At 64.3% G+C, this 54265-nt stretch carries 58 protein-coding genes, 3 tRNA genes and 1 pseudogene (2 of these 62 only partly in view); 28 read left to right on the top strand and 34 right to left on the bottom strand.

Annotation, left to right across the window (positions count from 1 at the left end):
* The 8 genes from ASG57_RS33400 to ASG57_RS33435 all read right to left on the bottom strand — a co-directional run.
* On the bottom strand, positions 1-10 hold the 5' end (the start) of the coding sequence (locus tag ASG57_RS33400; RefSeq protein WP_024340684.1) for a branched-chain amino acid ABC transporter permease. It extends 1289 nt beyond the left edge of the window; only the first 10 of its 1299 coding nucleotides appear in the window; its start codon is at positions 8-10; its stop codon lies beyond the left edge, outside the window.
* Positions 7-954 (bottom strand): branched-chain amino acid ABC transporter permease, encoded by a 948-nt coding sequence (locus ASG57_RS33405; protein ID WP_057199087.1) that lies wholly within the window; start codon positions 952-954, stop codon positions 7-9. Before ASG57_RS33405 ends, ASG57_RS33400 begins: the two co-directional genes overlap by 4 nt.
* Positions 955-1069: 115 nt before the next feature.
* Positions 1070-2302, bottom strand: coding sequence for a branched-chain amino acid ABC transporter substrate-binding protein (locus tag ASG57_RS33410; protein WP_024340686.1), 1233 nt, complete (start codon positions 2300-2302; stop codon positions 1070-1072).
* 272 nt (positions 2303-2574) lie between these two features.
* The gene (locus ASG57_RS33415; RefSeq protein WP_162250093.1) at positions 2575-3840 is read right to left on the bottom strand and encodes a TetR/AcrR family transcriptional regulator; all 1266 of its coding nucleotides are present in this window, start codon (positions 3838-3840) and stop codon (positions 2575-2577) included.
* 419 nt (positions 3841-4259) lie between these two features.
* A complete protein-coding gene (locus ASG57_RS33420) occupies positions 4260-4568 on the bottom strand; it encodes a hypothetical protein (protein ID WP_155248566.1) in 309 nt (102 codons plus the stop codon).
* A 226-nt stretch (positions 4569-4794) separates the two neighbouring features.
* Positions 4795-4868: transfer RNA gene (locus ASG57_RS33425), tRNA-Gly, on the bottom strand.
* Positions 4869-5208: 340 nt separating this feature from the next.
* Complete coding sequence (locus tag ASG57_RS33430; RefSeq protein ID WP_024340689.1) at positions 5209-5412, bottom strand: hypothetical protein; 204 nt, start codon at positions 5410-5412, stop codon at positions 5209-5211.
* Between the two features lie 29 nt (positions 5413-5441).
* Entirely contained in the window at positions 5442-5627 is a 186-nt protein-coding gene (locus tag ASG57_RS33435) for a hypothetical protein (RefSeq protein ID WP_024340690.1), read from the bottom strand.
* Between the two features lie 201 nt (positions 5628-5828).
* Between ASG57_RS33435 and ASG57_RS33440 the strand changes: the two genes are divergently transcribed.
* The gene (locus tag ASG57_RS33440; RefSeq protein ID WP_057199088.1) at positions 5829-6209 is read left to right on the top strand and encodes a YciI family protein; all 381 of its coding nucleotides are present in this window, start codon (positions 5829-5831) and stop codon (positions 6207-6209) included.
* Between the two features lie 9 nt (positions 6210-6218).
* Here the strand turns inward: ASG57_RS33440 and ASG57_RS33445 are convergent, their stop codons facing one another.
* A complete protein-coding gene (locus tag ASG57_RS33445) occupies positions 6219-6809 on the bottom strand; it encodes a TMEM175 family protein (RefSeq protein WP_057198997.1) in 591 nt (196 codons plus the stop codon).
* A gap of 128 nt (positions 6810-6937) precedes the next feature.
* Here ASG57_RS33445 and ASG57_RS33450 point away from each other — a divergent pair, with 128 nt between their 5' ends.
* The 4 genes from ASG57_RS33450 (at position 6938) to ppk2 (ending at position 12369) form a co-directional block, all read left to right on the top strand.
* On the top strand, positions 6938-8995 hold the full coding sequence (locus tag ASG57_RS33450) for an ATP-dependent helicase (RefSeq protein WP_057198998.1): 2058 nt from the start codon (positions 6938-6940) through the stop codon (positions 8993-8995).
* Between the two features lie 56 nt (positions 8996-9051).
* Positions 9052-10032, top strand: coding sequence for an NADPH:quinone oxidoreductase family protein (locus tag ASG57_RS33455; protein ID WP_057198999.1), 981 nt, complete (start codon positions 9052-9054; stop codon positions 10030-10032).
* Between the two features lie 96 nt (positions 10033-10128).
* Positions 10129-11163: an LLM class flavin-dependent oxidoreductase gene (locus tag ASG57_RS33460; RefSeq protein ID WP_057199000.1), complete on the top strand. Its 1035-nt coding sequence runs from the start codon at positions 10129-10131 to the stop codon at positions 11161-11163.
* Positions 11164-11235: 72 nt separating this feature from the next.
* Positions 11236-12369 carry a polyphosphate kinase 2 gene (gene ppk2, locus ASG57_RS33465; RefSeq protein WP_024340696.1) on the top strand — a complete coding sequence of 378 codons (1134 nt, stop codon included), beginning with the start codon at positions 11236-11238 and terminating at the stop codon, positions 12367-12369.
* Positions 12370-12567: 198 nt separating this feature from the next.
* On the opposite strand, the gene ASG57_RS33470 is transcribed toward ppk2, so the two are convergent.
* Positions 12568-12653 (bottom strand) — tRNA-Tyr (locus tag ASG57_RS33470).
* A gap of 207 nt (positions 12654-12860) precedes the next feature.
* Here ASG57_RS33470 and rlmB point away from each other — a divergent pair.
* Complete coding sequence (gene rlmB / locus ASG57_RS33475; protein ID WP_057199001.1) at positions 12861-13691, top strand: 23S rRNA (guanosine(2251)-2'-O)-methyltransferase RlmB; 831 nt, start codon at positions 12861-12863, stop codon at positions 13689-13691.
* Positions 13692-13954: 263 nt separating this feature from the next.
* On the opposite strand, the gene ASG57_RS33480 is transcribed toward rlmB, so the two are convergent.
* Positions 13955-14461 carry a hypothetical protein gene (locus ASG57_RS33480; protein ID WP_057199002.1) on the bottom strand — a complete coding sequence of 169 codons (507 nt, stop codon included), beginning with the start codon at positions 14459-14461 and terminating at the stop codon, positions 13955-13957.
* A gap of 41 nt (positions 14462-14502) precedes the next feature.
* The gene (locus ASG57_RS33485; protein ID WP_024340699.1) at positions 14503-14988 is read right to left on the bottom strand and encodes a hypothetical protein; all 486 of its coding nucleotides are present in this window, start codon (positions 14986-14988) and stop codon (positions 14503-14505) included.
* Between the two features lie 282 nt (positions 14989-15270).
* Here ASG57_RS33485 and ASG57_RS33490 point away from each other — a divergent pair, with 282 nt between their 5' ends.
* Together ASG57_RS33490 and ASG57_RS33495 are read left to right on the top strand one after the other, a co-directional pair.
* Positions 15271-15744: a hypothetical protein gene (locus ASG57_RS33490; protein ID WP_024340700.1), complete on the top strand. Its 474-nt coding sequence runs from the start codon at positions 15271-15273 to the stop codon at positions 15742-15744.
* 170 nt (positions 15745-15914) lie between these two features.
* Positions 15915-15989: transfer RNA gene (locus ASG57_RS33495), tRNA-Thr, on the top strand.
* 39 nt (positions 15990-16028) lie between these two features.
* Here ASG57_RS33495 and ASG57_RS33500 read toward each other — a convergent pair.
* A complete protein-coding gene (locus ASG57_RS33500) occupies positions 16029-16739 on the bottom strand; it encodes a class I SAM-dependent methyltransferase (RefSeq protein WP_057199003.1) in 711 nt (236 codons plus the stop codon).
* A 153-nt stretch (positions 16740-16892) separates the two neighbouring features.
* Here ASG57_RS33500 and ASG57_RS33505 point away from each other — a divergent pair, with 153 nt between their 5' ends.
* Positions 16893-17084 (top strand): hypothetical protein, encoded by a 192-nt coding sequence (locus tag ASG57_RS33505; RefSeq protein WP_024340702.1) that lies wholly within the window; start codon positions 16893-16895, stop codon positions 17082-17084.
* 3 nt (positions 17085-17087) lie between these two features.
* Here the strand turns inward: ASG57_RS33505 and ASG57_RS38275 are convergent, their stop codons facing one another.
* Positions 17088-17354, bottom strand: coding sequence for a hypothetical protein (locus ASG57_RS38275; RefSeq protein ID WP_155248568.1), 267 nt, complete (start codon positions 17352-17354; stop codon positions 17088-17090).
* Here ASG57_RS38275 and ASG57_RS33510 point away from each other — a divergent pair.
* Complete coding sequence (locus tag ASG57_RS33510) at positions 17353-17727, top strand: hypothetical protein (RefSeq protein ID WP_057199004.1); 375 nt, start codon at positions 17353-17355, stop codon at positions 17725-17727. The two genes, ASG57_RS38275 and ASG57_RS33510, sit on opposite strands and share 2 nt — an antisense overlap.
* Before the next feature lie 292 nt (positions 17728-18019).
* Positions 18020-18274, top strand: a complete 255-nt coding sequence (locus tag ASG57_RS33515) for a hypothetical protein (RefSeq protein WP_057199005.1) — start codon at positions 18020-18022, stop codon at positions 18272-18274.
* A 25-nt stretch (positions 18275-18299) separates the two neighbouring features.
* On the opposite strand, the gene ASG57_RS39895 is transcribed toward ASG57_RS33515, so the two are convergent.
* From ASG57_RS39895 to ASG57_RS33535, 4 genes are all read right to left on the bottom strand, one after another.
* Positions 18300-18542, bottom strand: coding sequence for a DUF6719 family protein (locus ASG57_RS39895; RefSeq protein WP_057199006.1), 243 nt, complete (start codon positions 18540-18542; stop codon positions 18300-18302).
* Positions 18543-18778: 236 nt separating this feature from the next.
* Positions 18779-19486, bottom strand: a complete 708-nt coding sequence (locus tag ASG57_RS33525; RefSeq protein ID WP_024340706.1) for an outer membrane protein — start codon at positions 19484-19486, stop codon at positions 18779-18781.
* Positions 19487-19748: 262 nt separating this feature from the next.
* Positions 19749-20144, bottom strand: a complete 396-nt coding sequence (locus ASG57_RS33530; RefSeq protein WP_057199089.1) for a hypothetical protein — start codon at positions 20142-20144, stop codon at positions 19749-19751.
* Between the two features lie 227 nt (positions 20145-20371).
* Positions 20372-20731 carry a His-rich protein BRANT gene (locus ASG57_RS33535; protein ID WP_057199007.1) on the bottom strand — a complete coding sequence of 120 codons (360 nt, stop codon included), beginning with the start codon at positions 20729-20731 and terminating at the stop codon, positions 20372-20374.
* Between the two features lie 248 nt (positions 20732-20979).
* Between ASG57_RS33535 and ASG57_RS33540 the strand changes: the two genes are divergently transcribed.
* Entirely contained in the window at positions 20980-21522 is a 543-nt protein-coding gene (locus tag ASG57_RS33540; RefSeq protein WP_024340709.1) for a tetratricopeptide repeat protein, read from the top strand.
* Between the two features lie 107 nt (positions 21523-21629).
* Positions 21630-23018: a serine hydrolase domain-containing protein gene (locus ASG57_RS33545; RefSeq protein WP_057199008.1), complete on the top strand. Its 1389-nt coding sequence runs from the start codon at positions 21630-21632 to the stop codon at positions 23016-23018.
* Here ASG57_RS33545 and ASG57_RS33550 read toward each other — a convergent pair.
* Positions 23005-24573 (bottom strand): S10 family peptidase, encoded by a 1569-nt coding sequence (locus ASG57_RS33550; RefSeq protein ID WP_057199009.1) that lies wholly within the window; start codon positions 24571-24573, stop codon positions 23005-23007. The genes ASG57_RS33545 and ASG57_RS33550 overlap by 14 nt on opposite strands.
* A gap of 249 nt (positions 24574-24822) precedes the next feature.
* Between ASG57_RS33550 and ASG57_RS33555 the strand changes: the two genes are divergently transcribed.
* The 3 genes from ASG57_RS33555 (at position 24823) to ASG57_RS33565 (ending at position 26854) form a co-directional block, all read left to right on the top strand.
* A complete protein-coding gene (locus ASG57_RS33555; protein WP_024340712.1) occupies positions 24823-25602 on the top strand; it encodes an NAD kinase in 780 nt (259 codons plus the stop codon).
* A 99-nt stretch (positions 25603-25701) separates the two neighbouring features.
* Complete coding sequence (locus ASG57_RS33560) at positions 25702-26247, top strand: response regulator (RefSeq protein ID WP_008549760.1); 546 nt, start codon at positions 25702-25704, stop codon at positions 26245-26247.
* A gap of 28 nt (positions 26248-26275) precedes the next feature.
* The gene (locus tag ASG57_RS33565; RefSeq protein ID WP_057199010.1) at positions 26276-26854 is read left to right on the top strand and encodes an Hpt domain-containing protein; all 579 of its coding nucleotides are present in this window, start codon (positions 26276-26278) and stop codon (positions 26852-26854) included.
* Positions 26855-26963: 109 nt separating this feature from the next.
* On the opposite strand, the gene ASG57_RS33570 is transcribed toward ASG57_RS33565, so the two are convergent.
* From ASG57_RS33570 to folE, 4 genes are all read right to left on the bottom strand, one after another.
* Positions 26964-28139 carry a DUF2336 domain-containing protein gene (locus tag ASG57_RS33570; protein ID WP_024340714.1) on the bottom strand — a complete coding sequence of 392 codons (1176 nt, stop codon included), beginning with the start codon at positions 28137-28139 and terminating at the stop codon, positions 26964-26966.
* Positions 28140-28340: 201 nt separating this feature from the next.
* Complete coding sequence (locus ASG57_RS33575; protein ID WP_230646559.1) at positions 28341-29360, bottom strand: transglycosylase SLT domain-containing protein; 1020 nt, start codon at positions 29358-29360, stop codon at positions 28341-28343.
* A 191-nt stretch (positions 29361-29551) separates the two neighbouring features.
* Positions 29552-29974: a phosphoribosyl-AMP cyclohydrolase gene (hisI, locus tag ASG57_RS33580; protein ID WP_024340716.1), complete on the bottom strand. Its 423-nt coding sequence runs from the start codon at positions 29972-29974 to the stop codon at positions 29552-29554.
* A gap of 27 nt (positions 29975-30001) precedes the next feature.
* Positions 30002-30691: a GTP cyclohydrolase I FolE gene (gene folE / locus ASG57_RS33585; protein WP_024340717.1), complete on the bottom strand. Its 690-nt coding sequence runs from the start codon at positions 30689-30691 to the stop codon at positions 30002-30004.
* A 238-nt stretch (positions 30692-30929) separates the two neighbouring features.
* On the opposite strand from folE, the gene ASG57_RS33590 reads away from it, so the two are divergent.
* Complete coding sequence (locus tag ASG57_RS33590) at positions 30930-31385, top strand: iron-sulfur cluster assembly scaffold protein (protein WP_024340718.1); 456 nt, start codon at positions 30930-30932, stop codon at positions 31383-31385.
* 126 nt (positions 31386-31511) lie between these two features.
* Here the strand turns inward: ASG57_RS33590 and ASG57_RS33595 are convergent, their stop codons facing one another.
* Positions 31512-32396 carry a COG3904 family protein gene (locus tag ASG57_RS33595; protein ID WP_024340719.1) on the bottom strand — a complete coding sequence of 295 codons (885 nt, stop codon included), beginning with the start codon at positions 32394-32396 and terminating at the stop codon, positions 31512-31514.
* A gap of 229 nt (positions 32397-32625) precedes the next feature.
* Between ASG57_RS33595 and yidD the strand changes: the two genes are divergently transcribed.
* Together yidD and ASG57_RS33605 are read left to right on the top strand one after the other, a co-directional pair.
* Positions 32626-32958 carry a membrane protein insertion efficiency factor YidD gene (yidD, locus tag ASG57_RS33600; protein ID WP_024340720.1) on the top strand — a complete coding sequence of 111 codons (333 nt, stop codon included), beginning with the start codon at positions 32626-32628 and terminating at the stop codon, positions 32956-32958.
* 86 nt (positions 32959-33044) lie between these two features.
* Positions 33045-33251, top strand: coding sequence for a hypothetical protein (locus tag ASG57_RS33605; protein WP_024340721.1), 207 nt, complete (start codon positions 33045-33047; stop codon positions 33249-33251).
* Here the strand turns inward: ASG57_RS33605 and ASG57_RS33610 are convergent, their stop codons facing one another.
* Positions 33252-34466, bottom strand: coding sequence for a hypothetical protein (locus tag ASG57_RS33610; protein WP_024340722.1), 1215 nt, complete (start codon positions 34464-34466; stop codon positions 33252-33254).
* A gap of 2 nt (positions 34467-34468) precedes the next feature.
* The gene (locus ASG57_RS33615) at positions 34469-35836 is read right to left on the bottom strand and encodes an APC family permease (protein ID WP_057199012.1); all 1368 of its coding nucleotides are present in this window, start codon (positions 35834-35836) and stop codon (positions 34469-34471) included.
* 326 nt (positions 35837-36162) lie between these two features.
* Here ASG57_RS33615 and ASG57_RS33620 point away from each other — a divergent pair, with 326 nt between their 5' ends.
* Positions 36163-37500 (top strand): alpha/beta hydrolase, encoded by a 1338-nt coding sequence (locus ASG57_RS33620; RefSeq protein WP_057199013.1) that lies wholly within the window; start codon positions 36163-36165, stop codon positions 37498-37500.
* 62 nt (positions 37501-37562) lie between these two features.
* On the opposite strand, the gene ASG57_RS33625 is transcribed toward ASG57_RS33620, so the two are convergent.
* Both ASG57_RS33625 and ASG57_RS33630 read right to left on the bottom strand, forming a co-directional pair.
* Positions 37563-37931 (bottom strand): hypothetical protein, encoded by a 369-nt coding sequence (locus ASG57_RS33625; RefSeq protein ID WP_024340725.1) that lies wholly within the window; start codon positions 37929-37931, stop codon positions 37563-37565.
* A gap of 90 nt (positions 37932-38021) precedes the next feature.
* Positions 38022-39194, bottom strand: a complete 1173-nt coding sequence (locus ASG57_RS33630; RefSeq protein WP_024340726.1) for an MFS transporter — start codon at positions 39192-39194, stop codon at positions 38022-38024.
* Between the two features lie 186 nt (positions 39195-39380).
* Here ASG57_RS33630 and thrS point away from each other — a divergent pair, with 186 nt between their 5' ends.
* The 3 genes from thrS (at position 39381) to ASG57_RS33645 (ending at position 43412) form a co-directional block, all read left to right on the top strand.
* A complete protein-coding gene (gene thrS / locus ASG57_RS33635) occupies positions 39381-41423 on the top strand; it encodes a threonine--tRNA ligase (protein WP_057199014.1) in 2043 nt (680 codons plus the stop codon).
* Between the two features lie 93 nt (positions 41424-41516).
* On the top strand, positions 41517-42080 hold the full coding sequence (locus ASG57_RS33640; protein ID WP_057199015.1) for a nitroreductase family protein: 564 nt from the start codon (positions 41517-41519) through the stop codon (positions 42078-42080).
* Positions 42081-42143: 63 nt separating this feature from the next.
* Complete coding sequence (locus ASG57_RS33645; protein ID WP_057199016.1) at positions 42144-43412, top strand: serine hydrolase domain-containing protein; 1269 nt, start codon at positions 42144-42146, stop codon at positions 43410-43412.
* Here ASG57_RS33645 and ASG57_RS33650 read toward each other — a convergent pair.
* Positions 43398-45860, bottom strand: a complete 2463-nt coding sequence (locus ASG57_RS33650; RefSeq protein WP_057199017.1) for a putative bifunctional diguanylate cyclase/phosphodiesterase — start codon at positions 45858-45860, stop codon at positions 43398-43400. The genes ASG57_RS33645 and ASG57_RS33650 overlap by 15 nt on opposite strands.
* Positions 45861-46046: 186 nt before the next feature.
* On the opposite strand from ASG57_RS33650, the pseudogene ASG57_RS33655 reads away from it, so the two are divergent.
* A pseudogene (locus ASG57_RS33655) lies at positions 46047-46416 on the top strand (zinc-binding dehydrogenase); the annotation flags it as partial.
* Between the two features lie 93 nt (positions 46417-46509).
* On the opposite strand, the gene ASG57_RS33660 reads toward ASG57_RS33655, so the two are convergent.
* Positions 46510-46731, bottom strand: a complete 222-nt coding sequence (locus tag ASG57_RS33660; protein ID WP_230646558.1) for a hypothetical protein — start codon at positions 46729-46731, stop codon at positions 46510-46512.
* Positions 46732-47091: 360 nt separating this feature from the next.
* On the bottom strand, positions 47092-48165 hold the full coding sequence (locus ASG57_RS33665) for an RgsD C-terminal domain-containing protein (RefSeq protein ID WP_057199018.1): 1074 nt from the start codon (positions 48163-48165) through the stop codon (positions 47092-47094).
* Between the two features lie 249 nt (positions 48166-48414).
* Between ASG57_RS33665 and ASG57_RS33670 the strand changes: the two genes are divergently transcribed.
* The gene (locus ASG57_RS33670) at positions 48415-49443 is read left to right on the top strand and encodes a patatin-like phospholipase family protein (protein ID WP_024340734.1); all 1029 of its coding nucleotides are present in this window, start codon (positions 48415-48417) and stop codon (positions 49441-49443) included.
* An 18-nt stretch (positions 49444-49461) separates the two neighbouring features.
* Here ASG57_RS33670 and ASG57_RS33675 read toward each other — a convergent pair whose 3' ends face one another.
* Together ASG57_RS33675 and ASG57_RS33680 are read right to left on the bottom strand one after the other, a co-directional pair.
* Positions 49462-49890 carry a CBS domain-containing protein gene (locus tag ASG57_RS33675; RefSeq protein WP_024340735.1) on the bottom strand — a complete coding sequence of 143 codons (429 nt, stop codon included), beginning with the start codon at positions 49888-49890 and terminating at the stop codon, positions 49462-49464.
* A gap of 184 nt (positions 49891-50074) precedes the next feature.
* Positions 50075-50881, bottom strand: a complete 807-nt coding sequence (locus ASG57_RS33680; protein ID WP_200948596.1) for a rhomboid family intramembrane serine protease — start codon at positions 50879-50881, stop codon at positions 50075-50077.
* Between the two features lie 504 nt (positions 50882-51385).
* On the opposite strand from ASG57_RS33680, the gene ASG57_RS33685 reads away from it, so the two are divergent.
* Positions 51386-51940, top strand: a complete 555-nt coding sequence (locus ASG57_RS33685) for a PAS domain-containing protein (RefSeq protein WP_057199019.1) — start codon at positions 51386-51388, stop codon at positions 51938-51940.
* Positions 51941-52071: 131 nt separating this feature from the next.
* Positions 52072-53205 carry a DJ-1/PfpI family protein gene (locus ASG57_RS33690; RefSeq protein WP_057199020.1) on the top strand — a complete coding sequence of 378 codons (1134 nt, stop codon included), beginning with the start codon at positions 52072-52074 and terminating at the stop codon, positions 53203-53205.
* 63 nt (positions 53206-53268) lie between these two features.
* Here the strand turns inward: ASG57_RS33690 and ASG57_RS33695 are convergent, their stop codons facing one another.
* Positions 53269-53655, bottom strand: coding sequence for a COG4315 family predicted lipoprotein (locus ASG57_RS33695; protein WP_029674260.1), 387 nt, complete (start codon positions 53653-53655; stop codon positions 53269-53271).
* A gap of 146 nt (positions 53656-53801) precedes the next feature.
* Here ASG57_RS33695 and ASG57_RS33700 point away from each other — a divergent pair, with 146 nt between their 5' ends.
* Positions 53802-54265: the 5' portion of a GNAT family N-acetyltransferase gene (locus ASG57_RS33700; RefSeq protein WP_057199021.1), read on the top strand. The gene runs 43 nt beyond the window's last position; only the first 464 of its 507 coding nucleotides appear in the window; its start codon is at positions 53802-53804; its stop codon lies off the right edge, out of view.

Raw genomic sequence — 54265 nt, forward strand, 5'->3', positions numbered from 1 at the left:
TGGCGTTCATGACTCGCGCGTCCCCATCAGGCCCATGGGGCGTACGATTAGAATGATCACCAGCAGAAGATACGGCACGATCGGCGCCACCTGGGCGATCGTGACGTTCCAGATGTCGGTAAGCACGGAGGGGCCCGCCGACGGGTCCAGCGGACCGAAAGCACTCGCCAGCGAACCGTTCAACGCCACCGCAAAGGTCTGCACCAGGCCGATGACGAGCGAGGCGATGAATGCGCCCGGCAAGGAGCCGAGGCCGCCGAACACGATGACCACGAACAGGATCGGGCCCAGTGCCGCCGCCATATCGGACTGCGTCACCAGGGCCGGACCGGCGATCACGCCCGCAATTCCCGCAAGCGCGCTGCCGACGCCGAACACTAGCATGAACACGCGTCCGACATTGTGACCGAGATGTCCGACCATGTGGGGATGCGTCAGCGCCGCCTGCACGATCAAGCCGACCCGCGTACGCTTGAGCACGATCAACAGCGCGACGAAGATCACGATCGACACGGCCAGCATGAAGATCTTGTAGGCGGGATAGTTGGTCGAGAAGATCGTGAAGGCCGGAAAGTCGAGCAGCGCCGGCACGCGGTAGTCGACGGGGCTCCTGCCCCACATCATCGCCACGATTTCCTCGATCGCGAATGCGAGACCGAAGGTCAAAAGCAGCTCCGCGACGTGGCCGTGCTTGTGCGTGTTGCGCAGGCCGTAGCGTTCGACGGCCATGCCGATCGCGCCGACCAGCAGCGGTGCCAACAGCAGCGCCGACCAGAAGCCGATCCATTTGGTGAGCTGAAAGCCGAAGAAGGCGCCGAGCATATAGAAGCTGGCGTGGGCAAAGTTGAGCACGCCCATCATACTGAAGATGACGGTCAGGCCGCTCGACAGCAAGAACAACAGCATACCGAACAACAGACCGTTCAGTGTCGATATAACGATCAGTTCAAGCACAGCATTCACACCTCTAGCCGGGACCGAGAAGGCCTCGGCGAATTCGTCGGTCCCGTCCGCGAACCACGACCTTCCCGCGGCCGCCGTCGGCCGCGGGAAGGCAAAGCTTAAGGGCTTACGGCCGGGTCATCTTGCAGGTGGTGGGAACCATCGTCTTGGACGTATCGATCTTGGAAACCAGGTGCCATCCCCAACCGGTGCCTTCCTCGTCGAACGGCTCGTTTGCCGCGAGCTTGCCGAAGGACGAGATGTAGATCGGCTGGAAGAACTGGTGATCATCCTTGCGCATGAGGCCCTCGCCACCGTCCAGCACCTCGAATTTGAGATCCTCGAGGGCAGCCGCGACCTTCACAGGGTCAAGCGAGTTGGCCTTCTCCGCCGCAGCCTTGAACATGCGCATCTCGTTGACCGCGCGGGGATACCACAGCGACATATTGACCTTGGCGCGGAATGCTTTCTCGAACTCCATTGCCGGCTGGTGGCCCGAATTGGCAAAGCCTTCCGTGATCTGGAATACCTGATGGTCCAGGCCGGTCTGCTTGATCGCCGTCGGACCGCCAGCGCCGCCGGCATAATAGGTATACCAATTGACCTTCAGGCCGGCATCGGCAGCTGCCTTGAGCAGCAGTGCAATGTCCTGGCCCCAGTTGCCGGTCACGACACTATCGGCGCCTGACGCCTTGATCTTCGCGATGTAAGGCGAGAAGTCGGTGATCTTCAGCAGCGGATGCAGTTCGTCGCCGACGATCTGGATGTCCGGCCGCTTGGCGCCCAGCATCTTGCGCGCATCGGCGCGCACGGACTGGCCAAAGGAATAGTCCTGGTTGATCAGGTACACTTTCTTGATCGCCGGGACATCCTTCATATAGCTGGTGAGCGCTTCCATCTTGATGTCCGAGCTGGCATCCCAGCGGAAATGCCAGAAGCTGCATTTTTCATTGGTCAGGCTCGGATCGACAGCGGCATAGTTGAAGTAAAGGACCTCCTTGCCGGGATTGCGCGTGTTGTTCTTGGTGATGAAATCAGACAGAGCAGCGGCCACCGACGAGCCGTTGCCTTGCGTGATATAGCGGGCGCCGGCATCAATAGCCTTCTGCGCCTGCACCAGGCTTTCCTGCGGGTTGGTCTTGTTATCAAGGGGCAGGATTTCGATCTTGCGTCCCAGTATGCCGCCCTTGGCGTTGATCTCGTCGGCCAGATACTGGAACGTCTTCAAGCCACCTTCACCGACGCTGGCGCCGCCGCCGGACAGCGGATCGATGTAGCCGATCTTGATGGTCTCCTGCGCGAATGCCGCTCCTCCGAGCACCGTCAGCGCTGCCGCCGCAGCAATTATGAGTTTTTGCATTCTGGCTTTCTCCCTTTTGGATGTTCTTGTTCCTTGGCGATCGAAGCTGCCATGCAACGTCGGTCGCGCCACCTTCGCTATCCCAAATATTGAATACTGTGTAAAGTTTTGACGCAAGCCATAATTGTGTCGTTAACACAAAGATTGTCGCCCCCTCCCCCTCATTGAAATTCAAGTCAACTTTTGTCCGCCTGCTCGTCCCAGCTTTTGTCGAACGATCCAGTTGAAGGACGTGGATCCTTCAACGGGCCGAGCTGGGCCGGATTGGCTGTTCAGGCCGAACGACGACGCGGCTTGAGCCCCGCGAGGAACAGCCGCGAAAAATGATCGGCGATCTGAATTGGTGACCAGCCCCGCACATCTCTGAACCAGATCGGGTACCAGTGGCTCATACCAGTCAAGACACGTTCCGCGAAATGCGTGTCGACCTTCCGGAAGTGCCCCTCGTCGATCCAACGTTGATGGTTCTTCTGGTCCTGGCCGATCGTTGCGAGCACCTGCTCCACATAGTGTTTTCGGTCAACGTCGTTGAGATAGTTGATGTTGTGGTAGGTCGCCTTGGGGCCGCATGGGGTGTCGTGCAGCATCAGCAACAGACGAACTCTCTGAACGATGTGATCAAACGCTCCAAGCCCCAGATCCTGCAAATGTTCCCGAATGCCGATCTCGCCGACGAGCCCTCTTTGCAGGCAAGCCAGCAAGAGACTCTCTTTTTCGCTGAAGTGATAATAGATGCCCGCGCGGGTCATCCCGGCTTCCGCCGCGATGCTCTCAAGAGACGTGCCCAATGCCCCCCTTCGATTGAAGCTGTCCGAAGCAATCGAGAGCATTCTGTCCAGCTTCGCGGCGCGCTTATTCAATCTCGAGCGAGCCTGGAGAAACGGCGCGAGACTCGGCGGTTCGGGCATGTCCGGTAAAGCGATATCGCGCCGATAGACTCCATGCGTGACGATGTCATCAATCGCATCAATCGCCTGTTCGCGCGTGTAGTAATCGCGCTCGGAGAGCCAGAACGGAACCCAGTCCAGGATGGAGATGAGAGCCACGGCGACAACGAGCGGCTCATCGCAAGCTATCGAGCCGTCTCCAACGCCTCGCTTCACAATATCGGCCAGCAGCGTGGCATTCTGCCAGCGCCTGGCGTGCACGTCATTGCTGTAAGATGGGGCCAGTGCATCGATGTCGGAAAACAGGATCATACGCTGACCTTCACGCCGCAGCCGGGCGCGTATGATGCGCCTGACGACCTCGAGCCCGTCGATACCCGCTTCGGCCGCCGTCTCGATCTCGTGCCTGTAGATCGCGAGCCCGCGCAGGTAGCAGTGATAGATCAGGTCCTCCTTGTCGCGAAAGTAGTGATAGAGCGCCCCCGGCACCGATCGAACCGACGCTGCAACCTGCTCCATCGTCACATTCGCATAGCTATGGCGGGCAAATAGCCTCGAAGCTGACGCGAGGATTTCTTCAGCTCGGTCCGACGGGAAGGCGGCAACTTGCAAGCTCGAATATCCTTCCTGATCGTGGATCGCTTCATGCACGAGCGATGTCCAGTAGCCCAAGTCGGGTATATTTTTACTATTAGATGAGGAGTTCGGCCAGTATCGTCCGACGATCGTCCCGGCCGGACCGCCGTGGGTGAAGCCCCACAGGCAGGCCACGGATACCGCGGCCGTTCGGACATCGAGACCAAGAGCTCATTCGAAAAGGGAGGATCATGCGATATCGACGGGCGCGAACTTCAGCGCGCTGAGGCTGCCGAGAACGACAGGATCGATCATCTTCCCGGTGTGAGGGTCAGCCGACAGGCTCGAGGCGGCGCGGTGGACCGCGCGCGGGAGGATCGCGAGCAAGCGAAAGAAAAGTGGCTGACGGCGCCCGAGCGAGCAGCTTGCCAGGAACCGACGCGAAGCTCCGCCCGGGTGAAGTTAGTCCTCGCCCCCGCAATTCCTGCGAGATATCAGGGAGCGTGTCTCAGACCCAGTTTTTCACGAACGTCGTCGTCATCGATCGTCTGGTTCAGACGCTCGCGGTTGCCGGCTTCGAAATCTTCAGCAAACGTCTCGAGCGTGCGAAACGCGTCACCAGCGCTCGGCGCCACATCGATGTGAGCAATCGACTGGCCGTTGACCCTGAGGTCGGCCTCTCCCCAAGGAGTAGTGTCAATCGTCAGCCGGTCGCCGCCGGCGGTCGCGGTGAAGTGCTGGACGGTGGACTTGGAGGTCGGCAGTGTGAGATCCGGCGTCCAGTCGATCGGCTTGTCGGTCATGTCATCTTCTTCCCAAGACACGGCCGAGAGATAGACGATCCTGTGCACGCAGACTTGACCTGGATCAGTTTCGCGTTTTCATCGGAGCGATCGGCCGTCGCAACGGTCCAAGCTCTGGACAGCGAACGTGGGGGCGACAAGGTGTGCCCACGGCATCCGTAGCGGCGATTCAATCCGGGAAACGGGCGGGACTTGCGGCCTCACCGGACATCGAGTCCGCGGGCCTTGGAGCGGGTGAAGGGAATCGAACCCTCGTATTCAGCTTGGAAGGCTGCTGCTCTACCATTGAGCTACACCCGCGTCGGCGATCCCCTAACACGGCTGGGCGGCTGTCTCAACTGCCCAGGAGGCCGCGTTTCGGCGTCCTCCACCCTGTTGCGAACCTGCCGCCGGTTCCTCCACACCCCGCCCCTTAACAGCGGCGCGGTTGCCACCTATATTGAGGACTTCCGAAACCAACGAAAGGAGGTGATCCAGTGTCTTATCTCAAGCGCTGTCACCTCGCTGGGATCGCCCGCTGAGCTTTGAGTGAGGCTTGGCATCGGGGCGCTCTCAGCCCTGGACCAGCGAGCAAGAAATCGGGCGCGACGGGGCCTCCCCGCCGCGCCTTTTCTTTGCTCTCGCCTTGATTGATGCCCAGTCAGCCGGCGCGAAGCCGTTCGCGCAGGGCGACGGCGGCGATCAGCATGCCGATGCACCAGGCTACGACTGCGCGGTGTGGCTCCTCCCCGAGCAGCACCGTGAAGATGCTTGCCAGAAGGCAGGGCGCGATGGCCTTGCCGGTCCGGCTCATCAGCGCGACCAGGAACGGTATCGCCGCGACCGATATTTGCAGGACGTTCATCTTCGAACGAACCGGTTCGTCGGAATAGCTCAGAAGCCGCAGATGTTGCGCGCGCGCGGGCGCTTGCCGCCCCGGCTCTCCGCGATCCGCTCGCCGCCGTTCTCGGCCGAGCTGCCATAGTAGCGGTGATGGCCGGCCTGATCGTGCAAATCGGCCGGAGCCGACTGTCCTGCCCGCCGCGCGTCGCAGATGATCTTGATGGTGTGACCCGACATTGCCGCCTCCAGCAAAGAACTTGTTGTTGTGGTCCATCAGTCGCGACCACTTTTGGCGGCGTTCACATGGCAAGCCCGCAATCGGGTTTCAGGACGGTTTCGTCGCACCCCCGGCAATGCAATATTTTCCGGTTCGGGTTTGTCGGCTTAGCCTCAGGTGCTACGTCCTTGGAGTCTGTCTGGCAAAACAACGAGGTGATGATGCTGTACGCCATCCTGGCCTATCACGTGGAAGACGAGGTCATGTCGTGGACGCCGGAGCAGGACGCGGCAGTCGTCGCCAAAGTCATCGAGGTTCAGGCACCCCTGAGGGAAAGCGGACAGTTCGGCCCGGCGGCCCGTCTGGATGAAACCCGGAAGGCCCGCACCTTGCGTGGCCCCGGGCCGGGAATAGTGCTGGACGGCCCGTTTGCCGAGACCAAGGAGCAGCTTCTGGGATTCCACCTGATGCAGTGCGATACCGAGGATGAGGCAATCGCAGCGGCGCGGAAGCTGCGCGCGGTCAATCCGACGGCGGTCTACGAAATCCGCCCGATCAAGCTTTACGTGCCGGCCGATGGGTTCGGCGCGACGGAGGGGTGAACTGCCGCCCTACGCGTCCGGTCTGATCCGCGCACCGTAGAAGCGCTGGATCAGGAGCCCTGCAAAGGCGATGTTCCACAAGAAGGGCGCGACGTGCGGCGCGAACGCCGCAACGATCGTGCCCGGGATGAACACCAGCAGCGGAAACAGCGAGGCAAGCATCTCGTGCCGCCAGCTGCCCAGGATCGTCCACCACAGCCACGCATTGAGGCCGGCGATCGCGGTCAAGTGCAGGCCATAGAGCACGGCGACCGCGCCGCTCATGCCGAAATTGGTATACAGGCCGTTGGTCACCGGCAGCAGCACGATCGAGAGCAGGAAGAACAGATTGAGGATCACCGCGCCGCGGCTGCCGACGGGCTGGCGAGCCAGCCTCCGGTGATGGCTGATCCAGAACACGCCGGCGATAATGAAGCTGAGCGCGAAGCCGGCGAGCTTGCCGGAATAGACATGGGCGAGATCGCTCCAGTCAGGCGCGCTGGTAAACACCGCCGCCTTGGGCAGATCGTAGGCCAGCAACGTCATGGCGACGCCGAAAATGGTGTTGCTGAGCGATTCCAGCCGCCGCATCTCGAACTGGTCGGGCTTGAGCTCGGTCATGTCGGGTGCGCACTCTTCGGGCTGGAACTTTGGGCCGCCCTTCCCCTAAATCCTAACCTCGGGTTCGTCCAGCTGCATTGCGATTCGTGACGGGATGGCCGACTCTCGGCCTTTCACCGGGGCGATTCGTGGCGACATATCTGGACACGCTCAATGCGGAGCAGCGCCGCGCCGTCGAGCATGGCGTGACCGAGGGCTCGACCGTGGGCGCCCCCCTGCTTGTCATCGCCGGCGCGGGCTCCGGCAAGACCAACACGCTGGCCCACCGCGTGGCGCATCTGATCGTCGCCGGCAGCGATCCCCGACGCATTCTGCTGATGACGTTCTCCCGCCGCGCGGCAGCCGAGATGGCTGGCCGGGTCGAGCGCATCGCCCGCAAGGTGCTGGGCGAGAACAACGCCGCGATCATGCGCGACGCGCTCACCTGGGCCGGCACCTTCCACGGCATCGGCGCGCGGCTCCTGCGCGAATATGCCGAGCGGATCGGCGTCGATCCCGCCTTCACCATCCACGACCGCGAGGACTCTGCCGACCTGATGAACCTGGTGCGGCACGAGCGCGGCTTGTCGAAGACCGAGTCCCGCTTCCCGGCGAAGGGCACTTGCCTCTCGATCTATTCCCGCTGCGTCAACGCCGAGATGGAGATCGAGAAGGTGCTGGGGCAGCACTATCCCTGGTGCGCGGGCTGGGCCGCCGAGCTGAAAGGCTTGTTCGCCGCCTATGTCGAGGCCAAGCAGGCCCAGCACGTGCTCGATTACGACGATCTCCTGCTCTACTGGTCGCAGATGATGAGCGATGCGCTCATCGCCGGGGAGATCGGCGGCCGCTTCGACCACGTGCTTGTCGACGAATACCAGGACACCAACCGCCTGCAATCCTCGATCCTGCTGGCGCTCAAGCCCGACGGCCGCGGCCTCACCGTCGTCGGCGACGATGCCCAGTCGATCTATTCGTTCCGTGCCGCCACGGTTCGCAACATCCTGGACTTCCCGCAGAGCTTTTCGCCGCGCGCCGAGATGATCACGCTGGACCGCAATTACCGCTCGACGCAAGCGGTGCTGTCGGCAGCCAACGGCGTCATTGGCCTCGCCCGCGAGCGTTTCACGAAGAACCTCTGGACCGATCGCACCTCCGGGCAGAAGCCGCAGCTCGTCACCGTGCACGACGAGGCCGACCAGGCGCGCTACATCGTCGAAGCGGTGCTGGCCAACCGCGAGCAAGGCGCGCTGCTCAAGCACCAGGCGGTGCTGTTCCGCACGTCCTCGCATTCGGGACCGCTCGAAATTGAACTCACGCGCCGCAACGTCCCCTTCGTCAAGTTCGGCGGGCTGAAATTCCTCGATGCCGCGCATGTCAAGGACGTGCTGGCGCTGCTGCGCTTTGCCGAAAATCCGCGCGACCGCGTCGCCGGCTTTCGCGTCCTGCATCTGCTGCCGGGCATCGGCCCGGCAACCGCCCAGCGCGTGCTCGAGCAGATGGCCGAGAGCACCGACCCGCTTGCCGCGCTCGGCCGCCTGCCGGTGCCGGCGCGCACCGGTGCGGACTGGATCGACTTCGTCCGCATCATCGAAAATCTGCGCTATTCGGAATGGCCTGTCGATCTCGAACGCGTGCGGCTCTGGTACGAGCCGCACCTCGATCGCATCTACGAGGATGCCGAGACGCGCCGCGCCGACCTGATGCAGCTCGAGCAGATCGCGAGCGGCTATGCCTCGCGCGAGAAATTTCTGACCGAGCTCACGCTCGGTCCGCCCGATGCGACCAGCGACAAATCCGGTCCCCCCTTGCGCGACGAGGACTATCTGATCCTCTCGACCATCCATTCGGCCAAGGGCCAGGAGTGGAAGTCGGTGTTCGTGCTCAACGTCGTCGACGGCTGCATGCCCTCCGATCTCGGCGCCGGCACCAGCGCCGAGCTGGAGGAGGAGCGCCGCCTGCTCTATGTCGCGATGACGCGCGCCAAGGACGATCTCCACCTGGTGGTACCGCAGCGCTTCTTCGTCCATGGCCAGGCTGCCAAAGGCGACCGCCACGTCTACGCCTCGCGCACCCGCTTCATCCCCGAGCAACTGGTCTACCTGTTCGAGCGCACGGCATGGCCGAGGGCCGCGGCCGGCGCGGCGCGTACCGCGGCCCAGGGACCGAAGGTCGACATCGGGGCGAAGATGCGCGGGATGTGGCGGTAGACACAAGAGGCTGATATCGGCACCTGTCAGGATAACTCGAACAACAGAGGTCCGATATGAAAGCCGTCGTCGTCGAGCAATATGCCCCCATCGATCAAATCGAGCTGAAGGAAGTCCCTCGCCCCGTTGTCGAGCCTGGCCAGCTACGGATCCGGGTGGAAGCTGCCGGAATCGGATTCGTCGACGGCTTGAAGATCGAAGGACGCTATCAGACCAAGGACCCCCTCCCCTTCATTCCCGGGACGGAGTTCGCGGGAGTGGTCGCGGACGCGCCCGGCGCGCCGGGCGGCTATCAACCAGGCATGCGCGTGATGGGTATGACGCGATCTGGCGCGCTGGCCGAAGAGATCGTCGTCAAGCCCGAAGCACTCCATCCGCTGCCGGAGGGCGTCGCGGCCGAAGTCGCCGCATCGTTTCGCGCCAACTACCTGACGGCACTTTATGCACTAAGCGCGCGCGCATCGCTCTGCGCCGGCGAGCAGCTTCTCGTGCTTGGCGCGGCGGGCGGCACCGGGATCGCGGCCATCCAGATCGGCAAGCTGCTCGGCGCGCGCGTCATCGCGGCCGCGTCGACACCGGAGAAGCGCGAGTTTGCGCAAGCGCACGGCGCCGACGCCGTCATCGACTACACGCAGGCCGGCTGGCGCGACACGCTCAAAGAACTGACCGCCGGACGCGGGGCCGACGTGATCTTCGATCCCGTCGGAGGCGAGATCTCGGTGCAGGCTTTCCGGTCCATCGCCTGGCGCGGACGCCATCTGGTGGTCGGCTTTGCCGCAGGCACCATCCCCGCGCTGCCCTTCAATCTGCCGCTGCTGAAGGGCGGCGCTCTGCTCGGCGTCGATCTCGCGCAGATCCCCCTGCGCGAGCCCGACGTGCAGAAGCGTCTGATGTCGCAGTTGACGGGTTGGCTCACCGACGGCCAGCTGAAACCCGTCGTCGGCCGCATCTTTGCGCTGGACGACTTCCGCGATGCATTCAAGTCGATGCGGACGCGCGCTGCGCTCGGCAAGATGGTCGTGCGGATCGCGCGATAGATTTCGCAAACGGAAACCGAGCATTTCCGAATGCCGACTTGTGGCGCGGCCGCGGTCCATTAAGTCTGGCCGATCCTCCCACAGAGACCCTGATCCATGACTGCACCGCTTCAATTCGGATTGGACTCCTTTGGCGACGTCACCAAGGACGCCACCGGCACGCTGCTTCCGCACGCTCAGGTGATCCGCAACGTCGTCGAAGAGGCAGTGCTGGCCGACGAGCTCGGCCTCGACTTCATCGGCCTCGGCGAGCACCACCGCGCCGATTTCGCGATCTCCTCGCCCGAGACCGTGCTCGCGGCGATCGCATCGCGCACCAGGCGCATTCATCTCGGTTCGGCCGTGACGGTGCTGAGCTCGGACGATCCGATCCGCGTATTCCAGCGCTTTGCCACGCTGGACGCGGTCTCCAACGGCCGTGCCGAGGTGATCCTCGGCCGCGGCTCGTTCACCGAATCCTTTCCGCTATTCGGCTTCGACCTGCGCAAATATGAGGAGCTGTTCGAGGAGAAGCTGGATCTGTTCGCCGCGCTCCTGTCGCAGCAGCCGGTGACCTGGGAAGGCAAGCTGCGCCCCCCGCTGCGGGATCAGCTGGTCTATCCGCCGGTCGAGACCGGCACGCTCAAGACCTGGATCGGCGTCGGCGGCAGTCCGCAATCGGTGGTGCGCGCCGCGCACTACGATCTGCCTTTGATGCTCGCGATCATCGGCGGCGATCCCGCGCGCTTTGCGCCCTACGTCGAGCTCTATCACCGCGCGTTCAAGGAGTTCGGCCGTCCGGCCCAGCCGATCGGCGTGCATTCGCCCGGCTATGTCGCCGAAACGGATGCGCAGGCGCGCGAGGAGCTATGGCCCGATTACAAGGCGATGCGCGACCGCATCGGCAAGGAACGCGGCTGGCCGCCGATGGGCCGAGACGAGTTCGTCAGCGAGATCGAGCACGGCTCGCTCTATGCCGGCTCACCGGAGACGGTTGCGCGGAAGATCGCGAAGACCGCCAAGGTGCTCGGGATTTCGCGGTTTCAACTGAAGTACTCTGCGGGGCCGCTGCCGCACGAGAAGCTGATGCGGAGCATCGAGCTCTATGGCCGCAAGGTGGTGCCGATGGTCAGGGAGATGCTTGCCGGTTGATCCACGTCAAGTCGCACGGTCGGGGTGCCGCACTAGAAGAAGAATCCCCGTGCATCAGGACAGGCTCAGCGAATGGCACCTCCTTCCAAGACGTCCCCGCAGGCGCGCCGCCGCAAGACTCCCGGCAAAACCAAACGGCAGGTTCGATCGGCAGGCGCGCAGACGCCGGTCCTCGAGCTGACGCCGGTCGAGCGCTCTCTGGCCGCGCAGTCTTCCTCGGCCGCTCTGCAAACCGAGATGGCGGCACTCGACAGCGTCCTGAAGGGGCCGCCCGCACTTTCGCCGGATAGTGAGCCGGTGCAGGCCATTTTGACAGGCGCGGCGCCCGACGATGCCGAGCGCTTGCAGGCGCTGCTGGTCGGCAAGGAAGCCAAGCGCGCCAGGCGCACCACCAGCGACGAACTGGCGGACGATTGGCGGCTGGGCGGCTACCCCTACAAGTCGCGGATGTATCGCCGCGACTACGAGGAGCAGAAATTCGTCCTGCAGACCGAGCTCTTGAAATTGCAGAACTGGATGAAGGAGAGCCGGCAGCGCCTCGTCCTGTTGTTCGAGGGCCGCGACGCGGCGGGCAAGGGTGGCGCGATCAAACGGTTCATGGAGCACCTCAATCCGCGCGGCGCGCGTGTCGTGGCGCTGGAGAAGCCGAGCGATGTCGAGCGCGGCCAATGGTACTTCCAGCGTTACGTGCAGCATCTGCCGACCGCCGGCGAGATCGTGCTGTTCGACCGCAGCTGGTACAACCGCGCCGGCGTCGAACACGTGATGAGCTTCTGCTCGCCGGCCGAGTACGGCGAATTCCTGCGCCAGGTCCCCGAGTTCGAACGCAATCTCGTGCGCAGCGGCCTGCACCTCATCAAGTTCTGGTTTTCGGTCAGTCGCGAGGAGCAGCGCCGGCGCTTCAAGGAGCGCGAAGGCCATCCGCTGAAGCAGTGGAAGCTGTCACCGATCGACCTCGCCTCGCTCGACAAGTGGGACGACTACACCCGCGCCAAGGAATCGATGTTCTTCCACACCGATACCGCGGACTGCCCCTGGATCGTGATCAAGTCCGACGACAAGAAGCGCGCCCGTCTCAACGCCATGCGTTACGTGCTGCATGCGATGCCCTACGCGGGCAAGGACGGCAAGCGCATCGGCATGATCGACGATCTCCTCGTCGGGCGTGCGAACGTGATCCACGAACGGGAAGAGCACGCGGGATAGAAGGGATGACGGACTGGCAACGGCTGAGCCCGTCCGCCCATTCCCTGCGGACGGCGCGACAGCCTTCGTTCAGTTCGCGTGTTGACGATCTTGGTTGGCTTGCCTCAGTCCGTCTTGCCGTTCGGGCTTCGCCGGATACCACGCTTCGCCCTTCTGGCATCACTTAACTGCGCCACGCGTAGCCCGAAGGGCGAAGCGTGGTGGGGGAGGCAGGACTCGAACCTGCGAAGCCATGAGGCGGCTGATTTACAGTCAGCTCCCTTTGCCACTCGGGACACTCCCCCGCTCGACGGCAGCACAATCGGGCCGGACCTTGCCGGCGGACCGAAGACGGCCATGGAACGTGAAGGCCGCGACAACCCGGATCGGGGCGCGACCGGGCGCGTTTATGGGCGATGCGGTGGGGCAAAGTCAACCGAGGCAAGCAGCTAAAATCGCCCTCTCCGACGCCGAAATTGCCATATTCCGGAACCCATGACAGAAGCGAGCCCATGAAGGATCGAAAATTCGGCCCCAAAGGGGCTCGCGGGGGAACTAAGCCCTTCAACCGGCCGGGGAAATCGGCTGGCCGGCCGGCTTGGCGCGACCGCGAATCGCATCTCGACGGCCCCGTCATTCTCTATGGCTGGCACACCGTCACGATGGCGCTCGCCAACCCTCGCCGCCGGATCCGAAAGCTGACGCTGACCGAAAACGCCGCGCGGCGCCTTGCGGAAGAGAACATCGAGACCCGCGTGGCGCCGGAGATCGTGCGGCCCCAGGAGATCGATCGGCTGCTGTCTCCCGACGCCGTGCATCAGGGCCTTCTGGCGGAGGCCGATCCGCTGCCCTCGCCGGACATCGAAACCCTCGAGCAGGAAGGCATGGTGCTGGTGCTCGACCAGATCACCGATCCGCATAATGTCGGGGCCATCCTCCGCTCGGCCGCAGCTTTCGACGTGAAGGCGATCGTCACCACCGCGCGGCACAGCCCCGAAGCGACCGGCGTGCTGGCCAAGGCCGCCTCCGGCGCGCTCGAGCTGGTCCCGATTGTCACGGTGCAGAACCTCGCCCGCGCGCTCGCCGCATTGAACGAGCGCGGCTTCCAGACCGTGGGTCTCGACAGCGAAGGCAGCGAGGACATCAGCGACGTCGCGCTGCGCGAGCCGCTTGCACTGGTGTTGGGAGCCGAAGGCAAGGGCCTCAGGCAGTTGACGCGCGAGACCTGCAGCGTTGTGGCAAGGCTTGATATGCCCGGCGAGATCAAGAGTCTCAACGTCTCCAACGCCGCCGTGCTCGCGCTCTATGTCGGCGCAAGCCGGCTCGGCCTGATGAAGCGCTAGCGCTTTAGGTACTCCGCATATCCGGACGATACCATACTACGCCTGTTTTGCCCGACGGATCAAATCGAGATATCTCTTTTTCCGAAATCTTGAACTCGAACAACGAGCCAATGAGCGACGATCGCTCATGTCGGCCTCATTGCGCTTCAAGTCCTTGATTTCACTGTTCCCGGCTACTGTGCATGGGGTTGTTTTGAAGTTAAAGCAAAACGCCCGTCCGCATCATGCGAACGGGCGTCCCGCAAAACTCAACCGGTCAAAGATCAGTAATAGCGGCGCAGCACGCGGTGACCGCCATGGTAGTGCGGCGCGTGGCGATGGGCGTAGCCATGACGATGAGCATGGCCGTAGTGCGTGCGCGGCAGATAGCCGTAACGCGGGCCGTAGCCGTAGCGATATGGACGGTAGTACGGACGGCGATAGGGATAAGCGGCCGGCGGCGCGACCGCAGCGGAACGATAGCCATAGCCGTAGCCATAATTGGCGGGCGCGACGACGGCGTCCTCGCGGTAGGTCGGATAAGGCGCGAAGGCGCCCGGACCGGTGTAGGTCGGGCCCTGGTTGACGTAGTAATACTGCGTGGCCGGCTCGGCGAGGCGCTCATAGGCGCCATAACCATAACCATACCCGTAACCGCCGCAGCCGGTGTTGCAGCCGGAATAGACCGGCGCAACGGGCGCGCAGGTGGTGAAGCCGCAGGCCGCGGCGGGCGCGGTGGCCGCGAACGTCACGGCAACTGCCGCAACCAGTCCCGAAATCATCTGACGCATTACTCTCTCCTGTTGATTTCCGTTTTTTCGATTTTCGTTTCTCAACCCGGCGGCCTGCCGGGCAGTTCTGTACGCGGCCGCGGCCGAGGCGGCCGTGGTCGCTCGTTGATCTCGGGCGCGTAGATCACCGGCGGAGAATCGACGGGCGGGTCCATCTGCGCAGGCAGCGGCGCAGACGACGCGCCCCAACTCTGATGGTAGCTTTCGGCGGGCTTGGGCAATTTACGGTTGGCGGGCGGCTCGACCTCGAGCCGGCCGTAGCCCGGCCGCAGGCCGAGTGTCGGATAGTAATGGCCGACGTGGTCGGGTTGCCGCTCGGCGATATAGCGCCCGCCATAGATCGTCGGCTGCACTTGCTGATTTTTGCCGAGGCCCCAGGTGCCTTCGACCACGCTGTAGGACGCGTCGATGTTGTTGATGATGATCGGCACGCCGGGGCGGCCGGGAACGACGATCTCGAAGCCCTCGCCGGCGAGCGCCGCCGCAGGCAGACCGATCAGAAAGGCGGCGAGCGTTACAGCACGCATGACGGGATCCCGGGTTGTCCGGCGACAAGCTAACCGATCGCGACGCAGAGAGGGTTAAGGCCTGCTCACCAAATTCCGGTAAGCCTAACGTGCGAGGATCGCCCGCTCCTCAAATGCTGCAAGACGAGCTAGCGAAGCGTTAACGCGCTGGACCTTGCAGGCGGAACAGAGTTCACGCGCTCACGTCCGTTTGACTGTTCGCCCGCGAAAATCCCAAGGTGCATCGGAACGTCCGACGCGGCCAGCGTTTAGCCCCCGTCAACAGATTGGGAGCGAAGAACCATGAAGATCAAGCTTCTCGGGGCTACGGCGGTTGCAGCGACCATGCTGGCGGGTTCTGCCATGGCGCAAGCGGTCGTCACCAATCCTGGCCGCTGCTCGGCGCAATTCCCGAATGCAAACTGCCAGAACCTCGGCCCCGGTAACCCATACACCGATGGCGGGTATCGCGATCGCCGCGCGTCCTATGGGCAGACCAGCGGCGGTTGGAATAATGATTGGAACAGGAGTCGCACCGGCTTCTGGCCGACCGACGTCGCGGCCGGCGTAGCCGGCGCCGCAATCGGCACCGCCGGCGCAATTGCCACGGCTCCGTTCCGCGCGTGGGACAATTCCTACGCCTACGACAATTCGTGGGACCGCGGCTGGCACAATCGCGGATGGGACAACCGTACCTATGCACAGCGCAACGGCTTCGTCTGCACGCCCGGCACCTACTTCAGGGGCGAGGACGGCCGCCGTCACATCTGCCAGTAAGGCGGCTTGAACCGAACACGACCCATCAGGCGGCCCGCGAGGCCGCCTGATTCATGTCTTGCGACAGCGGCTTTCCGGTTCTGGCACTTTCCAATCAAGTCTGGTATTGCGACGCGCATGGGAGGACGGTCCCGGCGCGAGCCGACTTCTGCCTCCGCATCTCAAGCTTCGCCGGCTTAGCTCAGCGGTAGAGCAGCGGTTTTGTAAACCGAAGGTCGGGGGTTCAATCCCCTCAGCCGGCACCAGCTTTGACGCCGTTTCAATCCGAAGCCTTCAGCGCGCAGCTATGTGCGGCTCTCGGGTCTCGCCTCCGGCAACTGATCCAGCCGCCAGAGCCCGAGGCTCTTGTCGCGCCATCCGCCATCGCCCTCCTCGCACCGCTCGTTGATCGAGGCGTGCGGCGCCTGCCATTCGAACGGCGCCTTCTCCATGTTCAGCGCCCGCCAGTCGCCGTCCTCGCAATCCTGATTTTGCTCCCATTCGGGAAAGGTGGTTGCGAGCAGAAAGCGCGCGCCGCTCGCACGAAAATTCCTGACTGCGCGAGCGATGTTGGCGAAACTGAGATGCACCAGACAATCGCGGCAGAGAACCACGTCCGCGCGCGGCAGCGCATCGCGCGTGATGTCGCCGACAATAAACCGGGCGGATGAACCGGCACCTTCAACGCGCCGGCGATTGGCCTCGATCAGCGACTGCACGATGTCAACACCGGTGTAATCGACATCGAGTTCGAGCCGGCCGATCCATCCCGCATCGCCGCAGGGCGCATCCAGCAGCGAGCGCGCGCCGAGCCGTTGCAGCAGCGGAGGAAACGCTTCCCGGATCGCGCTGGTTGCGGGGTCCTCCGAACCGAGGCCAGACACCGAAGTGGCTGCGCCCCAAAGGTTGGTACGCTCGATGCGCTCGAACCGGGCGGCGAGATCGAGGCCCGCGAAATTCTCGCGGTCGGCGACGAAACGTTCGTGCGCGAGCACGGGAGGTCGATGGGAGATCATCGGACGAGCCTCATGCGAAGTCGCCAGCCAGTGTAACAGCCCATACGCAGCGTCCTGAATCGCCAAACGCCGTCGATCGATGAGACCGTCCCGGAACCAAAGACGTGCATCGCTCGTTCTCGACCCATGCGGATCAGGGAAGAAAATCGAAACATGTTTCTGCTGACGGCGGTGGCGCTGTGCTGTAGCGCCGTGGCCGGCACGGTCGCGATGTTCGAACCAACGCCAGCACCTCTTCCTGCAAAGCAGGTCGCCCAGCGCATGGCGATCGAAGCCTCCGCCCAGACGCCGGTCCGGGTCGTCGGCGCGCCATTCGAACCCAATGTCAATCCCAGCGAGCGGTAGCGCTCACCTCGGCGAAGCCTTCGTGCCCTCCTCGGGCCGGCCATAGGCACGCGCCAATTCTTCGACAAACGCGATCACCTCCGCCCGCTTCTCGCGCGGCAGCGACAGGAACGCACGGATGAGCCTCAGGCCCGCCGCCTCGTCCGACCGTTCTTCTCCTGCAACCATGCGCTTAATGTCGGATACCCGGGAAAAATATGCAATCCCTTGCAAACCTGCTTGATTCAACGCAGCCGCTTTGCTCGAATAAGAGCGGCTGAGGTGGATCATGAAATGGATCAGGGAGCGCGACGCACTGATCGCGCAGACACTCTCCTTCGTCCAATCCGTGACCGGCAGGAAGGATGTCGTCCTTCAGCCGGAGGCGCCAGCGGCTGGCACACCCATCTCGATGGACCTCATCGCCATGAAGGCGGTCACCGCCGATATCGACGCGCCACAAGAACCCCCTTCACCCCGGTCCACGCCTCCTGCCCTGCCCTGGGCGAGCGGCGATTTACGCATCGAGATGCAGGCCTGCATCGCCAATTTCCGCAAGCACCAGGAGCGCTTCGAGCGCGAGCGGGAAGAATATTGCGCGGCGACCCTGACCAAATTGCGTGCCGCCCTCCGTGACGCCTCCGGCCGACCGGTCAAGAAATAACCCGCCCGGCTTACAGCCAGGACCACACCAGCCAGAGATTGGCCGCGCAGGCGCCGAGCAGCGCCAGCGTGAGAGGCAGAAGCATGTGTCCGCAGGACGTTTTCAGGTCGCTCGTCATGGCGGAAAACATCCGCTGATTCCGGCCGACGAGTCCCAGGGATTCTTTTTTCCGGGATTCAGGACTCGTTAAAGACTCAGGGCACGCCGTCCCGATCACGGCGCCGTGATCGAGCCCGAAGCCGGAACCCCATACGGCGCAAACTCGTTAACGGGCATTCTCGGAGCGGGAAAAATGCCCTACGCCCTATTCTGCAACGGCGCCCAGATCAGCAAGGCCTATCCGAGCGAATCCGACGTCTGGAAGCTCGCGCAACGGAGTGGTCTCGTCGTGGACGTGGCGGCGGATGACGAGCGGGCCGGCCCGCGCCGGATGCTCGACAACGATTACGAGATCGCGCCCTGCCAGGCAGCACAGGGCGAGGACCCCGCCAAGAACAAGGCTGAGGCAGACCAGCAGTCCAGGATGGAGCTCGAACTGAAGTCTTGACGGGCTGGCCGAGCCGGAGCGGAGCTCAGGGCGTGGCCGCCGCAAGCGAGGCCTGCTCGCCCGGCATGGCCACGCAGGCCTTGCGGCGATGCAGCCCACGGATGGCGCCCGTAACCTTCAGGACCTTGCCCGACGGACACGACACGTCCTTGACGAAGGCCACCTCATAGGGTGCCAACATCAGAGGCTCGGATTTGAGGATTGTCTGTGCAGAGCACGGCAGGCAAAAGAAGCTCGAGAGCATCGCCGCCGACACCAAAATACGCATGTCCGTCGTCCCACCAGCCCGGTAATTCTCATATAACGCGTTCCGGAGCGCGAGTTCCCTACGTCGCAAAAATTATTTTTGCTTTACCCCATGCCCCATGACGTCGGTGAGAAGGCGCGTCAGCTTCGTTTGCAAGCAAATGACGCGCCAGATGGTTCATACAAGGCGAATAAAGGTAGGCAAATGAAAGGCCGGCGGAGGCCGGCCTTTCATCGATCCTATGATTGCCGTCGGCATCAGTAGCGCGACGCCGCCGGGCCACCCCAGCCGAAGCGGTAGTTCACACCGACCTTGACGGTATGCTCGTCCTCCCGACCCCGTACGCCGACGACGTCGGCCGGGCCGGAGGTGAAGGTGGTGCTGCCAAAATTGTAGTACTGGTACTCAGCCTTGGCCGACCAGCTCGGGGCGAACATGTATTCAAGGCCGGCGCCGACGGTATAACCGTCCTTGCTGTTGCCGCTCGTGGTGAAGGCCTGAGGCACACCGGCGATGTTGACGCCGAGATTGTTGTTCCGCCAGGCATAACCGCCCTTGGCATAGAGCAGCGTCGGCCCCCAGGTGTAGCCGATACGGCCGGTCACCGATCCGATCTGGTCGGTGTTGGAGGTGACCTGCGTGCCGAGCGGGAAAGTGACGCCGTTGTTGTTGGTCGGCAGCCAGGAATACTGGGCCTCGATACCCATCACCCAGTTGGGTGCGAACTGGTAGTCGAAGCCGCCCTGCACGCCGCCCATGAAGCGGGCGTCGCTCGACTGGAAGCTGTTGTCGCCGGCAAACGCGCCGCCGACATGGCCGCCGATGTAGAACCCGGTCCAGTTATAGATCACCTGCGGGGGCGTGTAGGCCGGAGCCTTGGCGTAGGGGCGCGGCTGCATGTCTGCGGCTGCGGCCGGCGCGACCAGCGCAAGCAGAGCGGCTGCACCCAATAAAATCGACTTCATGATCATCCCCGTTCTTTCATTTGCGACACTCGGGAAACAACGTGGCGTGAATTGGGTTGCTTCGCGGCGATGCCGGAACGTTGATCGTTCGTTACTGTGACGGCGTGGCAACACTGCGAATTTGTTCCGTCACGTCGCCTGCGCAAGGCCGCCGCAACGATTTGTCGCAAGACGAAACCATCCCGTTCAAAGCTCGGCGACATGTGATCGAGCGGCCCCGGCTGCTTCTGCCTAGCACGAAGCCCTAAAGACGGGCTTTGTGCTACCGCGTCATCTTTTCCAGTTCCGGAAAGGGGGCGTAAACCGCACCGGCGCAGAGATCGCTGGTGCGGTCGACCACGCGGTCCGCCCGGCCGTTGACGAAGACCACGGCGCGTTCCCGCATGGCCTTGTAGCTGCCATCGGTCTCCCGCGGGGTGAAGTGCAGGCAGCTCACATAGAACTGCCGGCCACCGACCTCGCGCTGCACAGGTTCGGCCATGCTGGCATCGCGCACGCCGACCGGATTGTTGAGATAGGTCCGCATCAAGGCCAGCGTGTCGCTCCGGAAATTGTCGGGAAACGGCTGCGGTCCGCCCGCCTGGGTGCCGCCCATCAGCGTTGGGCGGTCACCATCGCTGCCGAAACATGCCGCAACCGCCAGCGGCAACGCCAGGATCACCGCACATCTCGCCAATCTCCTCACAGGCCGCTCTCCGCTCGATCAGATCAGGAGACGTTCTAGCCCCAAGCCTGCTCGAAGGGAATTCGCTTGCCACGAAGCGAACAACGCACCGGCCGCCGCCGACGCCTCGCACTTTCGCACGAGACGTGGCGAACGGTCCGGGCCAGAAATCCGCGCGCGGCGGCGGGCAATGCAAGGATGCCGCCGCGCGGGACCGGTCGTCAGTTGCGCTTGTCGGTCGCTGCCGGCTTGGTCACGTCCGGCTTCTGTGACTGCTTGTCAGAGACCTGCTTGTCCTGATGGCGATGCTGGCCCACGGTCTTGTGCTCGTCGGGCGCAGCGTTGGTGTGAGCGTTCACCGCATTCGGCTTGCCGTCCATCTTGGCATCGGCCTTAACGTCGGCGGCCTTCGTGTCGGCCTTGAAGCCGGCTTCCGGCTTGACGGCAGTCGCCGCCTTGGGCTGGCTCTGGTCTGCCTTGATCGCCGGCGCGGTCGTGGTGGTCTTGCCGGCCTCGGCCGCGAAGGCCGGGGCTGCGAGCACGGAGGCTGCGAGCAAGGCTGCGGAAATGGTCTTCAACATGGAGGTCTCCTCTGGAATGATCTCGAGGCGGCGCCGTCTCGCCTGCCCTTCGACCGTGGTTGGGAGCCTAGGGGCCGCGCACTGAACCCAATCTGAAGCCCCTCGCAGGCTTCCGTTCATCTCGATGACGCGTTTGTCATCCGCAGGCGGGCGAATAGATCGTGCGAAGCGGGAATGTTTTTGCGCGACGGGTGTTCCGGTCTTCAGGCAATCGTGTAGGATCGCCACGTTCAGACGGGAGAATTTAGATGCGCAAACTCTCAATGTTTTTTGTGCCGGCACTCCTCGCCTTGGCGCTGGCGGCTGCGCCGGTACTGTCCAGCGCGTATGCGGCGGGCAGCGACGAGCCTTCGTCGCCGCCGAAATCGGACTCCTCGACCAAGAAGGGCAAGAAGAAGAGCTCTTCCGTCAGCGACCCCAAATTCCTCGCGACCTATCGTACCGCCTATGCCGCGATCTACGACAAGCACGATTACTCGGGCGCCATCGACCAATTGAAGTCGCTCAAGCGCGACGACGTCGCCGACGTCGCCAACCTGATCGGCTATTCCTATCGCAAGCTCGGCGACTATCAATCGTCGAAGGTCTATTACGAGCTGGCGCTGAAGGACGATCCGAACCACGTCCGCACATGGCAGTATTACGGACTCTGGCAGCTGGAGCAGGGCAATCGCGAGCAGGCGCAGTATCACCTCGACAAGATCGCCTCGCTCGCCGGCACCGACAGCTCCGAGTATCGCTCGCTGGCCGCTGCGCTCGACAAGCCGACCGGCGCCACGCTCGTCTACTGAAGCATCCAGTCTTCGGACCCCGCATACGGGCACAACCTGCCGGTTGTGCCCGTTCCGCGTTCTCGGCTAGGCTTCCTGCCTTCAATCTCCCTGCGAATTGGTGCGCGATGGACCCGTGGCTGCGACCCGCGATCGACTACATCGGCTCCTGGATCGAATTCCAGCTGGCGACACTCCAACAGCCAGGCGTCCTCGTCGCGTTCGCCTATCGCGGCGAGATCGTAGCCGAGCACGCGTTCGGTCTCGCCAACCTCGATACCGGCGAGAAGCTCACTCCGCGCCATCGCTTCCGCATCGCCTCGCATTCAAAGAGCTTCACCTCCGCCGGCATCATGAAGCTGCGCGAGCAGCGCAAGATCCGGCTCGACGACACGGTCGGGCAATATGTCGGCGGCCTGCATCCGCGCGTGGCCGAGACGACGATCGCGCAGGTGCTCTCGCACAGCGCGGGGTTGACGCGCGACGGCGCTGATTCCGGGCAGTTCATCGACAGCCGCCCCTATCTCAACGCCAGCGAGCTGCTTGCGGAATTGAAGCAGCCGGCCGCGATCGAGGCCGGCACGCGCTTCAAATATTCCAATCACGGCTTTGGCCTTCTCGGCCTCGTGATCGAGGCCGTGACGAAGGAGCCCTACCCCACCTGGATCAAGCGCGAGATCATTGCACCCGCGGGCTTGCGCGAAACCGAACCGGACACTCCGCTCCCCAGGGCCGCCCTGTTCGCGCGCGGCCACACACGGAGGCTGCCATATGGCGAGCGATGCGTCATCGCCGGGGACAATCCCGCCCAGGCGATGGCATCGGCTGCAGGCTTCGCCGCCACCGCGGCTGACACGGCCCGCTTCTTCGCGCAGCTTGCGCCCAATGCGAAGAAGAGCGTGCTGTCGGTTGCGAGCCGCCGCGAGATGACGCGCCACCATTGGCGCATCCCGCAGAGCTTCGAGGCCTACTACGGCCTCGGCGTCAATGCCGGCAAGACCGACGGCTGGGACTGGTTCGGCCATAGCGGCGGTTTCCAGGGTTACATCTCGCGGACCTGCTCCATTCCTGCCTGCGAGCTCGCCATCAGCATCCTCAGCAACTCCATCGACGGAGCGGCACCGATCTGGATGGACGGCGCGATGCAGATCCTGCGAGTCTTCCAGACCCGCGGCGCGCCCGATCGCCGCCTGCGCGACTGGACCGGCCGGTGGTGGACGATCTGGGGCGCGACCGATCTTGTCCCCGCAGGCAACCGCGTGCTCCTCGCCAATCCGCAGTTCAACAACCCGTTCATGGATGCCGCCGAGATCGAAGTCACCGGTCGCGATAGCGGCAAGCTGGCCTGGGCCGCAGGCTATTCCAGCCACGGCGAGCCGGTGCGCCGCGTTCGCAACAAGCGCGGCAAGGTCAGCGAGATCTGGATCGCAGGCGCCAACGTGAAGCCTGAAGCCGTGGTCGCGCGCGAGATCGCGCGCCGCTATCCGCCGCGCAAGCGCCGGCCTACTCCCGAATGAGCGTCTCGACCTCGCTCCGGAATGCCTGTCGCGCCCCCTCGCGCGAATAGAACATGTGGCCGCCGGGATAGACGACGAATTTCACGCGCTGTGTGACGAAGGCCGGCAATTGATCGAGCACTCGCTTCGTCCCGAAATAGGGCGTGGCGAGATCGAACAAGCCGTGCGCGACCAGCACGTTCAGCTTCCCATCGGTTGCGAGGATCTGGCGCAGCTCCGAGATCGACTGCGGCGGGTCGATGCCGCGGCCGAAATCCCATTGACCTCCCACCGTGCCGTTCAGGACTTCATAGGAGCCGCCGGGCCGCCAGTTGAGCTTGCGCGAGAGCACGTCAACCGCTGCGCTCGTCAGCGGCGCCTGAAGCGCATCGCCGGACGGGTCGCCGAAGCGCGAGTTGCTGGAATCCGGATAGGGATCGAAGCCACGCACCGAGGCATCGTAACGCCCCGTCACCTTGCCGTTCTTGCGGTCGAGCTCGCGGCGGAATTCGCTGACGTCGAAGCGGCCGGCTAGCCTGCGGCTGACGGCCTGATCGATGCCGGTGAGCTGGGCGACCTTGTCCGCGAGACGATTGGTCGCCTCCTTGTCCGCCTCGCCCTTGACGAGGTCGGTCAGGAACTCGCCGCGCGCGTAGGCCTCGACATCGGCGAGGTCGGCGCGCTTGACCGGTCCCTTGGCCTCACGGGCGACCGCGACATAGCTCGGCAGCGTCGCGACATATTGCAGGATGCTGGTGCCGGTGAACTCGCGGAAGTCAAACAATGGCGACACCAGGATCAATCCCCTGACGCCGACACCCTGCTGAAGCTGCAACTGGCGCACGACCTTCGGGCCGCGAATGCCGCCATAGCTTTCACCGGCAACAAATTTCGGCGACGTCAGCCGCTCGTGCTTCTCGAGCCAGCGTCGGATCACGAGCGCGATGGAATTGACGTCGCCGTCGACTGAGTAGAAGGATTTTCGCGCCTCCTCGCCGCTGGCGACGAAACGGCTGTAGCCGGTGCTGACGGGGTCGATGAACACGAGATCGGTGAAGTCGAGCCAGGTCTCTGCGTTCGGCTTCACCTCGGGCGAGGCCGAGGGCGACAGGGCCTCGCCGTCGAGCGGCAGCCGCCATGGACCGGCCGCACCGAACTGGAGCCACGCCGAGGACGCGCCGGGCCCGCCGTTGAACAGGAACGTCACGGGCCGGTTTGCGCGGTCGGCACCGTCGAGCTCATAGGAGGTCACGGCGATATCGGCCAGCGGCTCGCCCTTGCCGTCGAACACGCGGATCGAGCCGGCGGTGGCCGTGAAATTGAGAGTCCGGCCGGGCAGATCGAGTGTCTGCCTCGTGATCGAATCCGGCGGCAGCCGGTGCTGCTCGGCCGCGGAGGGCGAAGCCGGTGAAGCGTTTGGTGCGCCACCGCCGCGACCGCCCTTCTGTCCGCCCGGCGAGGCCGCCTCGGGGCGCGGCTGCGGCGGATCATCCGCGCGCGCAAAGCCCGCGAGCGCGAAAGCCGAGACCGCCAGCACCAGGCTCGCGCGGCGGAGCATCGGCAGTTGCTTGACCATGATCGTTCTCCCTGCCCGGCGGTGACAACCGGTGCAGACTGCAGCCTAACGCGGAATTGCGACGGTTTGGGGGATCATTGGACTGGCGGGACTGGAGCGGCCGACCAGGTTCAAGCCGCTGCTCTCCTCAACTCCGGATGGACATCTCCGTTAGTTTTGCTGGTCGGTCATCCTCGACAATGCAGGCCCACCTCGTATAGACGGGCCCGGCGGAACTTTTCTCCAGCAAGGCGGCCCTGCCGAGAAGCCATGACCAAGCCCTCGCGATATGACCGGATCGCCTTCGTCGCCAGCCCGAGCAACGAGGCACAGGCCGCCTTTGGCCAGCTCACCAGGGACTATGGCAATTGCGACCCTGCGGATGCCGACGTCGTGGTCGCGCTCGGCGGCGACGGGCTCATGCTCCAGACGCTGCACCAGAACATGCGCACGGGCAAGCCGATCTACGGCATGCATCGTGGCACGGTCGGTTTCCTCATGAACGAGTACTCGACGCACGATTTGCGTGCGCGGCTCGCGGCGGCTCACGAATCCGAGATCAATCCGCTTCTGATGCGCGCGACCGATGTCAACGATCGCGTCCACCTGCATCACGCCATCAACGAGGTCGCCCTGTTCCGACAGACCTACCAGGCCGCGCGCCTGAGGATCCTGATCGACGAGCGCGAGCGCATGTCCGAGCTGATCGCGGACGGCATCATGGTGGCGACACCGGCCGGCTCGACCGCCTATAACCTCTCCGCGCAGGGACCGATCCTGCCGATCAACGCCGCGCTTCTTGCGCTGACACCGATCAGCGCCTTCCGCCCGCGCCGCTGGCGCGGCGCGCTGCTGCCCAATACGGCCTATGTCGTGATCGAGGTGCTGGAGGGCGACAAGCGGCCCGTCGCCGCCGTCGCCGACCACGACGAGGTACGCGACGTCCGCCGCGTCGAGGTTCTCTCGGACAAGACCATCTCGATGCGCATGCTCTTCGACCCCGGCCACAGCCTGGAAGAGCGCATCCTGCGCGAGCAGTTCGGCTATTGATCCGCCCGCCCGCATCGCCTCAAAGTGCCCGGCAGCAACCCTTCGTTAACTCCCGGCGCGATATGGTTAACGAAGGTTGACCGCTTTGGCCCGGGCGTCATGTTCCGTATCGACTTCAACAAGCTGCGCTTCCTCGTCTGCGACGACAATCCGCACATGCGCCGCATCCTACGGACGCTGCTGCATTCGTTCGGCGCGCGCGAAGTCTACGAGGCCGAGGACGGGGCCACGGCGCTCGAAATGTACAGCCACTACGTGCCCGACATCGTCATCACCGACTGGGCCATGCCGATCTTCGACGGGCTCGAGCTCGCGCAGATGATCCGCCAACCGGAATCCAAGGGCAATCCTTACGCGCCGATCATCATGCTGACCGGCCATTCCGAGAAGCGTCGCGTCACGGTCGCACGCGATGCCGGCGTGACCGAATTCCTGGCCAAGCCGATCTCGGCCAAGGGCCTCTATCAGCGCATCCTCAACGTGGTCGCCAATCCCCGACCCTTCATCAAGACCAAGACCTATTTCGGGCCGGACCGCCGCCGCAACACCAACTCCGCCTATATGGGCCCCGAGCGCCGTGTCGGCGAGAAGCACGAGGTGCTGCAGCAGCCCTCACTGCTCGACAAGGCCCGTTCCTCAATCTAGCGCAACCTCTCCAGACGAGGCAGGCATCATGGCGAAGAACAGCGCGAAGGACATCGAGGTCAAGGCCTTCGCCACGCATCACGTCATCACCCAGCCCAATCCGCTGCGAAAGGTCCTGCGCCGCGTCGAAGAAAAGGACATGGACGATCCGGTCGCCCGCGCCGAGCAGGCGCTGGCAGGCCTGTCCGGCGAGTTCAGGGATTGGATGGCGATCGAGGTCCAGCGACTGTCCGCCGCCTGGACTGCGGTGCAGAAGGATGGCTTCACGAAGAAGCTGCGCGACGAGCTGTTTCACGCCGCACACGACATCAAGGGCGACGCGGCGACATTCGGCTTTCCTTCGGCCGCGGGAATTGCCGAAAGCCTCTGCCGCGTCATCGAGCACGCACCTGATCTGCAGAAGGTGCCGCCCGAGCTGTTCACGCACCACATCAATGCCATTCTCGCCATCGTGCACGAGAACACCAGGCTCGACACCATCAGCGTCTCAGCCGAGCTCAGCCGTCGCCTGCGCAAGGTCGCCGACGACTATCTCGCCCACGTCAATCGCGACCGGCCCGAGCATCTCGAGGTGATCCTGTCCCCGAGCATCGCGCCGGTGGAGTAAGGACGCTTCCTTTCGTCATTGCGAGCGCAGCGAAGCAATCCAGAATCGCTCCGCGGAAACAGTCTGGATTGCTTCGCTGCGCTCGCAACGACGCAGTTTGCTGATCCTTCTAGGCCGCGATCAGATCGTCATAGGCCGGGTCCATCGCCTCTTCCGCGACCAGCTCGTCGCAGAACAGCCTTGCCTCTTCACGCGCAGACTCCGTGGCGAAGCGGCGGAGCAGGACCATCAGCGGCTCGGTGACGCCGCGCTCCATCTCGCAATGGGTGAGCACGCGCTCGACCATGCGCCGGCGGAGCCGCACCGCACCGTCATCGCTGTCGACAAAACCCTGCTCGTGACAGGCATCGAGCGCAACCTGGAACGCCGCAAACGTCGTCTCGGGCAGCCCGGCGCGGCGCAGCAGCGCCTGCAGGCTGTTGCCGCCGCGGTCGTGCAGCAGCGCCGAGACGCGTGCCAGCGGCAGATCGGCAAGCTCGGCAAGTGCCGCATCGAACAGATCGAGATTGCTCGACAGCAGTGCACGCAGGATCAGTCCTGCGGTCAGCTGGCCGGTGACGCGCAGGTGACGCACCAGGCCCTGCATATCCTCTCCGCGGGAGCGTGCCGCGATGTTCATGGTGGAGCGGTCGCGTGCCTCGATCGTGATGCGGTCCGCGCGATCGGCGCTCAGCCAGTTCCGCGCCACCACGAATTGCGCCAGCATCTCCGAGAGCTTTGCCACCAGCGCTGCGCGCGTTGCCGCCGGCAGATCCTCCAGCACCAGCATCGCCTCGCGGATCGCGGCGAGATGGCCGTGGCGCTCGACGATGCGGTCCCAGGAGAACGGCGCCAGTTCGGCATGTGGGTTTTCGATCAGCTCCAGCGCGGCAGCCGCGCAGCCGACTTCGGCGATGGCGGCGCAGACCGATACCGGCAGCGCAATGCGGCGGGCGACCGCGCATTGCACCTCTTCGTTGCCGGTCGCAACGATGTCGACGAGATCGGCGTCGATCAGCAGCGGAGAATGTTCGAGGACGGGCAGCGCGACACTCGGCTGGTCTGCCGACAGCGCCCGCACGATTGCGGCCGGCGCTTCAAGGCTGCGGGCAAAGGCCTCGGCCATCGCCTGTCGCACCAGCGGCGAGGGATCGTCCAGGAGCATCAGAAGCGCGCCTTCGGCGGCGATACGGTCGTCTGCAGAAAGGTCCGAGATCAGCCAGGCCCGGGCCAGTGCCCGCGTTGCCTCGGCCCGCTCGCCGGCCGGCGCCGTTCTGATCCAATTGATGAACTGCCGAACAATCATCCTGTTTCCGGCTTACACAACAAACGAAATGGTGACCTCTCGCCACCTGCAATACAAAATAAACCACGACGCTTAACAAAGCGTTCACCATAACTGGCTGGTTTCATTGATGATTTGTTAAGGACAGGGGCGCCTGGGCTGCGTGCCGGACGTATCGCAGCGCCGCCTCAGGCGATGCTCCCCGCAGATGCGAGAGTGGCGTTAACTCGAGAACGTGCCGCTGCGATCGCTGAAGAGGTCGAGCGGCTGCGGCGGCCGAACGTCCGGCGTTGCCGAGGCAATTGACGTGAGCGAGGCGTTGTTGCCCCATAATTTCTGCACCGTCGCGGAGACCGGCTGCGTCGCATCGCCGGGCTGATAGATCGAACGAAACACCGGAGTGCTTGGAGCATTCTCGGCAAGCGTTTTCGACGTCGTCGCGCTGACGGGCGTCACCGCGCGCGTGTTCGGAAACGTCTGAAGATATGCGGCATTGTCGATCACGGGTGCGCTCGGCAGCACGCCGCTTGCGCTCGCCACCTCAGTGGTCGACGGCGCGCCGCCATACATCGCCATCGCGCTGCGGGTCACTTTCGAGTTGGCCGCACTGGCGTAGCGCGCGTCGAGCACCGAATAGACCTCGGAGACGCTGCGGGCGCGGCCATCTTTCGCGTAGAAGATCGAGCGGTTTGCGGCAGCCGCATTGGGAAACAGCCTCGCGCCGACGGCTTGCGGATTGTCCTCGGCATTGGCGATGAGTTTTGCGGCTCCGCCGACGCCCATGAAATGGGCCATGTAGAGCTCGCTGTCGCTGGGCCTGCGGCCGAGAAGGCCGGTGAGCTTGAAGCTGTTCGACTGCGTCAGCGCCGCGGCCATGCTCGATGCCGCCTCCGGATCATCGCGCAGCTTCATGATCGACCGCTTCTTCACGGGATCATCGACGGTGTAGGTACCCGACGGCGTCCTGGTGATGGCGTCGGCGTAGCTGCCGTAGCCGAGCTGGGCGCCCGCCTCTTTGACGGTGCCTAGCCATGTCTGGTCGATGAACTGGTAGAGCCCCTGGGCGGACGAGGTGGGGGCAGCAGCCGTCGGATTGAAGTCCGATTCCATCTTGGCGGTGGTCAGCATGTACTGGAAGCTGACGCCGGAGATGTTCGAGGCCTGCTTGATCGCACCGGCGACCCGCGCGCGCGAGGGGTCGAGACCGGCCGTGTGCGTCGCACTGGAATTGTCGACCGACATGATGAAGTACCCGCCCCGTGCGGCGTTCCGCGGCGCCGGCAATTCGGCGCCCGTGTCGTCTCACCGTGAGACAGGTATGGTTAATGCGGAGTTAACTCAGCCATGCCCGTCATTCCGGGGCGCACCGCAGGTGCGAACCCGGAATTTCGAGATTCCGGATCGGCACTTCGAGCCGTCCGGAATGACGGAAGTCATTTCTTGTAGATCTCGCTCGGATCGAACAGCCGCTCGGCGTCGGCGAAGACCAGCTTCGCTCCGCCGCCCTCGGCCTCGACCTTGCGGTAGAAGCACGACCTCCGACCGGTGTGGCAGGCGGCGCCGATCTGCTCGACGCGGATCCAGACCGCGTCCTGGTCGCAATCGGTGCGCATCTCGATCACGCGTTGGGTCTGACCGGAGGTCTCACCTTTTCGCCACAAGGCATTGCGCGAGCGGCTGAAGTACCAGGCCTCGCCGGTGGCAACGGTCTTGCGCAGCGCCTCCTCGTTCATGTGCGCGACCATGAGCACATCGCCAGTAACGGCGTCGGTCGCGACGCAGGTCACCAGGCCTGCGGCATCGAACTTGGGCAGGAAGGCAAGACCTTCCTCGATCTCATGGGAGTGAGCGGACACGACGACGTCGCCGATCTGTTCGCGAGGTCAGCGCGTGCCTCGCACCAGGGACAGGAAACGGGCCTGCTCCGCCGGATTGTCGCGGAACATGCCGGTGAAGCGGCTGGTGAAGGTGGAGGCGCCATGCTTGGCAACGCCGCGCACCGACATGCAGGTATGCTCGGCCTCGATCAGCACGGCAACGCCGCGGGGTTTGAGGACCTCGTCGATGGCCGCCGCGATCTGCGCCGTCAGGTGCTCCTGGGTCTGGAGGCGGCGGGCGAAGATGTCGGTGAGACGGGCAAGCTTGGACAGGCCGACGACGCGCTCCACCGGCGTATAGGCGATGTGCGCCTTGCCGTAGAACGGCATCATGTGATGCTCGCACTGCGAGGTGAACTCGATGTCGCGCACCAGCACGAAATCGTCATAGCCCGCTGTCTCGCCGAAGGTGCGGTCGAGTACCTCGGCCGGGCACTGGTGGTAGCCCTGATAGAGCTCGTCGAAAGCCTCCACCACGCGGCGCGGCGTGTCGAGCAGGCCCTCGCGCTCGGTATTCTCGCCGATATAGGCGAGCAGCGTCTTGACCGCGGCTTCCGCCTCGGCACGCGCCGGGCGCGGCTGATCGGCGCGGACGGCGGCCGCGAGGAACTCGGCGGGGTCCAGCTCCGCCGGGCGGCTCTCGGGCTGCCGGTCGGAGGGCTTGTTGGGGCGGATGGATTTGATTGCAGCGTCCATATCGACTCCGTTCGACGGCCTCGCGGCCGGAGTGTCACCGGCAGACGGGGCGGGAAAGCCGCCGGACGCCTGAAGAGAACAGTTTCGGCGAAAGTCCGCAAATCATTACGTCGGAGCCAACGCTCTGGATCACACCGCCGCAGCGCGGGACTATTTTTCCGCCAGTTCCATCCCTATATAGGCCCCTGGGTGGCGCCCGCCAAGGCCGATCCGGCGCCGCAGTGTTGGACTCCATCACATGCTGAACGACATTTATAACAAGCGGATCATTGAGCTGGCCGGGAATATTCCGCGCCTCGGGCGGCTTTCGGACCCCGATGCTTCCGCCACAGCCCACTCCAAGCTGTGCGGCTCGACCGTGAAGGTCGATCTCAAGATGAACGGCGACACGGTCACCGACTTCGCCCATGACGTGAAGGCGTGCGCCCTGGGCCAGGCGTCTTCATCCATCATGGCAAGTCACGTGGTCGGCTCGACTGCGAGCGAACTCCGCGAGTTACGGGAAACTGTTCGCAAGATGCTGAAGGAGAACGGCGCGCCTCCTGAAGGCAAATGGGAGGAGATCAAGTTCCTCGAACCCGTTCGCGACTACAAAGCGCGCCATGCCTCGACGCTGCTAACCTTCGATGCCGTGGTCGATGCGATCGGCCAGATCGAGGCCAAGGCCAAGCAGCCGGCCGCGGCGCAGGGCTGACCGCTCCTTTATTTTAGGCGCCGCACGACGCCTGGTGCGAAGATCACGGGGCGCGTTCTCAGGTGGGCGCTGGCGCGCCACAGCCCGCGCTCCGCGCCGGAATCACGGCCGATATTATTGAAGAGCTTACTTCTCCGGTGCCGGCGCCGCCACGCCGCCCGTCGGCACGACGGCCTCCGCCGTCTTGGTCGATTTGGACGGCTCCTGTTCCGTGGCGAATCTGGCTTGCGTCTTTGGCGCAAGCCCCGCCATTGCCGGCGCGGAAATGTCCATATGCGGGAGCACGTCAGCCACGAGATCGGTCGTGACCAGATTGGCGAGCTTGAGCTCACCAGCATCGAGTTCGTGCAGGTCTTCCCAGGGCGGGACACTGAGCGCAAGCGACAGCAGATCGCCGGTGCCGCCCATGTCGAATGTGTATTTGGCAAGGCGACCGATGTCGCGCTCCACGATCATCAGATCCTGCGCGCTGTAGCTCGCGGCCTTGGCATCATCGGCGCGGTCGCCCATCCAGATCTGGTGGACCCGGACATGTGCGGCCGCCGGCACGTATCGCTTCTTGCCGGCCAACAACAGGAACACGCACATCGATTCGCAATAGGCCTCTGGCGCGACAGCCGGCCGAGTCGACGGCCCGCCGCGAAGGCTCACGCCGACCGTGGTCGACAGTCCGAGGTTGCGGAAGCGGCGCCCAAGCGTGATCGCATCATTTACGGAACCGCCGCTGGAATCGAGCACCACGGTGGCGCCGCCGAGCTGGCGCCCGCGCGAAAACTCTTCGAATTCCCTGGGGGTATCGGCAGTGATGATGCCGACTGCGCTGATCCAGCCGCGGCAGTTCGGTTCGCAGGCGACCCAGTTGAACTTCATCGGCAGCTTGCGCTCCTCGAGCGCACTACCCGCTCGCGCCGACGACCCGAATGTCGCGACGGCGCCCGACAGCGCGACACCACAAACGGCGGCTCCTACCAGCAACCAGCCGCGAAAATTGAGCGACGTCAGAAGTTTCAAACTGGTCCCTTCCCCAAGCCCCAAGGCGATTCAGGTCAGCCCCGTTTTGCGTCCGATTAGTTTACACATGGACGTCACAAAAATGGTATCCGGGGGAATACAGATCGTCCATAGATACTTGCTGCACTGCTCCCTAAAAGCAGGCAGAATATGGCGCATAAACAGCAGCTTACCAGTTCCCTGCGCCGGAACCGTGCAACACCTCGCTCAAGATCGCAGCAAAGCGCACATGAAGCACTCAGCCCGCGAGCATTGTTCCATTGAGAGTGCGCTCCGGCTGCCGCGCAGATTCGGCCGTGCGCTGATTTGGCTGTATCGCCATACGCTGTCGCCCCTGGTGGGCTACAACTGCCGGCACCTGCCGACCTGCTCCGTTTACGGCGATGAAGCGATCGAGCGGTTCGGCTTGTGGGCCGGAGGATGGATGACGCTCGCTCGCCTGCTGCGCTGCAATCCCTTCGGCACATCAGGTATCGACAACGTCCCCCTCACCGCGCCGAAGGGCGCTCGGTGGTATCTGCCCTGGCGCTACGGCCGCTGGCGCGGGGTCAATGCATCTTGACCTTGGCTGTGGTGCTCCTTGCGCCGCGATCGGAACAGGAACTTTCCGCTCGCGTTGTTTCGATGCTCCCACGGGAGGAAACAACGATGCGCTGGAAAATCAGCCCCCCTTTCCATTTCAGGCTCGGTCCGCACCTCAGTCATCGGCGACACGATCCCAGAGCCATGGACCTGCTCGCCATTGTCGCACTGCTCGCTCTCGTCGTCGCCTCAAGCTGGTATTTGGCGGACAGTCTTGCGACGCCGCCCAGCACGACGACGTTTATCGTGCCGAGCCAGAGTGTGCACTGGTAGCTATCGGAACCAATAGAAGCGTCCCTGTGACGGCGGGATGGATTCCGGTGGCCGCAGCCGCTTCGGGCGGGGCGGCTTCGGCGCTGGCTCGGCGGTGGAAGTGGTCTCCGCAGCCGGCGCGGTCTCGCTGCCCGGCACCTTCACCGCCAGCAGCAAGTTCGACTCGTGCATCCGCCAGCGATAGCCGACTCCGAAGTCGATCGGCTGAGCGCGCGTGAACAACTGGGCGTAGCGCTCCTGGTAGCGGCCGGGGAATTCGTCGATGGGGCCGAGATAGCGGCCGAATGGGAAGAACCGCCACTGCCGCGCATTGTAATTCGCGAGCGGAATGCCGGAATCGTCCTGGATGATCGTGGCGCTGTTGGCGAGCAGCCAGTCGCGAACGACGGTGAAGTTGCCGGAGTGCAGCAGATAGGACGCGCTTTTGAGCAGGCTGTTGCCGGGCCCGAGCGTCTCGCAGAACTTCAGGAACCCTGCGGCGCGTGCGCCAGAATTGGAGAGGTCGGTCGAAAAATAGTACAGCGTGCGCGTTTCCCCATCGCTGCCCGCAAAGGTGATCCGGACGCCGCGCGTCGCACTACGTCCCGGATTGTCGTCGCCGACATGCAGCCCGCCCTTGTCGTCGAGCGCGACCATCTCGACATTGCGGATGGTCTTGCCGGAGCGCGCAAGGAAGACATAGAGGATCGGCAAGGTGCCGTTGACCTGGTTGGCACTCAGGTCGACCTTCATCTGCTTGGTGATGAAGAAGGAGAAGCTCAGGATGGAGCCGAGGGAGCGCTCGACGTTGTAGAGCGCGGCTCCGATCGAACCGCGCGACAGGCGCGTGAGGTCGGGCACGGCGCCAATCGGCTCCAGGGCGCCGAGCACATAGGTGCTCGCTTTGGAGTAGAACGCGTCGGCGTAGAGGAAATCCGGGCCGCTGAACATGTAGAACATGGTCGGCCGGGGCGCGGCGAGATTGACATCGGCCCAATTGCGTATCTTCGAGAGCTGGCGCTGCTCGAGCTGCGCGAATGCGCCATCGAAGAATTTTGCGTGACGCTGCCAGCCTGGATCCTTCGTGAGCGGCACCAGCGGCGAGTCGGCCGACGGCTGCATGCCCGCAAGGAAGCGCGCGGTGTCGTCGAAAGTGACCTCGGCGGCGTGCGCGGACGAAGCTGCCGCGGCGAAGAAGGCGAAAGCGACCGCCGCAATTCTCAAGAGTTCGACCATGTCTATTCGCGATGTGGTGAAGCGGCAGCGGCGACCGGCCGCCTGCGGAAAACGGCATAGATCAACAGGCCCGAGAGCATCACGAGCATCCCCGAGAGCGACTGCACCGGCCGCTCGGTCAAAAGGTAGTACATCATGAACGCGGTCACGAGCAGGAAAACGAACGGCGTAAACGGGTATCCCCAGGCCCGGTAGGGCCGCGGCAAATCGGGATTGGTGATGCGGAGCTTGATGACGCCGGCAACCGTGAAGAACGAGCAGAACAACAGCGCGAACTGGATAAAGTCGAGCACGGCCTCGAAGCTGCGCGTGAACAGCAGCAAGGTCGCGACCGCAAGCTGAAACAGGATGGCGTAGGCCGGTGCACCGCTCACTGATTTGCGCGAGAATGCGCGCAGAGCCGGTATGTCCTCGCCCATCGTCATCATCACGCGCGGGCCGATCCACATCATCGCGCTGATCGAGGAGATCAGACCGAAGCAGATCATCGCGCCGACGATCCGGCCGCCGAGGCTGCCGAAAATGGCGCTGCCGGCGACGCTCGCGACGTCGAGCTGCCCGGCAAGCGCGCCGACCGGCGTGGAATAGAGAAACACCGCGTTCAGCGCGACATACAGCACGAGCACGATGACCGTGCCCGCAAGCAGCGCACGCGGCAGGCTCTGCTGCGGCGTGTTCATCTCGCCGATGATGTAGGTCGCGGCATTCCAGCCTGAGAACGAGTACATCACGAAGACAAGGCCGATCGCGAAGGGCGCACTGACGATGTGGGCGAGGTCGCCCGGCTGCGGCGTGAAGGCGATCGGCTGCGGCACGCCGATGATGAAGCCGGCCACGAGGAAGGCGACAATCAGCACGACCTTGAGGATGGTCGAGATCAGCTGGAACGTCGCGGAGCGCTTGACGCCGGTCAGTTGCACGAGCGAGACCAGCCACACCACGCCTATGGCAAGCGGGATCGGCGACAGATCGGGCACGACCGATTTGGCGTATTCGCCAAACGCCATCGCGGCGAGGGCGACCGGAGCCGCGAAGCCGACCGTCGCCGACACCCAGCCGGCGAGAAAGCCGAAGGCCGGATGATAGGCACGGCCAAGGAAATTGTACTCGCCGCTCGAGCGCGGAAACATCGCGCCCAGCTCGCTGTACGCAAACACCCCGCACAGCGCGACGATGCCGCCGACCGTCCACAGCAGCAGGATCGAGAAGCCCGACGGGATGTCCTTGACCTGGAAGCCAAGGCTGGTGAAGACGCCAACCCCGATCATGTCGGCCACAACGATTGCGGTTGCAACCGGAACGGAGACTCCGGCCCCGCTCCCGGTCAGCCGGCCCGTCCAGGCTGCGGTTCCCGCATCTGATGCCGTCATCGGGGTCCTAACCTCAGGCCTCTCGCCTCGTGGGCCGGTCGTGCAGATTGGTCCAGTCAATTCAAGCAGGGTTAACAAGGGCTAAATGAGGCGAAGGCAGTCGGGTATTAAGACACCGTTTGCGTGCGCCTTCGGACGATGAGGCGGGCTCCGCCAGATGCATCCTGCTCCCCGTCCCCACAATCAGGACACGATCTCTTGGTCAGCTTGAGCGTTCCGGATGTGGGGAATTTCTCCGGACGCTTAACGTCGCCTAAATGCCAGTCGGCTCAATTGTCTCAAGATGCGCCGACGGACTTGATGTCGTGGCTTGGGGTCATGGGTGGATGTTCGGGGCCGTTTCGACACTGAGAGCTGACTTTCGTGCCGACCGGACACGATCCGGTCGGCCCGGTCGCGCGCTCCAAGTCGGCCTGATCTCAGCCTTGCTGCCATTGTCGCTGGCGCTGGGGCACTGCGGCAAGGCGCCCGATCCGACAGCGCTGGCCGCGCATTCGCAGGCAAATGTCCAGGTCGTCGCGAAAACCAATTCGCAGACCTCCAATTCACGAATGGCAAGCGGCGACACGTTCGAGGACCGCTTTCCGGCCCCGCGATTCAAAGAGCGCTTTCCCTCGGCGAGCGAGAGTTTCCTGCAGCGGCAGATGTCGGATTTCTCGCCCAAGCGCGCTGTCCAGCAACAACCGCCGGAGCAAGCGTCCTACAAAGTGGCTTCTCTCGAACCGCAGGTCCCCTACAGGCGTCCGCCGCGCGAGGACCTGACGACGCTCGTCAGCATGAAGTCGTCGGCATTTCCCTATTTCGGCAACAATCCCGCCTCGGACGCGCCCTTCCTCAACATTTCCAAGGGCGACCGCCGCGGCCACCGCAGCTATTCCGGGCGCGTCTACTGGCAGGACGAGACTTACAACGACAACCGCGTGCTGGTGCACGTGCCCGAGCATTTCGACGTGCGTAAGCCGGGTGTGATCGTGGTGTTCTTCCATGGCAACGGCGCCACGCTGGAGCGGGACGTGCGCAACCGCCAGCTGGTGCCCAAGCAGATCACCGATTCCGGCGCCAACGCCGTGCTTCTCGCTCCGCAGATGGCGGTGGACGCCGCCGATTCCAGCGCCGGCAAGTTCTGGCAGCCGGGCGGCTTCAAACGCTTCATGGCGGAATCGGCCGAGCATCTCGCCCGCATCACCGGCGACCCCAACGGTGCGCGTGCCTTCGCCAACATGCCGATCGTGATCGTCGGCTACAGCGGCGGCTTCCTGCCGACGGCCTGGAGCCTGCAGGTCGGCGGCATCAGCGACCGCGTGCGCGGCGTCGTGCTGCTCGACGCCGTCTACGGCGAGCTGGACAAATTCGCCTCCTGGATCGAGAGCCACCGCTCCGGTTTCTTCGTCAGCTCCTATACTCGCCACACGGCACGGCGCGACCGCGAGCTCATGAGCATGCTGCGGCAGAAGGGCATCAGCGTGTCCGAGGACATGGACGAGCCGTTACAACCCGGCAGTGTGGTATTCGTCGAGACCGGCGAAGGCATCACCCATCGCGATTACGTGACGCGGGCCTGGACGCAGGATCCGCTCAAGGACGTGCTGGTGAAGATGTCGGCCACGCCCTCGCTCGCGCTTGCGCGCGTAGCCTCAACCAATCCATCCGCAGCGGGCCGTTAGGCGCTCTTGCCCACCTCGATCGGGGCGAGCCTTGGAGCGCATCGCGCTTGGGCTCGCGAACATCAGTTCTTGGGCAGCTTCGGAATGCTCTCGGCAAAGCCGTTGAAGCAGGCGAGCCGCTCGTCCTCTTCCTTGAAGAACCGGCAATCGGCGTAGCCCTTGGCCTTCGCGGGCTTCGGTTTCGGCGCCGGCGGGATCACGGCGTCGTAGCAGTTGAGGCGATCCTTGGTGCCGTCGTCGATCTCGAGACAGGCCTGGAGCCGGACGGCGATCGACTGCGGCTTGCCCTTCGATGCCGCGGCAGGCTTGGCCGCGGCCTCTTTGGGCTTGACCTGCACCAGCGGCTTGTCTCCGACCATCGGTGGCTTGTCGGCTTGCGCAAATGCGGAGGCTGAATAGAGCACCGCGGCAACCGCCAGAATCATCCTCATCTCAGTCAACTCTCTTTGGTCCCCATGACCGGCGTTCTAGCGCCCTCGCGCGCGGTTTGCCAAGCGCCTTGCGCACATCATGCGCGAGTGTCAGGACGTGGCAGCCACCGGACCGGGCCGGGTCAGGACCACCAGGATCAGCGCCAGCACGACGAAACCGACGGCGACGAAGCCGAGCGTGTGCAGGAGCTCGCGGGCAAACAGCAGGCCACCGACGGCGGAGCCGACCGCCTGGCCGATATAGAGGACCGAGGTATTGAGCGCGACGGTCGCCGATGCCAGCGGCGGCGCCGCTGCGACCAGTCGCACCTGCTGCATCGAATTGGTGGAAGCGAAGCCTAGTCCCCAGGTCGCGACCGCGACCGCCATCAAGACGAGCGAGCCTGCGCTCACCGCCCAGCCCGCGATCCCGGCAAGCAGCAGCCAGGTGAACAGCAACGAGGTGCGATAAGGCCCCGAGGTGTCGACGATGCGGGTGGCGAGGACGACGCCAAGGAATCCGCAGACACCGTAAAGCGCAAACACCATGCCGATCGCATCGGCACCGGCTCCAGTGAGCTTGTTGAGCAACGGGCCCATGTAGGTGAACACGACGAACTGCCCCGACATCTGCAGCATCGTGATCGCGAGCAGAAGCAAGATCGTCCTGCTCCGCCCGACTGCGGCCCACGTCTTCAGATCGACCGGTGCACCCTTCAGGCCCGCCGGAAGACGCAGCAGCAACAGCAGCAAGCTGATGCAGCCGAGCGCGCCGATGCCACCATAGGCCGCTCGCCAGCCATAGCGGCTGGCGATGAAGGTGATCAGCGGCAAACCAAGGGCGGCAGCCAGCGACCAGCCGAGGAAAATGTACGCAATGGTGCTGCCACGCCGCTCGGCCGGCACGATCAGCGCTGCCGTGCCGGCGGCCTGCGGCGTGTAGAGCGCGCCGACCGCGAGCATTGCGAGGCGGATGATAAGGAGGCTGGCGTAGTGGGGGGCGAAGGCCGAAGCGAGATTGCCGAAGGCAAGCACCGCAAGCGTTGTTGCGAGCAGCGTCCGCCGTTCGATGCGGCTGGTGAGCCAGGCCGTCAGCGGCGATCCGATGCACAGCGTCACCGCTCCGAACGTGATCAGGAGTCCAGCCGCATGGATGCTGACCTCCAGTCCCGTCGCCAATTCCGGCAGCATGCCTGCCGGCGCCAGCACGGAGCAGCCGGTGACGAGATTGCCGAGCATCAGGGCGGTCGGGGCGAAACGTCCGGCTGCGGGGGCTCTTTCCATGCAAATGCATGTACATCAGGCTTGCGGCCAATTGAAGGGCGCTGTCCGAAATAGTTGGTGCAAGGTCCCGGGTTTTGGCCGTCACTTTCTTGGAATTGCCGGATTGCGCGGGCCGAATCGCCTGATATATCGCTCTTTCCCGCTTACCTGCGCTCGTTCGCAGGAGTGAGCCTCAGGAGAAAAGCAATGACCGACCAGCCCAAATCCGAGTCCGGCTTCCAGTACAGTCTCTCCAATCTGAAACCCGTGACTCCCGCTCCCAAGGTCACCCTCACCTTCCCCGACGGCGCCCAACGCCAGTTCGACAAGGGCATCACGGGCCTCGATATCGCCAAGGGCATCTCGCCGTCGCTGGCCAAGCGCACGGTTGCGATGGCGCTCGACGGCGCGCTCGCCGATCTCAACGATCCGATCGAGACCGACGCCAAGATCGAACTCGTCAATCGCGATGATCCGCGCGCGCTCGAATTGATCCGCCACGACTGCGCGCACGTGCTGGCGGAAGCCGTGCAGACGCTGTGGCCGGGCACTCAGGTCACCATCGGTCCCGTGATCGAGAACGGTTTCTACTACGACTTCTTCCGGAACGAGCCGTTCACGCCAGAAGACTTCGCAGCCATCGAGAAGAAGATGCGCGAGATCATCGCGCGCGACAAGCCCTTCACGAAAGAGGTCTGGGATCGCGAAAAAACCAAGCAGGTGTTCCGCGACAAGGGCGAGGCATTCAAGGTCGAACTGGTCGATGCCATTCCCGGCAGCGAGCCGATCAAGATCTACTACCAGGGCGACTGGTTCGACCTGTGCCGCGGCCCGCACATGACCTCGACCGGCAAGGTCGGAAATGCCTTCAAGCTGATGAAGGTCGCCGGCGCCTATTGGCGCGGCGATTCCAACAATCCGATGCTGACCCGCATCTACGGCACGGCTTTCGCCAAGCAGGAGGATCTCGACGCTTACCTCAAGCAGATCGAGGAAGCCGAAAAGCGCGACCATCGCAAGCTCGGACGCGAGCTCGACCTCTTCCACTTCCAGGAGGAAGGTCCGGGCGTCGTGTTCTGGCATCCGAAGGGCTGGACCGTCTTCCAGCAGTTGATCGCCTATATGCGTCGCCGCCTGACCGGCGACTACAACGAGGTCAACGCGCCGCAGATCCTCGACAAGGTGCTGTGGGAGACCTCGGGCCATTGGGGCTGGTACCGCGAGAACATGTTCGCGGCGCAATCGGCCGGCGACGAAGCCGAGGACAAACGCTGGTTTGCGCTCAAGCCGATGAACTGCCCGGGTCACGTCCAGATCTTCAAGCACGGCCTGAAGAGCTATCGCGACCTGCCGCTGCGCCTCGCCGAGTTCGGCGTGGTGCATCGCTACGAGCCTTCCGGCGCCATGCACGGCCTGATGCGCGTGCGCGGCTTCACCCAGGACGATGCGCATATCTTTTGCACGGAGGATCAGCTCGCCGAAGAGTGCCTGAAGATCAACGACCTGATCCTCTCGACCTACGCGGATTTCGGCTTCACCGGCGATCTCACGGTGAAGCTCTCGACCCGGCCGGAGAAGCGCGTCGGGACCGATGCGATGTGGGATCACGCCGAGCGCGTGATGGCTACCGTGCTGCGCGAGATCCAGTCGCAGAACAATCACATCAAGACCGAAATCAATCCCGGCGAAGGCGCCTTCTACGGGCCCAAGTTCGAATATGTGCTGCGCGATGCCATCGGTCGCGACTGGCAGTGCGGCACCACGCAGGTCGACTTCAACCTGCCGGAGCGGTTCGGCGCCTTCTACATCGACCATGACGGCGGCAAGAAGCCGCCGGTGATGGTGCACCGGGCGATCTGCGGCTCGATGGAACGCTATATCGGCATCCTGATCGAGCACTATGCCGGCAACTTCCCGCTCTGGCTCTCGCCGGTGCAGGCGGTGGTCACGACCATCACCTCGGAAGGCGACGAGTACGCCAAGGTGGTGATGGAGCAGGCACGGCGCGCCGGGCTCCGGGTCGAGGTCGACCTGCGCAATGAAAAGATCAACTACAAGGTCCGCGAACACTCGCTGGCCAAGATCCCGGCGCTGCTCGTGGTCGGAAAGAAGGAAGCCGAGACGCACTCGGTCTCGGTCCGCCGCCTCGGCAGCGACGGCCAGAAGGTGATGACGACGGCGGAGGCGATCGCCGCCCTCGTGGACGAGGCGACCCCGCCGGATGTCCGGCGGGCACGCGGCGGCGTCTGATCCTTGAAACCCATCTAAATTCGCTTCCGGTTGCGGGCGTGCGTGCTTATCTCGGAGTGGCACGCCCGACGACCAGCCGAAGAGGATATCGCAGTGCCCGACGCCATCGAACTCCTGAAGACCCGCCGCTCCGTCAAGCCGCGCGAAATGACCGGGCCCGGTCCCTCGCCGGCCGAGCTCGAGACGATCCTCACCATCGGCGCGCGCGTACCCGACCACGGCAAGCTCGCGCCCTGGCGCTTCATCGTCTTCGAGGGCGACGCCCGCCAGCGCGCCGGCGAGGTGATCGCAAGGGTCTTTGCGCGAAAGAACCCGGGGGCGCCGGAGGCCGACATCGAGACCGAGCGCAAGCGGCTCATGGACGCGCCGCTCGTCATCGGCATCGTGAGCTTCACCAAGCCGCATCCGAAGGTGCCGGCGTTCGAGCAGGAATTGTCGGCGGGTGCCAGCGCCATGAACATCGTCACGGCCGCCAGCGCGCTCGGCTACGGCGCATGCTGGCTGACCGGCTGGTTCGCCTTCGATCGCGACGTGCTTGATGGGCTCGGCCTCAAGCCTGACGAGAAGCTCGCCGGCCTCGTCCATATCGGCACGCCGACGAAACCGAGCGAGGACCGACCGCGACCGTTCCTTTCCGAAATTGTGACGCGGTTTTAGTCCAGGGCTTGTTGACGCCCGAAAAGTTGTGCGGCTTTGATCCCGGCGTGGGAGGAAGCCCGGATGCGACGGCGTGAATTTCTTGTCGGGGCCGCGATGCTCGCCGGCGCGGTCGCGCCAAGCCGCGCTGTCGATAGTCCCGCCCCCTCGCCCGAAGGGCTCGACCGTATCACCGCGTATTTCGACAACGAGGTGGGAAGCGGCCGACTCCCCGGCGCGGTGATCCTGATCCAGCAGCACGGCGAGCCGGTCTATCTGAAGAGCTTCGGCGTGCGCGACACCAGGACCGGCCTCGCCATGACGCCGGACACGATCTTCGCCATCCACTCCATGACCAAGCCGATCACGTGCCTTGGCGCGATGATGTTGATCGACGAGGGCAAGCTTGCGCTCACCGACCCCGTCTCGAAATACATCCCGCTCTTTGCCGACACCAAGGTGGGTCTCGAGCTCACCGAGCCGGACGGCAAGCTGAAGCTTGGCCTCGTCCCCCTGGTCCGTCCCGTCACCATCGAGGATCTGCTTCGGCATACTTCGGGCATCACCTACGATTATATCGGAGCCGAATTGATCGAGCAGGCCTACAAGACGGCCGACATATTCGAAAATCCCCTCGACAACCGGGTATTCGCCGATCGCATCGCCAAGCTGCCGCTGGCGCGGCAGCCGGGAACGCTGTGGCGCTACGGCCATTCGACCGACGTGCTCGGCTGCGTCATTGAGATCATCTCGGGCCAGAAGCTTTATCAGTTTCTGAAACAACGCATCTTCGACCCGCTGGGCATGAACAGCACCAAGTTCGTGCTCGCAACCGAGGATGAGCTGGCGCGGATGGCGCGTCCGCTGCCGAACGACTACATCCTGCTCGCCGGCGAGCGCGAGCGCCTCGACCATCCCGACTGGCAATCCGGAGGCGGCGGCCTGCTCTCGACCATCACCGACTATCAGCGCTTCTCACAGATGCTGCTCAACGGCGGCGCCTTCGCGGGCAGGCGCTATCTCAGCCCGGCCGCGTTCAAGGCGATGACGACCGATCACATCGGGCCGGGCTCCGGCGTCGGACGCGACTATTTCTACTTCCCCGGGGACGGTTTCGGCTATGGCTATGGCCTTGCCGTGCGGACCGATCCCGGCAACGCCAAACCGCCGCCGCCCGGCTCGCTCGGCGAGCTGAAATGGGACTCAGGCAGCGGCACCTATTTCGGCGTCGATCCCAAGCTCGACATGGTCTACCTGATGATGCAGCAGACCCAGAACGAGCGCGGCCGCATCACTCCCGCGTTCAAGGCGCTGGTCTACGATTGCTACCCGCCCCCACTACGCCGCCCGTGAGGTGCGCTGACCGAAATCAGCCAGTAGCTTCGCGATGTCGGTCGCAGGCCGGGCCGCGCTGAACAGGAACCCCTGCACCTCGTTGCAGCCTTCGGCGCGCAGCCAGTCGAGCTGATCCTCGGTCTCCACGCCCTCGGCCGTCGTGGTGATGTTGAGACTGCGGCCGAGCCCGGAGATCGCGCGCACGATCGCGCCGCAGTCGGGCCGCTCCGCCAGATCCTTGATGAAGGAGCGGTCGATCTTGATCTTGTCGAAGGGAAAGCTCCGGAGATAGCTCAGGCTTGAGTAGCCGGTGCCGAAATCATCCATGGAGATGCCGACGCCGAGCTCGCGCAGCTGGTGCAGGATCGCGAGATTGGCATCGGTCTCGGCCTGGAAGATCGACTCGGTGATTTCGAGTTCGAGCCGCTTCGGCGACAGGCCGGACTGCGCCAAGGCGGAAATCACGACCTGAACCAGGTTGCGGCTGCGGAATTGCGCCGGCGACAGATTGACAGCGACCTTGACGTCGGAAGGCCACTTGACGGCCTCGGCGCAGGCTTCGCGCAGCACCCACTCCCCGAGCTGGATGATGAGGCCGATGTCCTCGGCAACGGGGATGAACTCAGCCGGCGAGATCATACCCTTGTCCGGATGACGCCAACGCAGCAGCGCCTCGAATCCGGAGATGCGGTCGGAGGCGATCGACACCAGCGGCTGGTAGTGCAGCTCGAACTCGCCATTGGCGAATGCACGGCGCAGATCGAGCTCCATATCGCGGCGCCTCTGCGCCTGAAGATCCATCTCGCGCTCGAAGAAGTGGTGCACGCCACCGCCGTCGGATTTCGCCCGGTATAGCGCCATGTCGGCATTGCGCATCAACTCTTCCGGCGTGGTGCCATCGCCCGGCGACAGCGCGATGCCGATGCTGGCGCCGATCACCATCTCCTGTCCGTCGATATCGTAAGGCGTCTTCACCATGTCGATCAGCAAGGACGCGCAGGCGCTGGCCTCGTTTGGCGAGACGTCGGCGGCCAGGATCACGGCGAATTCGTCACCACCGAGCCGCGCCGCGAGATTGGCGCCGCGCACGGCGGTGGTCAGGCGCTCGGCGACCTGCTTCAACAGGCGGTCACCCACTGGATGGCCGAAGGAATCGTTGATGTTCTTGAACAGGTCGAGATCGATGTAGAGCACGCCGACCCTTTTTCCCTCCGCCTGATCGAGCGCCTGTTTCAGGCGCTCCTGGAAATGCTCGCGGTTCGGCAGGTCGGTGAGCCCGTCATGGTGCGCCATGTGGGCAATGCGCGCCTCCGCCTTGCGCCTTTCGGTGATGTCGACCACCGCCACCAAGTAGCCATCGCGGTCGTCGAAGGCGACGCGGCGGCCGAAAGTGAGCACCTCGATCTCGCTGCCGTCGGCGCGCAAGTGCCGCCAGTTGCGCGTGGAATGATAGGCATCGCCGACGCGCTCCAGCGCCGCGGCGTGGCTGTCCCACTCGTCCTCGGGCCAGATCTCGTGCAGCTTCATGCGCAGGAAGGTGGCGCGGCTGTAGCCGTAATGCTGGACCGCGGCGTCGTTCACGCTGAGGAACGCCTTGGTCTCGGCATCGAACACCCACATCGGCATCGGATTGTTGTCGAACAGCAGGCGGAACGAGGCATCGCGCCGCTTCAGGGCCGTGACATCGGAGATCGTCAGCGAGACCACGTCGGCGAAGGCGGTAGCGCTGAGCCGGAGGTAGCGTCCCTCGCTCTCGATCTCGAGCTGCTCGCCGCGGTCGCCCGAAACGGCCTTGAGCAGGAAGTTGATGATTTCGGGCGAGCCCAGCAGCGTGCCGCCCTCGCCGATCCGCCGCCACAGCAAGGGCCCGCTCTCGACCTTCAGGAGCGCGTTTGCACTCTTGTTGTGATGGACGACCTGGAGATCGAGCGGACTGCCGCCGGCATCACGCAGCGTCACCAGGGAGACCACCGCGTCCTCGGTCGAGGAAAAGATCGCGTCGAGAAGATTGTATTGCGCGCCGCGCTCGTTGACATAGGCACCGACCAGCGTGGCGCCCCAGCGGGAGGAGGTCGGCAGCGCCAGCACGTCGTAGGTCCTGACGATTCCGTCGCGCACGCAATGCGCACTCGCCTGGTGCGGCCGTAACGTCGCAAGCGCGTTCGCCGCCGCTTCCGACAACGCCGTGGCGCAATCGGGCGAAAGCTCGACGACTGGAATGTCCCAGCGCTCCTCGCCGAGCCATTTTTGCACATAGCGCCCGCTCCGCGACAGCTCGAGCGCGCCGTCGCTCCTGAGCAGCGCGATGTGGTCGGCGAGCCGTCCGAGACTGCCGAGCATCACGTCCTCGTAGCGCGGCAGCCTTTCGCCGGGCTTCAGCGCCGCGTGCCATTTGCGCTGAAGCACCGGGATGTCGTCAAACATTTCGGCGGCCGGTTTTCCCGGCATCTTCTTCGCGGCAGTCATTGCAGTCCCCAACGCACTTTGCCGGCGCATCCAATGCAGGCGCGCTTAACGACATGTAAAAGGCGCGCAGGCGCGGGTTCCATTCGGCGATTATGACAGTTTTAAGTCAGGTGTTGGTTAGTGGGCGTTAGAGATTATGACCGTGATGCGAAGACGATGCTCTCGTGTTCCGGACTCCGTCGAGGCGTCGCGCAGCATACCGGCAGCCGTCGGTTTCGACGTCGTCTACCACACTGTCGGCGGCAAGGTGCTCGACGCCTCATTCGAAGCCGTGCGCCGCTTCGGCCATGTGGTGAGCGCGCTCGGCTGGGGTACGCATGCCCTTGCGCCGCTATCGTTCCGCGCCACCTATTCGGGGGTCTTAGCCTGCTGCCGCTGCTGTCGGGCGGAGGCGGCCACATCACGGGGAGATCATGATGCAGGCGACGCGCCTCGTAGAGACCAGCAAGCTGGTGCCGCGGCTCGATCCCAGGCGGTTACGCTGGAAAGCGTTGGTGATGCCCATGCGTTGATCCGCGATCATGCCGCGAAGGGCAAGCTGGTCATTAACATCTGAGCTGAGGCTGGTTGCCGGGATGAGCGAAACAATATCCGGCGCGTCGCCGACGCCGGCCCGGAATCGCTCAATCGGCTGCGAAGCTGTTCGCTACTAATCCTCGCTGGACGCCGCAGAGCGGTTGCGCAAGTAGGCTTGCGACAACAGGAAGAACAACGCACGCTCGCTCTGATATTTGGCGGACGGCCGCGTGCGTTCGAAGCCATCGGCAAATATCTTGCCGGACTGGTCGCACACCTGCCATCGCCAGCCAAACCGCTTGCGCCTTGTAAGGATCACTTCGAACATGCCGACCGGCCTGGTCCCCTGCTCCATGCCGGTCCCGCAGGCGCATATGCCTGCTCCGGCCCCCATTACACGGACGCCAGACATATAGCCTAGCGGAGTGCAAAGAGGATAAAATTGATGATCGGAAATTCGTATCGTGCAGCGGAGCGACGAACTCGCACGATGCGGGAATAAGGTCCCGCCGACGGTGTTTGCGCTGGCCCGAGCGGCAACTTGGCGACGCCAGCAGCCTTCAGGTGAGCTCAAGGATGCGGGCGTACAGCCGTTGCTCACCCGGCATTCATGGCGGACCGGCGCAAACGGTAACCGGGGATGCACTTTCGTGCGCCAGATGAGAATTGCTGTCCCAGCCGTCACGGCGGCTGCACCCGGCATGGGCGCCGGGCCCTACCGAGCGACGACCTCGACTTCACCGTCGACGCCGTTGACGACGTTGAAACCGCGCTCGTAGACCTTGCCCTCGTTCTTGGCGATGGCGCGATATTCGCCTTCGGAGAGCACGACGCGCGGGAACGCACCGATGGATTCCTTGATCACGTCGCCGCCGGGGGTCAGCACCGACCAGGCGGTGTTGGCGAGCGCCTCGCCGCCCTTGTCGCTGACCAGCTTGAGCGTGATGACGGCGGCGCGGTGGGTAATGGTGACGTCCGTGAGCTTGCCGGCCTGGACGCGAATATCCGAGCGCACTACCGAATTGGCATCGCCGTAATTCGAGACGATGTAATAGGTGCCCTCGGGTATTAGCACGACATCGCCGGCCGCGACGTTCGGCACCAGTGAGGCGCGATCGCCGGATTCGAACTGGCTGCCCTTGTAGATCGAGAACGAGATCTGGTTCTGCGGAATGCGGCTGGTGCCGACCCGGCCCTCGATCCGCAGCCCGCCGGCGGGCAGCACGAATGATTCGCGGTCGGTCTCGGCCTTCAGGCTGACGGTGCGCACCGCGCTGACGAGGCCGAAGGCGACGTGAACGACGTAATTGCCAGGCGGCAGCACGATGTTGGGCGTGGCGCTGCGGTCCTCGCGGATCAGCTTGAAGGTGCCGTTCTCGTCGGGACGGTCGGCAAACACCCGCCATACCAGGCCGCTGGTAATGGCAGGGGAGTCCTTGCCGTATTTCGCCGTCAGCGACAGCACGCCCTGTCCGGGCACCGCCGCGTTCAGCGGGGCGGCCGGCGGCACGGTCGTGACCGCTGGCGGCGGCATGCTGGGCGTCGCCGGCTGCATCAGCGTCGGCGGGAGGCTTGGCGGGCCGGCGCCCGGCCCGGAGGGCGGCGCCAGGCTGACGGCGCCGCCGGGGTCGGGCACGGATGCCGGCGGCACCGGCGGCGGACGATCCGAGAAAAGCTGCGCCTGCGCAACATTTTGGCCTGCGGTAACAAGGCACGCCGCAACGATCAGCGCCGACAGCAGCCTGCTGCTGCGCCGCCATCCAATGATGCCGTCACCCCCGCGTGTCATGGTCCCTGCTTTTCACTGAAAACGAGGCAAATTCAAGCCTCTGAAGTCCTAGGAAATACGGTCCGAGCACGTTCGCTGGAACCCGAGTGACGGCGGCGTGATTACCCACAGGCATCGCCCTCGCCATACTCCTGCCCCGTGCCCTCCGCAAAGCGGCATAAACCATGCTTCGCCCCCGGTATGGCGGAGCGCAGATGCGGTGCCTAGTCTTAGGACACGGGCTGGCCTCGGCGTTAGGAGAGTGTTTCGGTGCTGGACAGATTGAAGGGGCGAGGCGCGAACGGCTCCAATGGCGAGAAGGTAGGGCTCGGCAGCATCCGCCGGCCGGTGATCGGCCTTGCGCTCGGCGGCGGCGCGGCGCGCGGTTTCGCTCATATCGGCATTATCAAGACCCTGCTCGCCAACGGCATCGTGCCTGACGTCGTGGTCGGTACCTCGATCGGCGCCGTGGTCGGCGGCCTCTATGCGGCTGGCAAGCTCGAGACCCTAGAAGAATGGGGCCGCAGCCTGCAAGGCATGCGCACCATCCTCGGCTATCTCGACATCCGCCTCAATGGCTCGGGCTTGATCGGCGGCGAGAAGCTCGCAACCCGGCTCGAGGAGGCCTGCGGCCAGACCCTGATCGAGGACCTTCCCATCAAGTTCGCCGCTGTTGCGACCGAGGTCCGTACGGGCCACGAGATCTGGCTGACGCGCGGCCGCGTGGTCGACGGGATGCGCGCCTCCTATGCCCTGCCCGGCATCTTCGCGCCTGTATTGATTGGTGACCGCTGGCTGGTCGATGGCGCGCTGGTCAATCCGGTCCCGGTTTCGGCCGCCCGGGCACTCGGTGCCGAAATCGTCATCGCAGCAAATCTTTCCAGTGACATCTTTACCCATTCCACGACGATCTATTCGCACGGCGCAATGCCGGACACCGCCGCGCCCGTAGCCGGGGAGTCGCCGGCCAAGCGGCGCTTTCCGCGGCTGTTCTCGCCGGAGAGGACGGTGAAGCGCGAGTTCTTCGGCGGCGCTGGACGGCCCGGCATCTCCTCGGTGATGGTCGATGCCTTCAACATCATGCAGGACCGCATTACCCGCGCCCGTCTCGCCGGCGATCCGCCAGACATGCTGATCACGCCGCGGGTTGGCCAGATCGGCTGGTTCGACTTCCACCGCGCGGACGAACTCATTGCCTTCGGCACCCGCGCCGCCGAGCGCGCGCTGGATTCGATCCAGGAGGCCATTCATGTGCTGGCGCCGGCGCCCGAGGGCACCGCGCCGAAAGCGCAGGAATGAGGCCAGCGGCGAGGGCGATCAGGCCGTTTTGATGTAGTCGCGCAGGGCTTCCTGCTCGGACTCGTATTCCTGGACGCGGCGCTTGACGACGTCGCCGATCGAAATCAGGCCCACAACCTTGCCGTTGTCGACCACGGGCAGATGCCGGAATTTGCCTGACGTCATCATCCCCATGAGCTCGGCGACGGTGTCGGTCTCCTTGCAGGTCACGACCTTGCGGGTCATGACCTCCGAGACCGGCGCCTCCAGCACGCTGGCCCCGCGCTCGCCGAGCACGCGGACGATGTCACGCTCCGACAGGATGCCCTCGAGCCGGCTCTGGTTCATCACCAACACCGCACCGATCTTCTTCTCGCCGAGCAGCTTGATCGCGGCGGCCAGCCTGGCGTCGGGCTCGACGCTCACGATGTGATGGCCCTTGGTGTTGAGAATGGAACGTACCGTCATTGTCGCCTCCCTGAATCGGAGCCGTCCGCCTTGCCGCGTCCGAACTTGTTCTTCGAGTCTACAACTAACAGTTTCAGCGCCGGTTTCACGCTCAGGCGCCTTTGCGAAGCATCGTCGCCAGCGGCTTGCGGAACATTCTTCTGGGGAATGATGGATGAATTCGGGCGGAGCCGCAAGCGCCGCTTCAAATACGGTCTGAAACGTCCTGTGATGACGCACCCGCAGCATTGCCTCGAGCCCGCGGCACGGGATCGAACAGGGCGAACAGCAACAGGCCGGCGAAGAAGCCGCCGATATGCGCCTGCCAGGCGACGCTCGTCGTTTCGGAATCGACCCCGATCGCGCCAACACCGAAGATGATGTTGACGCCGAACCACACGGCGAGGAAGCCGACCACCCGCCCATCGCGCACCGCACGCGACAGCGGCAGCGCCGGAACCCTTGCGGCGGTGTCGGCGTCCGAACGACTGAACGACAGGAAGCTGCCGCGGACGAAGGCGAAGCGGATTGCCGCCGCCATCGCGCCCGACACTGAGGCCGAGGCGCCGATCATCGGCGCCACCGCGTGCTCATGGGTGATGAGATGGGCGAGCGCGCCGGCAGCCGCCGTCACGGCCAGGAAGACGAAGAACCGGACCGTGCCAAAGCGCCGCGCCAGGGCGCTGCCGAACGGCAGCAGCCACAGCACGTTGAAGCCGAGATGGGTGAGATTGGCGTGCAGCAGCGAGTAGGTGACGAAGGTCCAGATCTTCGCACCCGCCCCGCCCGGAATCTGCAAATTCAGCAGCGAGGAATCGTAGCGCTTCGGGATGAAGCCGAACACGTCGATGGTCCAGTTCTCGAACTCCGGCGGCAGCAGCACCCGCAGATGGATCACCGCCAGCAGGACGATATAGGCGGTCAGTGCCGGGGGCAGCGTCAGGATCGGCTCGCGAGGAGCCTCCTCGATGACGGCCGGCAGGTCCGGTGACGAATCTTGCGGAGAATCCAAGGCAGCTTCGCTTTCAGGCGCGATCGGAGCGACCGTCTGGAGATAGTCGCCTAGACCGCCCCTGCGCAAGTGCACAAAAGGAAATCCTCGACTGGGGGGCCTCGCTTTGAGGAAAAGCGTGCTGCGAAGACGGAAAAGGCAGGGCCCTGGGAAAGCCCTGCCTGTCCGTGTCGGTCTTCCGGTGGCCGGAGAGATTGGCTGATCCCCACCCCTCCCGCGGCCCGTGACCAAACTGTTTGACGCCCAAATTACAGGCCTCGCCGAGAACCTGGAGAAAGCGGCGAGGCTTGCGACCGCGGTCACCATAGCAGGCGAGCGGCCGGCACAAAGCGCATAGTTAACTTAACGTTAACGACGCAAAGCCTGGCACGAGAGTGCTGAAACCGCCGCTCCGGCATGGACGCTGCAGATTCCCTCCTGCACAACAAAAGAAGGGATCGCGGGTGCATTGAAGCGGGACAGGTCTGTCCCGCGGGGTTGCGCCCCCGGGGCGAGCGTTCAGTCATGAAACATCCGTCGAGCCGCGCGTTCTTCGCGTATTGGGACAAGAAGCGCGGTACGGCGCGGGCCCCCGACCGGGCCGACATCGACCCGGCCGCAGTCCGGGGCCTGCTCGGCGACATCTTCGTGCTGTCCTGTGAGCCGAACCTTGGCTTCCCGTTCCGCGTCGCCGGCACGCGCGTCTGCGCGCTCGCAGGAACAGACCTCAAGGACCAGAGCTTCGCGGCACTGTTCACCGATGCGAGCCGCGGCGAGATCGAGGAGATCACCACCATCGTCGCCGACGAGACGCTGGGGGCGATCGCAGGCGTCACCGCAGCGCGCGAGGACGGCAGCAAGGCGCATCTCGAACTGCTGCTGCTCCCTTTCAACGCCCGGCCACACACCCCCGTGAGCGTGACCGGCGTGCTCGCGCCGTTCGGCAACGAATGCGGCCCGTTGTTGGCCTTCACGCTCACATCCTGGCGTTACCTGCACCAGCCCGAGAAGCTCCTGCCGCGCGCCATCCGCAAATTGCAGGTCGCACGCGGACTGATGGTGTATGAGGGGCTGAGATAGCCTCCGCAGTCCGCCGCGCCAGCAAATCAATCTGCACATGGCCGTTTTTGCCGGATCTGCGTCATTCCTGATGTCGTTGCCAGGGAGTAGCTTTCGCCCGCATGACGCAACGAGGATCGGGTGACATCATCATGGCATGGCGCATTCTGGCTTGGACCTGCGTCGGCTGCGTGGCATTGCTGGCGGCGATCGGCGGAACCTGGCTGTTCCTGCTGCCCGGACCGCCGGCTCAAGGCAACGCGCCAGCGATATCCAAAGAGGAGACCGAGGCAACACTTGCGGCATTGAAGCCGCCAAAGCGCAAACGTCCCCTGATCGCCATCGTTGGTATCAACGACATGAGCGAGACGACCGACTATCTGATGCCCTATGGCATCCTCGCGCGCGCAGATGTCGCCGACGTCCTCACGTTGGGAACGGAGCCTGGCCCCGTCGCACTCTATCCCGCATTGAAGGTGCAGCCGCACGCCACGATCGCCGAATTCGATGCTGCGCATCCCGACGGCGCGGACTACGTCGTCGTCCCCGCGATGAGCCGCGAGGACGATGCCGTCGCCCTGCAGTGGATCAAGAGCCAGGCCAGCAAGGGCGCGATCGTCATCGGCGTTTGCGTCGGCGCCAAGGTCGTCGCCAATACCGGGCTGCTCGACGGCCGCAAGGCCACCACGCACTGGTACTCCGTGCCAGATCTGCAAAAGCATTCCGACATCCGCTATGTCGCGGACCGCAGGCTGGTGGTCGACCGCGGCGTCGCGACGACGACCGGCATCACCGCATCCATGCCGATGGCCCTGACCCTGGTCGAGGCCATCGCGGGTCGCGCCAAGGCGGAGGCGGTTGCCCGCGACATCGGACTTGCGGAATGGGATGCGCGCCACCGCAGCGAGGCGTTCCGGTTCACGCGCCCGTTTGCGCTGACCGCGATCGCCAACACGCTCGCATTCTGGAAGCGGGACCAATTCGGCATCCCACTCACGCCTGAAGTCGATGAGGTGTCGCTTGCACTGGTTGCCGATGCCTGGTCGCGCACATATCGCTCGCACGCCCTCACCTTCGCCGCCACGGCAGAGGCGCAGACCAGCCGTGGCGGTCTCCGCATCCTGCCGGACAAGGTCGCGGCGGGCTGGCCGGCCAAGCAGACGCTGCAGGCCGCCGTCGACCTGCCTCCGGCGCGGGCGCTGGAGCAGACATTGCACGCCATCGATGCGCGCTACGGGGAGCGCACGGCCGACTTCGTCGCGATGCAGCTCGAATATCCGAGATAGCGGCGCGGAAGTGCGCCGGCCGTCGTCTGCAACGGCCGGCGCAGGGCGTCGGCGCCCCGGGAGTTACGGCATCGCCAGATGCCAGGCGCCGTTCAGGAAGCCGTCGCCGGTGACGTCGCCGGGCTTCTGGTCCTTGGCGAACGTGTAGAGCGGCTTGCCCTTGTAGGCCCACTGCTTCGAGCCGTCGTCCCTGGTGATGATGGTGTAGCCGTCGCCACCGACGTCGCTCGCCTCGGCCTTCAACACCGGCCAATTCGTGGCACATGGACCGTTGCAGGCCGACTTGCCATCCGCATCCTTGTCGAAGGTGTAGAGCGTCATGCCCTTGGTGTCGGTGAGCACGGTGCCCTTGTCGGTCTTGCCGGTCTTGGTCGGCGGCGCTGCGAAGGCGGCGGGAGCGATCGCGAGCGAAATGGCGAGCGCGAGCGCGAGGCGGATCGAGGACGTCATGATATCTCCTTTCATGCGATTGGCTTGCATGGATAGGACGCCGCGCGTGGCCCCGTATTCCGTGAAAGGCGGCAAAGATATTTTTCGATGCGCGCGCCGATGCAGCGGAATAAACTGAACCAACAGAGATGGAACGGCGATACGACATGAGCAAGCCGCATTGGCGTCCGGCGCACGCATCCGACCTGCCCGCCATCAGCACCATCGCGGCGCGCATCCATCCCGATCTTCCGGAAAGCCTCGAGGTGCTCGCGGAGAAGATGCGGCTCTGTCCCGACGGATGCCGCGTGCTCGTCGCCGGCGATGAGATCGCCGGCTACGGGCTCGGGCATCCCTGGAAGCAGCACCAGATCCCGCCGCTCGATGGTTTCCTCGAACGACTGCCCGAAGACGCAGACTGCCTCTACGTGCACGATGTCGCCGTGCTGCCACATCGGCGCGGAGGCGTCGCGCGCACCTATATTGCGGGCATCGCGGAGCTAGCGCGCGCATCCGGCATCGGAACGCTCGCGCTGGTCTCGGTCTACGGCACGCGGCCGCTGTGGCAACGACTCGGCTTTCGTCCACTGATGGCGGATACAGCGTTGCGCGCGAAACTGGCCTCCTACGG

This window comes from Bradyrhizobium sp. Leaf396, from assembly GCF_001424605.1.
Taxonomy (GTDB): domain Bacteria; phylum Pseudomonadota; class Alphaproteobacteria; order Rhizobiales; family Xanthobacteraceae; genus Bradyrhizobium; species Bradyrhizobium japonicum_C.

What these genes read in the sequence shown, in the direction of transcription:
- ASG57_RS33410 (WP_024340686.1), bottom strand. Translation starts at nt 2,302, where the DNA reads ATGCAAAAACTCATAATTGCTGCGGCGGCAGCGCTGACGGTGCTCGGA.
- ASG57_RS33420 (WP_155248566.1), bottom strand. Translation starts at nt 4,568, where the DNA reads ATGACCGACAAGCCGATCGACTGGACGCCGGATCTCACACTGCCGACC.
- ASG57_RS33430 (WP_024340689.1), bottom strand. Translation starts at nt 5,412, where the DNA reads ATGAACGTCCTGCAAATATCGGTCGCGGCGATACCGTTCCTGGTCGCG.
- ASG57_RS33435 (WP_024340690.1), bottom strand. Translation starts at nt 5,627, where the DNA reads ATGTCGGGTCACACCATCAAGATCATCTGCGACGCGCGGCGGGCAGGA.
- ASG57_RS33440 (WP_057199088.1), top strand. Translation starts at nt 5,829, where the DNA reads ATGCTGTACGCCATCCTGGCCTATCACGTGGAAGACGAGGTCATGTCG.
- ASG57_RS33445 (WP_057198997.1), bottom strand. Translation starts at nt 6,809, where the DNA reads ATGACCGAGCTCAAGCCCGACCAGTTCGAGATGCGGCGGCTGGAATCG.
- ASG57_RS33455 (WP_057198999.1), top strand. Translation starts at nt 9,052, where the DNA reads ATGAAAGCCGTCGTCGTCGAGCAATATGCCCCCATCGATCAAATCGAG.
- ASG57_RS33460 (WP_057199000.1), top strand. Translation starts at nt 10,129, where the DNA reads ATGACTGCACCGCTTCAATTCGGATTGGACTCCTTTGGCGACGTCACC.
- ppk2 (WP_024340696.1), top strand. Translation starts at nt 11,236, where the DNA reads ATGGCACCTCCTTCCAAGACGTCCCCGCAGGCGCGCCGCCGCAAGACT.
- rlmB (WP_057199001.1), top strand. Translation starts at nt 12,861, where the DNA reads ATGAAGGATCGAAAATTCGGCCCCAAAGGGGCTCGCGGGGGAACTAAG.
- ASG57_RS33480 (WP_057199002.1), bottom strand. Translation starts at nt 14,461, where the DNA reads ATGCGTCAGATGATTTCGGGACTGGTTGCGGCAGTTGCCGTGACGTTC.
- ASG57_RS33485 (WP_024340699.1), bottom strand. Translation starts at nt 14,988, where the DNA reads ATGCGTGCTGTAACGCTCGCCGCCTTTCTGATCGGTCTGCCTGCGGCG.
- ASG57_RS33490 (WP_024340700.1), top strand. Translation starts at nt 15,271, where the DNA reads ATGAAGATCAAGCTTCTCGGGGCTACGGCGGTTGCAGCGACCATGCTG.
- ASG57_RS33500 (WP_057199003.1), bottom strand. Translation starts at nt 16,739, where the DNA reads ATGATCTCCCATCGACCTCCCGTGCTCGCGCACGAACGTTTCGTCGCC.
- ASG57_RS33505 (WP_024340702.1), top strand. Translation starts at nt 16,893, where the DNA reads ATGTTTCTGCTGACGGCGGTGGCGCTGTGCTGTAGCGCCGTGGCCGGC.
- ASG57_RS33510 (WP_057199004.1), top strand. Translation starts at nt 17,353, where the DNA reads ATGAAATGGATCAGGGAGCGCGACGCACTGATCGCGCAGACACTCTCC.
- ASG57_RS38275 (WP_155248568.1), bottom strand. Translation starts at nt 17,354, where the DNA reads ATGATCCACCTCAGCCGCTCTTATTCGAGCAAAGCGGCTGCGTTGAAT.
- ASG57_RS33515 (WP_057199005.1), top strand. Translation starts at nt 18,020, where the DNA reads ATGCCCTACGCCCTATTCTGCAACGGCGCCCAGATCAGCAAGGCCTAT.
- ASG57_RS39895 (WP_057199006.1), bottom strand. Translation starts at nt 18,542, where the DNA reads ATGCGTATTTTGGTGTCGGCGGCGATGCTCTCGAGCTTCTTTTGCCTG.
- ASG57_RS33525 (WP_024340706.1), bottom strand. Translation starts at nt 19,486, where the DNA reads ATGAAGTCGATTTTATTGGGTGCAGCCGCTCTGCTTGCGCTGGTCGCG.
- ASG57_RS33535 (WP_057199007.1), bottom strand. Translation starts at nt 20,731, where the DNA reads ATGTTGAAGACCATTTCCGCAGCCTTGCTCGCAGCCTCCGTGCTCGCA.
- ASG57_RS33540 (WP_024340709.1), top strand. Translation starts at nt 20,980, where the DNA reads ATGCGCAAACTCTCAATGTTTTTTGTGCCGGCACTCCTCGCCTTGGCG.
- ASG57_RS33545 (WP_057199008.1), top strand. Translation starts at nt 21,630, where the DNA reads ATGGACCCGTGGCTGCGACCCGCGATCGACTACATCGGCTCCTGGATC.
- ASG57_RS33550 (WP_057199009.1), bottom strand. Translation starts at nt 24,573, where the DNA reads ATGGTCAAGCAACTGCCGATGCTCCGCCGCGCGAGCCTGGTGCTGGCG.
- ASG57_RS33555 (WP_024340712.1), top strand. Translation starts at nt 24,823, where the DNA reads ATGACCAAGCCCTCGCGATATGACCGGATCGCCTTCGTCGCCAGCCCG.
- ASG57_RS33560 (WP_008549760.1), top strand. Translation starts at nt 25,702, where the DNA reads ATGTTCCGTATCGACTTCAACAAGCTGCGCTTCCTCGTCTGCGACGAC.
- ASG57_RS33565 (WP_057199010.1), top strand. Translation starts at nt 26,276, where the DNA reads ATGGCGAAGAACAGCGCGAAGGACATCGAGGTCAAGGCCTTCGCCACG.
- ASG57_RS33570 (WP_024340714.1), bottom strand. Translation starts at nt 28,139, where the DNA reads ATGATTGTTCGGCAGTTCATCAATTGGATCAGAACGGCGCCGGCCGGC.
- ASG57_RS33575 (WP_230646559.1), bottom strand. Translation starts at nt 29,360, where the DNA reads ATGTCGGTCGACAATTCCAGTGCGACGCACACGGCCGGTCTCGACCCC.
- folE (WP_024340717.1), bottom strand. Translation starts at nt 30,691, where the DNA reads ATGGACGCTGCAATCAAATCCATCCGCCCCAACAAGCCCTCCGACCGG.
- ASG57_RS33590 (WP_024340718.1), top strand. Translation starts at nt 30,930, where the DNA reads ATGCTGAACGACATTTATAACAAGCGGATCATTGAGCTGGCCGGGAAT.
- yidD (WP_024340720.1), top strand. Translation starts at nt 32,626, where the DNA reads ATGAAGCACTCAGCCCGCGAGCATTGTTCCATTGAGAGTGCGCTCCGG.
- ASG57_RS33605 (WP_024340721.1), top strand. Translation starts at nt 33,045, where the DNA reads ATGCGCTGGAAAATCAGCCCCCCTTTCCATTTCAGGCTCGGTCCGCAC.
- ASG57_RS33610 (WP_024340722.1), bottom strand. Translation starts at nt 34,466, where the DNA reads ATGGTCGAACTCTTGAGAATTGCGGCGGTCGCTTTCGCCTTCTTCGCC.
- ASG57_RS33615 (WP_057199012.1), bottom strand. Translation starts at nt 35,836, where the DNA reads ATGACGGCATCAGATGCGGGAACCGCAGCCTGGACGGGCCGGCTGACC.
- ASG57_RS33620 (WP_057199013.1), top strand. Translation starts at nt 36,163, where the DNA reads ATGTTCGGGGCCGTTTCGACACTGAGAGCTGACTTTCGTGCCGACCGG.
- ASG57_RS33625 (WP_024340725.1), bottom strand. Translation starts at nt 37,931, where the DNA reads ATGAGGATGATTCTGGCGGTTGCCGCGGTGCTCTATTCAGCCTCCGCA.
- ASG57_RS33630 (WP_024340726.1), bottom strand. Translation starts at nt 39,194, where the DNA reads ATGGAAAGAGCCCCCGCAGCCGGACGTTTCGCCCCGACCGCCCTGATG.
- thrS (WP_057199014.1), top strand. Translation starts at nt 39,381, where the DNA reads ATGACCGACCAGCCCAAATCCGAGTCCGGCTTCCAGTACAGTCTCTCC.
- ASG57_RS33645 (WP_057199016.1), top strand. Translation starts at nt 42,144, where the DNA reads ATGCGACGGCGTGAATTTCTTGTCGGGGCCGCGATGCTCGCCGGCGCG.
- ASG57_RS33650 (WP_057199017.1), bottom strand. Translation starts at nt 45,860, where the DNA reads ATGACTGCCGCGAAGAAGATGCCGGGAAAACCGGCCGCCGAAATGTTT.
- ASG57_RS33660 (WP_230646558.1), bottom strand. Translation starts at nt 46,731, where the DNA reads ATGGAGCAGGGGACCAGGCCGGTCGGCATGTTCGAAGTGATCCTTACA.
- ASG57_RS33665 (WP_057199018.1), bottom strand. Translation starts at nt 48,165, where the DNA reads ATGACACGCGGGGGTGACGGCATCATTGGATGGCGGCGCAGCAGCAGG.
- ASG57_RS33675 (WP_024340735.1), bottom strand. Translation starts at nt 49,890, where the DNA reads ATGACGGTACGTTCCATTCTCAACACCAAGGGCCATCACATCGTGAGC.
- ASG57_RS33685 (WP_057199019.1), top strand. Translation starts at nt 51,386, where the DNA reads ATGAAACATCCGTCGAGCCGCGCGTTCTTCGCGTATTGGGACAAGAAG.
- ASG57_RS33690 (WP_057199020.1), top strand. Translation starts at nt 52,072, where the DNA reads ATGGCATGGCGCATTCTGGCTTGGACCTGCGTCGGCTGCGTGGCATTG.
- ASG57_RS33695 (WP_029674260.1), bottom strand. Translation starts at nt 53,655, where the DNA reads ATGACGTCCTCGATCCGCCTCGCGCTCGCGCTCGCCATTTCGCTCGCG.